The 57671-nt window shown below is 39.6% G+C and carries 52 protein-coding genes, 1 other RNA gene and 1 riboswitch (1 of these 54 running past the window's edge); of the genes, 18 read left to right on the top strand and 35 right to left on the bottom strand.

Annotated elements, in window-relative coordinates:
• A protein-coding gene (locus tag AC3II9_RS06120; RefSeq protein WP_489154039.1) for an ABC transporter ATP-binding protein crosses the window boundary here: on the bottom strand, positions 1-1168 show its 5' portion. Its footprint begins 548 nt before the window's first position; only the first 1168 of its 1716 coding nucleotides appear in the window; it begins with the start codon at positions 1166-1168; the stop codon falls past the left edge of the window.
• A gap of 297 nt (positions 1169-1465) precedes the next feature.
• Between AC3II9_RS06120 and AC3II9_RS06115 the strand changes: the two genes are divergently transcribed.
• Positions 1466-3478 (top strand): EAL domain-containing protein, encoded by a 2013-nt coding sequence (locus AC3II9_RS06115; protein ID WP_489154037.1) that lies wholly within the window; start codon positions 1466-1468, stop codon positions 3476-3478.
• A gap of 57 nt (positions 3479-3535) precedes the next feature.
• Here AC3II9_RS06115 and AC3II9_RS06110 read toward each other — a convergent pair whose 3' ends face one another.
• Together AC3II9_RS06110 and AC3II9_RS06105 are read right to left on the bottom strand one after the other, a co-directional pair.
• On the bottom strand, positions 3536-4039 hold the full coding sequence (locus AC3II9_RS06110) for a threonine/serine exporter family protein (RefSeq protein WP_489154035.1): 504 nt from the start codon (positions 4037-4039) through the stop codon (positions 3536-3538).
• Positions 4040-4051: 12 nt separating this feature from the next.
• Positions 4052-4798: a threonine/serine exporter family protein gene (locus AC3II9_RS06105; RefSeq protein WP_489154241.1), complete on the bottom strand. Its 747-nt coding sequence runs from the start codon at positions 4796-4798 to the stop codon at positions 4052-4054.
• 123 nt (positions 4799-4921) lie between these two features.
• Here AC3II9_RS06105 and AC3II9_RS06100 point away from each other — a divergent pair, with 123 nt between their 5' ends.
• Positions 4922-6334 (top strand): polysaccharide deacetylase family protein, encoded by a 1413-nt coding sequence (locus tag AC3II9_RS06100; protein ID WP_489154033.1) that lies wholly within the window; start codon positions 4922-4924, stop codon positions 6332-6334.
• A gap of 41 nt (positions 6335-6375) precedes the next feature.
• On the opposite strand, the gene AC3II9_RS06095 is transcribed toward AC3II9_RS06100, so the two are convergent.
• From AC3II9_RS06095 to AC3II9_RS06075, 5 genes are all read right to left on the bottom strand, one after another.
• Complete coding sequence (locus AC3II9_RS06095) at positions 6376-8466, bottom strand: beta-propeller domain-containing protein (protein ID WP_489154031.1); 2091 nt, start codon at positions 8464-8466, stop codon at positions 6376-6378.
• A 245-nt stretch (positions 8467-8711) separates the two neighbouring features.
• A complete protein-coding gene (locus AC3II9_RS06090) occupies positions 8712-9383 on the bottom strand; it encodes an alpha/beta fold hydrolase (RefSeq protein WP_489154239.1) in 672 nt (223 codons plus the stop codon).
• Positions 9384-10025: 642 nt separating this feature from the next.
• Entirely contained in the window at positions 10026-10490 is a 465-nt protein-coding gene (locus AC3II9_RS06085; protein WP_489154029.1) for a hypothetical protein, read from the bottom strand.
• 365 nt (positions 10491-10855) lie between these two features.
• On the bottom strand, positions 10856-12028 hold the full coding sequence (locus AC3II9_RS06080) for a saccharopine dehydrogenase family protein (RefSeq protein WP_489154028.1): 1173 nt from the start codon (positions 12026-12028) through the stop codon (positions 10856-10858).
• A gap of 27 nt (positions 12029-12055) precedes the next feature.
• Positions 12056-13528 carry an aldehyde dehydrogenase family protein gene (locus tag AC3II9_RS06075; RefSeq protein WP_489154026.1) on the bottom strand — a complete coding sequence of 491 codons (1473 nt, stop codon included), beginning with the start codon at positions 13526-13528 and terminating at the stop codon, positions 12056-12058.
• A 160-nt stretch (positions 13529-13688) separates the two neighbouring features.
• Between AC3II9_RS06075 and AC3II9_RS06070 the strand changes: the two genes are divergently transcribed.
• Positions 13689-14486, top strand: coding sequence for a TIGR00266 family protein (locus tag AC3II9_RS06070; RefSeq protein WP_489154024.1), 798 nt, complete (start codon positions 13689-13691; stop codon positions 14484-14486).
• A gap of 105 nt (positions 14487-14591) precedes the next feature.
• Here AC3II9_RS06070 and AC3II9_RS06065 read toward each other — a convergent pair whose 3' ends face one another.
• From AC3II9_RS06065 to AC3II9_RS06035, 7 genes are all read right to left on the bottom strand, one after another.
• A complete protein-coding gene (locus tag AC3II9_RS06065; protein WP_489154022.1) occupies positions 14592-15902 on the bottom strand; it encodes a protoglobin domain-containing protein in 1311 nt (436 codons plus the stop codon).
• A 311-nt stretch (positions 15903-16213) separates the two neighbouring features.
• A complete protein-coding gene (locus tag AC3II9_RS06060) occupies positions 16214-17038 on the bottom strand; it encodes an undecaprenyl-diphosphate phosphatase (protein WP_489154020.1) in 825 nt (274 codons plus the stop codon).
• Between the two features lie 11 nt (positions 17039-17049).
• Positions 17050-18123 (bottom strand): metallophosphoesterase, encoded by a 1074-nt coding sequence (locus AC3II9_RS06055; protein WP_489154018.1) that lies wholly within the window; start codon positions 18121-18123, stop codon positions 17050-17052.
• A 163-nt stretch (positions 18124-18286) separates the two neighbouring features.
• Positions 18287-20527, bottom strand: a complete 2241-nt coding sequence (locus AC3II9_RS06050; protein ID WP_489154016.1) for a sensor histidine kinase — start codon at positions 20525-20527, stop codon at positions 18287-18289.
• Between the two features lie 145 nt (positions 20528-20672).
• Entirely contained in the window at positions 20673-21356 is a 684-nt protein-coding gene (locus AC3II9_RS06045; RefSeq protein WP_489154014.1) for a response regulator transcription factor, read from the bottom strand.
• A 152-nt stretch (positions 21357-21508) separates the two neighbouring features.
• Positions 21509-22456, bottom strand: a complete 948-nt coding sequence (locus AC3II9_RS06040; protein WP_489154012.1) for a sensor histidine kinase — start codon at positions 22454-22456, stop codon at positions 21509-21511.
• Between the two features lie 44 nt (positions 22457-22500).
• Entirely contained in the window at positions 22501-23199 is a 699-nt protein-coding gene (locus AC3II9_RS06035) for a LytR/AlgR family response regulator transcription factor (protein ID WP_489154010.1), read from the bottom strand.
• 162 nt (positions 23200-23361) lie between these two features.
• On the opposite strand from AC3II9_RS06035, the gene AC3II9_RS06030 reads away from it, so the two are divergent.
• From AC3II9_RS06030 to AC3II9_RS06020, 3 genes are read left to right on the top strand one after another with little or no spacing between them, the layout of a single operon-like run.
• A complete protein-coding gene (locus AC3II9_RS06030) occupies positions 23362-24102 on the top strand; it encodes an ABC transporter ATP-binding protein (protein WP_489154008.1) in 741 nt (246 codons plus the stop codon).
• Between the two features lies 1 nt (position 24103).
• On the top strand, positions 24104-25258 hold the full coding sequence (locus tag AC3II9_RS06025; RefSeq protein WP_489154006.1) for an ABC transporter permease: 1155 nt from the start codon (positions 24104-24106) through the stop codon (positions 25256-25258).
• A 15-nt stretch (positions 25259-25273) separates the two neighbouring features.
• Complete coding sequence (locus AC3II9_RS06020) at positions 25274-26329, top strand: M50 family metallopeptidase (protein WP_489154003.1); 1056 nt, start codon at positions 25274-25276, stop codon at positions 26327-26329.
• A 28-nt stretch (positions 26330-26357) separates the two neighbouring features.
• Here AC3II9_RS06020 and AC3II9_RS06015 read toward each other — a convergent pair whose 3' ends face one another.
• From AC3II9_RS06015 to AC3II9_RS05995, 5 genes are all read right to left on the bottom strand, one after another.
• Complete coding sequence (locus AC3II9_RS06015) at positions 26358-26750, bottom strand: hypothetical protein (protein WP_489154001.1); 393 nt, start codon at positions 26748-26750, stop codon at positions 26358-26360.
• 27 nt (positions 26751-26777) lie between these two features.
• A complete protein-coding gene (locus AC3II9_RS06010) occupies positions 26778-27644 on the bottom strand; it encodes a DMT family transporter (RefSeq protein WP_489153999.1) in 867 nt (288 codons plus the stop codon).
• 209 nt (positions 27645-27853) lie between these two features.
• Positions 27854-29239 carry a sensor histidine kinase gene (locus tag AC3II9_RS06005; RefSeq protein ID WP_489153997.1) on the bottom strand — a complete coding sequence of 462 codons (1386 nt, stop codon included), beginning with the start codon at positions 29237-29239 and terminating at the stop codon, positions 27854-27856.
• Positions 29236-29907, bottom strand: coding sequence for a response regulator transcription factor (locus AC3II9_RS06000; RefSeq protein ID WP_489153995.1), 672 nt, complete (start codon positions 29905-29907; stop codon positions 29236-29238). Before AC3II9_RS06000 ends, AC3II9_RS06005 begins: the two co-directional genes overlap by 4 nt.
• Positions 29908-29939: 32 nt before the next feature.
• On the bottom strand, positions 29940-32036 hold the full coding sequence (locus AC3II9_RS05995) for an MMPL family transporter (protein WP_489153993.1): 2097 nt from the start codon (positions 32034-32036) through the stop codon (positions 29940-29942).
• A 109-nt stretch (positions 32037-32145) separates the two neighbouring features.
• Between AC3II9_RS05995 and AC3II9_RS05990 the strand changes: the two genes are divergently transcribed.
• A complete protein-coding gene (locus AC3II9_RS05990) occupies positions 32146-32376 on the top strand; it encodes a MerR family transcriptional regulator (protein WP_489153991.1) in 231 nt (76 codons plus the stop codon).
• 107 nt (positions 32377-32483) lie between these two features.
• Here AC3II9_RS05990 and AC3II9_RS05985 read toward each other — a convergent pair whose 3' ends face one another.
• From AC3II9_RS05985 to AC3II9_RS05970, 4 genes are all read right to left on the bottom strand, one after another.
• Positions 32484-32672 carry a hypothetical protein gene (locus AC3II9_RS05985; protein WP_391376333.1) on the bottom strand — a complete coding sequence of 63 codons (189 nt, stop codon included), beginning with the start codon at positions 32670-32672 and terminating at the stop codon, positions 32484-32486.
• A 137-nt stretch (positions 32673-32809) separates the two neighbouring features.
• Positions 32810-33796, bottom strand: a complete 987-nt coding sequence (locus AC3II9_RS05980) for a homoserine dehydrogenase (protein WP_489153989.1) — start codon at positions 33794-33796, stop codon at positions 32810-32812.
• Positions 33797-34087: 291 nt separating this feature from the next.
• Entirely contained in the window at positions 34088-34477 is a 390-nt protein-coding gene (locus AC3II9_RS05975; protein ID WP_489153987.1) for a hypothetical protein, read from the bottom strand.
• A gap of 202 nt (positions 34478-34679) precedes the next feature.
• Complete coding sequence (locus AC3II9_RS05970; RefSeq protein ID WP_489153985.1) at positions 34680-35975, bottom strand: O-acetylhomoserine aminocarboxypropyltransferase/cysteine synthase family protein; 1296 nt, start codon at positions 35973-35975, stop codon at positions 34680-34682.
• 158 nt (positions 35976-36133) lie between these two features.
• Positions 36134-36243: riboswitch (SAM riboswitch) on the bottom strand.
• An 800-nt stretch (positions 36244-37043) separates the two neighbouring features.
• On the opposite strand from AC3II9_RS05970, the gene AC3II9_RS05965 reads away from it, so the two are divergent.
• The 4 genes from AC3II9_RS05965 to AC3II9_RS05950 all read left to right on the top strand — a co-directional run bounded on the left by AC3II9_RS05965 (position 37044) and on the right by AC3II9_RS05950 (position 40478).
• A complete protein-coding gene (locus AC3II9_RS05965) occupies positions 37044-38573 on the top strand; it encodes an SLC13 family permease (RefSeq protein ID WP_489153983.1) in 1530 nt (509 codons plus the stop codon).
• 66 nt (positions 38574-38639) lie between these two features.
• A complete protein-coding gene (nfsA, locus tag AC3II9_RS05960) occupies positions 38640-39377 on the top strand; it encodes an oxygen-insensitive NADPH nitroreductase (RefSeq protein WP_489153981.1) in 738 nt (245 codons plus the stop codon).
• A gap of 127 nt (positions 39378-39504) precedes the next feature.
• Positions 39505-39942: a hypothetical protein gene (locus AC3II9_RS05955; protein WP_489153980.1), complete on the top strand. Its 438-nt coding sequence runs from the start codon at positions 39505-39507 to the stop codon at positions 39940-39942.
• Between the two features lie 125 nt (positions 39943-40067).
• Entirely contained in the window at positions 40068-40478 is a 411-nt protein-coding gene (locus AC3II9_RS05950) for a hypothetical protein (protein ID WP_489153978.1), read from the top strand.
• Positions 40479-40529: 51 nt separating this feature from the next.
• Here the strand turns inward: AC3II9_RS05950 and AC3II9_RS05945 are convergent, their stop codons facing one another.
• Positions 40530-42215 (bottom strand): TMEM175 family protein, encoded by a 1686-nt coding sequence (locus AC3II9_RS05945; protein WP_489153976.1) that lies wholly within the window; start codon positions 42213-42215, stop codon positions 40530-40532.
• 103 nt (positions 42216-42318) lie between these two features.
• On the opposite strand from AC3II9_RS05945, the gene AC3II9_RS05940 reads away from it, so the two are divergent.
• From AC3II9_RS05940 to AC3II9_RS05930, 3 genes are all read left to right on the top strand, one after another.
• A complete protein-coding gene (locus AC3II9_RS05940; protein WP_489153974.1) occupies positions 42319-42960 on the top strand; it encodes a lysoplasmalogenase in 642 nt (213 codons plus the stop codon).
• 30 nt (positions 42961-42990) lie between these two features.
• Positions 42991-44214 carry a peptidase T gene (pepT, locus tag AC3II9_RS05935; RefSeq protein ID WP_489153972.1) on the top strand — a complete coding sequence of 408 codons (1224 nt, stop codon included), beginning with the start codon at positions 42991-42993 and terminating at the stop codon, positions 44212-44214.
• Between the two features lie 113 nt (positions 44215-44327).
• The gene (locus AC3II9_RS05930; protein ID WP_489153970.1) at positions 44328-45296 is read left to right on the top strand and encodes a DMT family transporter; all 969 of its coding nucleotides are present in this window, start codon (positions 44328-44330) and stop codon (positions 45294-45296) included.
• 316 nt (positions 45297-45612) lie between these two features.
• On the opposite strand, the gene AC3II9_RS05925 is transcribed toward AC3II9_RS05930, so the two are convergent.
• A complete protein-coding gene (locus AC3II9_RS05925) occupies positions 45613-46032 on the bottom strand; it encodes a DUF4395 domain-containing protein (protein ID WP_489153968.1) in 420 nt (139 codons plus the stop codon).
• Positions 46033-46141: 109 nt separating this feature from the next.
• Between AC3II9_RS05925 and AC3II9_RS05920 the strand changes: the two genes are divergently transcribed.
• Positions 46142-46852: a Fe-S oxidoreductase gene (locus AC3II9_RS05920; RefSeq protein ID WP_489153967.1), complete on the top strand. Its 711-nt coding sequence runs from the start codon at positions 46142-46144 to the stop codon at positions 46850-46852.
• A 61-nt stretch (positions 46853-46913) separates the two neighbouring features.
• Here the strand turns inward: AC3II9_RS05920 and AC3II9_RS05915 are convergent, their stop codons facing one another.
• From AC3II9_RS05915 to AC3II9_RS05875, 9 genes are all read right to left on the bottom strand, one after another.
• Positions 46914-47558 (bottom strand): GNAT family N-acetyltransferase, encoded by a 645-nt coding sequence (locus tag AC3II9_RS05915; RefSeq protein WP_489153965.1) that lies wholly within the window; start codon positions 47556-47558, stop codon positions 46914-46916.
• Positions 47555-48670 (bottom strand): mandelate racemase/muconate lactonizing enzyme family protein, encoded by a 1116-nt coding sequence (locus tag AC3II9_RS05910; RefSeq protein WP_489153963.1) that lies wholly within the window; start codon positions 48668-48670, stop codon positions 47555-47557. Before AC3II9_RS05910 ends, AC3II9_RS05915 begins: the two co-directional genes overlap by 4 nt.
• Positions 48670-49785: an amidohydrolase gene (locus AC3II9_RS05905; protein WP_489153962.1), complete on the bottom strand. Its 1116-nt coding sequence runs from the start codon at positions 49783-49785 to the stop codon at positions 48670-48672. Before AC3II9_RS05905 ends, AC3II9_RS05910 begins: the two co-directional genes overlap by 1 nt.
• 244 nt (positions 49786-50029) lie before the next feature.
• Positions 50030-50182, bottom strand: a complete 153-nt coding sequence (locus AC3II9_RS05900; RefSeq protein WP_489153960.1) for a hypothetical protein — start codon at positions 50180-50182, stop codon at positions 50030-50032.
• 118 nt (positions 50183-50300) lie between these two features.
• Positions 50301-50597: a hypothetical protein gene (locus AC3II9_RS05895; RefSeq protein ID WP_489153958.1), complete on the bottom strand. Its 297-nt coding sequence runs from the start codon at positions 50595-50597 to the stop codon at positions 50301-50303.
• Between the two features lie 66 nt (positions 50598-50663).
• The gene (locus tag AC3II9_RS05890; RefSeq protein ID WP_489153956.1) at positions 50664-52673 is read right to left on the bottom strand and encodes a TRAP transporter permease; all 2010 of its coding nucleotides are present in this window, start codon (positions 52671-52673) and stop codon (positions 50664-50666) included.
• Positions 52663-53175: a DUF1850 domain-containing protein gene (locus AC3II9_RS05885; protein ID WP_489153954.1), complete on the bottom strand. Its 513-nt coding sequence runs from the start codon at positions 53173-53175 to the stop codon at positions 52663-52665. The genes AC3II9_RS05890 and AC3II9_RS05885 overlap by 11 nt, the downstream gene beginning before the upstream one ends.
• A gap of 143 nt (positions 53176-53318) precedes the next feature.
• Positions 53319-54323, bottom strand: a complete 1005-nt coding sequence (locus AC3II9_RS05880; protein WP_489153952.1) for a TAXI family TRAP transporter solute-binding subunit — start codon at positions 54321-54323, stop codon at positions 53319-53321.
• Between the two features lie 325 nt (positions 54324-54648).
• Positions 54649-55206 carry a superoxide dismutase family protein gene (locus AC3II9_RS05875; RefSeq protein WP_489153950.1) on the bottom strand — a complete coding sequence of 186 codons (558 nt, stop codon included), beginning with the start codon at positions 55204-55206 and terminating at the stop codon, positions 54649-54651.
• A 248-nt stretch (positions 55207-55454) separates the two neighbouring features.
• Here AC3II9_RS05875 and AC3II9_RS05870 point away from each other — a divergent pair, with 248 nt between their 5' ends.
• The 3 genes from AC3II9_RS05870 (at position 55455) to ssrS (ending at position 56865) form a co-directional block, all read left to right on the top strand.
• Positions 55455-55637 (top strand): polyribonucleotide nucleotidyltransferase, encoded by a 183-nt coding sequence (locus AC3II9_RS05870; protein ID WP_489153948.1) that lies wholly within the window; start codon positions 55455-55457, stop codon positions 55635-55637.
• Positions 55638-55831: 194 nt separating this feature from the next.
• Positions 55832-56461 carry a YfbR-like 5'-deoxynucleotidase gene (locus tag AC3II9_RS05865; RefSeq protein ID WP_489154237.1) on the top strand — a complete coding sequence of 210 codons (630 nt, stop codon included), beginning with the start codon at positions 55832-55834 and terminating at the stop codon, positions 56459-56461.
• A gap of 215 nt (positions 56462-56676) precedes the next feature.
• Positions 56677-56865: non-coding RNA, 6S RNA (gene ssrS / locus AC3II9_RS05860), on the top strand.
• Positions 56866-57671: the final 806 nt, after the last annotated feature.

Raw genomic sequence — 57671 nt, 5'->3', positions numbered from 1 at the left:
CTCCCGCAGAGACATCATAAAAACGAGGAATTAAGTTCAGTAACGTCGACTTCCCAGCACCAGTTGCCCCCATAATGGCCAGCTTTTCACCTTGTGAGACCGAAAACGATATATTGGATAACACGTCGACGTTCGTATTAGGATATTGGAACGTGACGTTACGAAATGACACTGTACCTAGTTTTGATGCATCGAACTCTCGAACCCCTACTTTCTCTTCCGTTCCTTCTTCGATCAACAAAATTTCTTCCATCCGTTCAGCAGACGCTTTCGCCCGTGCAAAGGCAATAATAATAAACGCAAACATTGAAAACGCACCTGTTACACGCATTGTATAGTTGACGATCGCGACTAAATCACCGACCTGTGCATCGCCACTGCGCACTTCCACAGAGCCAAACCACAATACCGCAAGTAAGCTAAAGTTCATGACAAGCGTCAACACAGGCATGATTAATTCCATCGTACGTAGCGCCTTCACCGTATCAATTTGCAAGTTAGACGCCACTTTGCTAAAGCGTGTCGCCTCATATTGTCCACGCATATACGCCTTCACTAATCGAATCCCTTGTAAGCTTTCTTGCAACACGCGATTCACACGGTCTAGACGGAATTGCACCACGGAAAAATATGTAACTCCTTTTTTCACCATAACTCCTAAAAAAATAAGTAAAAAAGGTGCCCCTATCAGTAAAAACATCGCCATTTTGGCATTAACGAAAAACGCCATCGTAATACTGCCAATCACAGATAGCGGCGCACGAAGCATAATACGTAAACTCATAAATAGCACACTCTGCACCTGTGTAATATCACTCGTCAAACGCGTAATTAAGCTGGACGTCGGAAACTTCAAATAAGTCGCCATCGTAAACGACTGGATTTTCCGAAATAATGCATTGCGTAAATCATAACTAAAACTTTGCGCAGTATGTGCACTAAAATAAGAATTGGCAATACCTGAAACTAGGGCAACACCTGCTAATCCAAACATGATTACTCCCCATTGTCCAATGACACCTGTATTCCCTTGCAAAATACCATCATTAATAATTTTGGCAATAATAAGCGGCTGTACAAGCTCCACAAATAGCTCAATCAGCATTAACGTTAATGCAATCATCGCTGGCCACTTGTAAGGTTTTATATAAGAAAAAACAGTCTTCACAACAGCATCTCCTCACCAATTAATTCGAGACTCTAATTTCTTTCCAAAATATTATGACATAATCGTCTCTACTTTTAAAAGCAGTTCGATTTCACCACTTTAGCACGTCAATTCCTTCTCACCAACGCTCTCTACTGATTTCTTATTTCTATAATCCCATTACTATTTATCATAAAAAGTAAGAAAAAAGACCTTATATCTACCTTTATTAAATATTAATATTACATTAATAGTGACTATGCGACTGATATTACCTATAATATTGTTATACATTTCTGAAATAGGGAGGCGTAATCTATGAGCCCACTACCGATTGAACAAATGAAGAATGAACTAGTCGACCATACCCCTTTCCCATCTTTTGTCATGAATCTTCAAGGTGATTTGTTAGAATGGAATAATTGGAGCGAGGTTTATTTCGGCTATAAAGCAGATGACTTTGCGCAAAATTCTTTACGAAACAGCTTATTTGCTTCTGTACACGAAGAAGCTTGGAACGTCATTTTAACGAGTGAACAAGCTATCCGTTTTAATAATTTACAGCTCGTAATGAGCAATGGCAACCTCATCGATGTTTCTTTGTTTACAAAACGTTGTTTATTTAATGATGAACAAGCATTATTCGTCATGGGTATACCACTGGATGCTGTGCACACAATAGGTGATAACTATCAAGAACTGGTCGACCTTCGTAACGGTATTCAATCTTCCTTTATGACGGTCACGCTGGATCACGAAGGCTTCATTGTAAATGGTAATCAGCACTTTTTAAAAACAAGTAATTGGACACCTAAGCGCGTAGTAGGTAAAACGTTCTGGCGGTTGTTCCCTGAAACACCAGATAGTGAAAAAATAGCCCAAACGATTTGGAAAACATTAAACAACGGACAGATTTGGCAAGGTGAAGTTGAAAAAGTAACGAAAAACGGAGAATCGTACTGGGTGTATTTAACCGCTATCCCGACAATCGGAACGAAATCAGAGGATACACGCTTTATCCTGATTGAAAAGGACATTACAAAAGAAAAAACGATTCAGCTACAACTCGAAAAAATTGCTTTCATTGATGCACAAACAGGATTGATGAATGTACACCGCTTAGAAAGCGTCATTACAGAAATGATTGCAGAAGGTCGCCACTTCTCCTTCGTGTATTTAAGCATTGATAAATTTTATACAATTAAAGACTTACATGATCAGGAAATCGAAAATGGGTTAATCGTAGAATTTACGAAGCGTATGAAAATGTACTTTCAGGATAGCACAATGGCACGTATCAATGAACATGAATTCGTTGTCATTACCCCACTACCGGAATGGTTTATACAAGGCTTCTTAAACTACTTGCAGCAACACCCAATTTACAATGATAACATCGCGATTCCACTTGCCATTAGCGGCGGTATTTCGCGTTACCCTGAAGATCAATCGACTTTTTTACAATTAATGAAAGCATCGCTTGCGACAATTGCTACTGTACGTGAAGCAGGTGGCAACAATATCGCTTCGCTATCAAGAGCAACACATAAAACATTAAATCGCCAAGCTGTGATTGAAAAACGTTTACTGCTTGCGCTGAATCAGCAAAATTTACAAGTTTTATACCAACCGCAAATGGATTTACAAACAGGGAAAATTACAACAGTTGAAGCGCTTGTACGTTGGACAGATGAGGAAATTGGCGTCGTGTCACCAGATGAGCTTATTCCAGTCGCCGAGGAAACAGGCTTGATCAATCGTATCGGTGCCTTTATGTTAGAAAAAGCATGTGAACAAGCGGTCGCATGGCATCATGCAGGGATACATGTGAAAGTGAGCATCAACTCCTCTGTACGTGAGTTCCGCGATAAAAACATGGCAAAGTCCATTTTAGAAACATTAGAGAAAACAAATTGTCCTGCTCAGCTCATTCAAATTGAAATTACGGAAAAGTTCGCATTAGAAGCAGAAGGCGAAACATCCATTATTAATCAAATGCGTCAACTTGAAGAAAAAGGAATTGTCTTTGTCCTGGATGACTTTGGGACTGGCTATGCATCATTCCGCTATATGCAACTATTACCAATTGAAATTTTAAAAATTGATCAGACATTTATTAGTTCTTTAACAAAATCTGAAAAAACACAGCGCCTCATTGATGGCATGATCCAACTCGGCAAATCCATGAACTTAACTGTACTAGCAGAAGGTGTGGAAACAGAAGAACAAAAGAGCTTACTTGAAAGCTATGGTTGCGACAGCATACAAGGTTACTACATTAGCAAACCTGTGGAGTGGGAAGATATCGAACGTTTATATAAAGCACACTAATAAAAAGGACTGCTCGAATCCGAGTAGTCCTTTTGTGTTCCATGCATAGTGGATGATTTACCTCGTCACTTTAGGTGGCATTTTTGTCGCTTTCTTTTCTTTTACAAAGGATTGAATCGATGTGCGACCTTTGCGCATAAAGCGGAACATTAATTGCATGATCACCTCTGCGAAAACAAGCCCCATCGCAATGGCGCCTGAGATTAAAAAGGCACGCATCCCGTACTCCATCCCCGTTAAATAATCGACTTCTACCACGCTGCGCATCGCATTATAAGCAATGCCACCTGGGACAAGCGGAATAATGCCCGATACACTAAACACAATCATCGGCATCCGGAGGCGACGCGCATAAATGTAGGCAACAATGGCGACGACAAACGCCCCAACAAACGAGGCATGCACCTCATATACACCCGCCTGCGATAATACATGGAAAATCGTCCAACCAAGTGTCCCGACGATACCACACCACGGAATCGCTTTGATCGGCACATTAAAAATGACACCGAAGCAAGCGGTTCCTAAAAAACTAAGTCCAATTTGTATCACAATGTCCATTGATGCGCCTCCTTAAAACGACAGCACAAGTGCGATGCCTGAACCGATCGCAAAGGCTGTTAAAAAGGCTTCTGCCCCTTTTGCCATTCCTGCTGTAAAATGCCCTGCCATCATATCCCGTACTGCATTTGTGATAAGTAACCCTGGCACGAGTGGCATGACACCACCAAGTAGAATTTTATCTAAATGTGTCCCTAAACCGTATTTCACGGCTAAAAAGCCAATGACCCCAACGACAAGTGCAGCAAAAAATTCAGAGAAAAATTTCACTCTTGTCATATCATGGACAACCGTCACAGCATATAATCCAATACCCCCTGCTACAAAAGCAGCTGGGACATCTGACCAGTGTCCATTAAACAAAATTAAGAAACAACTACTAGCGACAGAAGCTGCCAACATTTGTATAATAATTGGTAAGAAATAATTCGTTTTCTGTATCTTATTTAACTCGTCATACGCCTGTTCTAGTGTTATGATGTGAGATGTAAGTTTACGAGATACATTATTTACAAGTGTGATTTTATGCAAATCCGTAATTCTTGTCGAAATAGATGTAATTCTAGTAGGCTGTGTTCGGCCAAGCGAAAAAATAATCCCTGTCGGCGTCACATAACTTTGTGCACCTTCTAAATTTTGCGACCGCGCCATTCGAAGCATCGTATCTTCTACACGATAAGTTTCGGCCCCGCTTTCCATCATAATACGACCTGCTAGTAAAATGCAGTCAATGGCCATTTCATTGTTTTTTTCATGCATGCTCATATGGAACGGAACCTCCTTTTAAACTAGACACATCTTAACGAATAAATAGCGAAAGCTCAACTTCTTTTTTCAAAAAACTGATACATATGTTACATCATAGAGAGGAGCACAAACATCATGAGAATTACACGGAAGAAAAAACGCGGACCTTGGATTGATCTGGCGTTGATTACTTCCATCTTATTATTAGTTAGTATTATTATTTTCTTTACCATTATGGACGATACATTAACTGGTCATGACAATGAAGTGATTGCAACAGATTCGATTGTTGATTCAAGTATAACCGAAGCAGAATCTGCATTCCCAGGCATTCGCATCATTTCTGATATGTCAAATGACCCGGACTTGCCGTTTGCGATCCAATACCCACAAACAAACGATGAGAATTTTAATGTGCTAATTGAAGATTATATTAACTCTTCTAAAAAAGCCTACATAAATGCGATGCGACCAAAGAAAGATGCCCGCAAAGTAGAAAAACTTTCTGGTGAACTGAATATTCACTTTGATACATATCAATATAACGAACATTATTATTCTTTTGTTTTTACGGAACGTATGTCGACAAATGAGAAATCGACAAAGACAACATTAAAAACGGTTTTCTATCATATTGAAACAGCACAAGTGTTAGATATTCGTACACTCCTTGGAGAAGATACTAAAAACCTAGAAACGTTTGCAAGCCATGTCCGTGAATTACTAAAAGCCAACACAGATTTACAAGACGTATTAATCGCTAAAGAAGTGGACTTAGCAACGGAACCGCGATGGGTATTATTTGATAAATTCGCCATTCATCAAGATGAGCTATACATTTATTTTGATGAAGGAACGATTGCACCAGCTGAACAAGGTCCGATTTCCGTGCAAGTATCGATGTCATTTTTAAATCCACTGCTTGCCTCAGCATTCCAAATGCAAATGGTGGAAGTCGATGCACCTGCAGATGGTGTAGTCGATGACAACAAAAAACAGGTCGCCCTCACTTTTGATGATGGACCACATCCAGAAGTAACAACTCAAATTCTTGATAGCTTAGATCGCCACAACGCAAAAGCGACATTCTTTATGCTCGGTAATCGTGTACAATACTATCCTGAGATTGCACGTGAGGTACTAAAACGCGGTCACGAGGTTGGCAACCACACATGGAGTCACCCCGTATTACCAAAACTACCACAATCACAAATTATGAATGAATTTACACTAACAGAACAAGCACTTGTGCAAGCGATTGGGCAAGAATCGACTGTATTCCGTCCACCATACGGGGCAACAAACGAAGCGATTAATGAGATGATTCCGCATGATGTCGTGCTTTGGTCAATCGATACACTCGACTGGCAACACCGCGATGCTCAACAACTCGTACAAATCGTTAAACAACAGATGCATAACAACGCCATTATTTTAATGCACGATATTCATCAGTCAACAGCAGATGGCTTAAATGGCATCCTAGACTACTTAGCAAGTGAAGGCTATGAGTTTGTCACAGTCAGCGAAATTCTACCTTATCGGTAATACACAAAAGGCATCTAGAGATCCCCTAGATGCCTTTTGTTTTATTTAAGCGGTATACTTTTTAGCTTTTTAAATGTGTGTTTGTTATAAGCCGTAATTTCATTGTTCGCAACCGTATATAATGTATCCTCAATATACAGCAATCGTCGTACCATTTTACTCCAATCTTCATATTGCTCATTTTTTGCTTTTGTCACCAAATCCCCTGCTAACTCAATGTCCTCCGGTGTAATATGATAAACAAGTGCGCCCGAGCCGATATAGCCATCTTGATCGTAAATGGCAATCGGGAAACCGTAATGTCCGTTCGCTGCATCACGGTACAATGCTTTATGGTCATGCTGTACATCTGAATACGTGCCACGTCCACCGATAATCTCGTTGTCTACTTCGATCGGATGTGCGACATCTGTCACATCAAAGAGCGACACCTTCATGCCCATTGTATACACCATTGATTGTTTAGAATACGGGTCCACTTCTACCTTTGTATCATAGCCAATACCGATTAAATGATTCTCGTCGAGTGGATGCAAGTAATTACTAAAGCCAGGAATTTTCAGCTCCCCGAGTACATTGGGGTTCGTAGGGTCTGCTACATCAATGACAAAGAGCGGGTCTGTTTCTTTAAACGTCACAATATACGCTTTCTCTCCCATAAAGCGCACAGAGTAAATACGCTCACCACGTGCTAAATCCGTTAATTTACCTACCTCATTTAAACGCTCATCATAAATGATTAAGTGATTATTCGAGTTAGCCTCTCTCCCAGATGCACTGCCTGTCGTTGTCGCAACGCGGAAGTATCCGTTATGCTCATCCATCGAAAACTGATTTAAAATCGTCCCTTCCAGTGTTGTACGTGCTGTCAGTTCAATTTTCGTCCCATCAATCGCAAATTTATATAATTCTGTATTGCTTCGCATCGGGAAAGCAATCTCCGTTGTAGCACGAATCGTTGGAGCGAATGTCATATAGTTTGGCGCCGTCATGTAAATGGCTTTTGTTGACATATACATGCCTGACCCGGCACCTAAGAACGTCTGTGCTTTAAATTCAGCTGTTTCATAATGATTTAAGTCCATTGCAGAAACGATTGTATAGTTCGCTTCCTTACTGCCAGGGAACAGACGAATACTGTCTAGTGCTGCATGCGTAATAGACGAATCATTTGAGTCGTATAATTGCGGACGCAACTCCACCTCTTCTTCCTCTCGGAGCAACCAATAATTTGGTGCCGTATTCGTCACGATATATAACACATCCTTATATTCGCGCACCCCCACTGCATGGCCTTCTTGCCCCACTTCCCGAACTAATTTTGGCTTTTGATGATTCGTTACATCATAAATCGCCATTTTGGTCATCATTATCCCTGCATAATATCCCTCTTTTGTCCGGGACTCGATATATTGGTCGTATAATACAATCAGTTTGTTATCGTGTAACAATAGCTTTGATGGATACACGTCTTTTAATTCGATTTTACCCACTACTTTTAGCCGCTTCGCATCAGTAATAAACACTGTATGGTCTGTCATCGTGTACATATACTTGCCATCTGTAACTGCGATATCCCCTTCTTCAATCCCGTCCACTTGGTTGTTCGTTTCAGAGTGCGATACGGCTTTATCTGAGCTCGAATTGGCCATTTCCGTTGATTCCTCTTCTACATCCACTAGAGCATCTCCGTCTCGCATCGTTACTTGCTGTTCATTTAAAATCGACTGGAAATATGTTTTTAAGTCCTCTAGTGATGCAATCGTTTGCAGCTCATCTACGACCGAAAATGTCACCGTTGCCCCGGCACTTACCCTTTTTTTGAAAGCCTGTTCTGCGACATGAATCGTATAATCCCCTTTCGGTAAATCATGAATAATAAGCACCTTTTCCTCAATGGACATTTTCGGTTTTACTACATTTCCTTTTGCATCTGTAATCGAAATCGTCCCGTTTGTAAGGCTTTCCTCTTTTAATGCTTCATTAAAGCTTGCATAAAATTGCTGATTTTCAAAAATAGCGGACGTTGCATACACTTGCACTTGTTGACTAAAGAAAGACACCGCTACAATTGTTAAAGCCGCGATAAATGTCACAACGCCGCCCACATACCACTTGCCTTTATACTTCATTTTTCTTCACACCCCTTCTTTTCAGATTAGACTGACACACGCAGAAAAAGTTACAGTTTATTCATAATTTTTTGTTAATTTTTCAATTATAAAATGCCTCGAACCTCTATCATGATAATGAGTCTGTATCTTATTATCATTTTGGCTATTCATCATAAATGATGAAATGAAATTATATTCCCCAAATAATAGAAACATATTTTGCAGTAAAAAATAACAGTATTGAACTTACTGCACAAAAAGTTTTAATACATAGCGGATGGGTTTATAAGGTGCTGGTGGATATGTTCATTTACTTGAGTTGGATTATCTAAATTAGTTGCGTGATGGGCATTGTCTATAATTTTCAATTGTGATTGCTTAATATTGTTATGTAGATACTCCTGCTGTCTTTTGATCAGAGTATCGTGGTCACCGTATAATATTAATGTAGAACAATTCACTTTATCTAATTCATTTCCACTTTCCATTTTGGAGACGGCATCCCATATACGGACCCAATTCTTATAAGACATCGATGCAACTGTGGAATTAATATAGTGTTTATTTTCCTTTTTAAACTTAGATAATGTATACGCCTGCATTTTTGCAGAAAGTGACATCGGAATAAACAAGTTGGAAAAACGATTAATAGGAACTAGTAACTTTTCGTACCAATTGAATTGGTTTGTGAAGGGTGTACCTATTAATACAAGAGATTTTACGTATTCTGGATGATGAATAGCTGTTTGTAAAGAAATGTGCCCCCCCATTGATAAACCACATAAATGAGCATTTTTAATTTGTAGATGATGCATCAAGCCAATTAAATCTTTTCTGAAATCTTCTGCATACACCTTCCCTTTTGGAAGAGAGGATGCTCCATGACCACGAACATCCCAGGTGATGGTTTGATAATATTGAGAAAAATAATCTATCTGTTTATCCCATTGTTTATGATCCCATGATGCACCGTGGGTAAAAATTATTGGTTCACCCGTACCTTTAGTTTCATAGTATAAATCTACATTATTAATTGTACATTTTGGAATGACGAATCCCCCCTAACGATTTAAATAAAATCACTGTTAGTTATTATTTTAACATTTAAAAATAAAATTGGTAATTTTACCCTATACTTTTCGTTATGAAAACAAATTATTGAGCAACGGAAAAGGTTTAAATGCTAATCTTTAAAAAGCGTAACGATAAAGGTATTTTAATTAATTGAACGCGGGGTGAGAAACCGCCGACTTAAAAGTAATGTAGTAGAAGATAGTGACTGGATTGGTTTATGATTGGACAAGTTATTTACATTGGTAGCGTAGATTAGACTGTTTAAAATACTATGAAGCTACTAATTTAGGAAATGCACTTAACGTATTAAATAGTATTAGGTAGCTTATTGATAACCTTTTGCATGCAATGTTTTAATCAACATTATGTAAATAATTGCAAGAAATATATTGTTCAGCAAGAAAAGCAGAAAATATTCCTCCCTTTTATTCAATATGTAAGAATATTTGCGCCTTACACTCATAAAAGGGAGGAATTGAATAAAAACCTAGTTATTAATTATTTTATTTGTATAATTTATCTATTAATTCAGAAAATATTTTATTATTTTCAAAAGAATCATCGGAGAAGCATTCTTCTTTATCGTTAAAATGGATTTCAGTGAAATCATGTTCTATACCGGCAACTGTAGTAGTACCTGTGATGCTTTTAGAAGCCTCTTCATCTGCTATTTTTGAACCGTGGCTATTGTAATAATTATAAGTTTTAACTCCAGGTTTGTCCTTCGACTTCCAGCCAAATTCTAATGGAGAACTTGTTGTAATGATGTTTTGTTCGTCGAAATTGAAATTAATATTTTGGTCTTTAAGTTCTAATGCTGGCGCTCCTTTTACATCATAAAAAACGTATGCACAAGCTTTAGGTTCTTCCGAAAAATAGTAGTTGACCTGTTTTGCAACTTCATCAGAACTCTTGTCGCTGCAACCAAACAAACAAAGTGCTGAAAATAAAATAAGTGATTTTTTCATATGTATTTTCCCCATTCTTAGATGTACTAATAATTTACCACGTTTTACTTGCTACTAATTAATATATTTGGAAACAAAGTAAATTTCCTCTTAATTTAAACTTAAGATGTCGGGTGTTCTATTTACTTAACAATATGTAAATTATTTAGTAATCCATAACAATGAAAGAGGGGGATTCCACCACTTGTTACGAATACCTCTATTTTTATCCTCGTCATAAAAGCCTACGATTGTGATTTTAGCTTGTCCACGCATCCAATAAGGGGGACCAGTTGATTTTTGCGGAGAGCGAGTACGTTTAATAACAAAAACTAATGCCTCGAAACAAATTCGAGGCATTACTCCGTACATATAAAATTGTCAGCTTACCATTTCACAATCATGGATGAGCGATGGGATGTTTCTTTAATAACAATGCCGCGTTTTGTCATCTCTTGAATAAACTCGCTGCCTGGTACGACGGTCTCTGGCGGAAATACACCGCGTTGTGCAATCACCCCATTGCCAATCATTTGTGCCACAACCGATACAGTGCAGGCCGTTGCACGGGCCATCGCCGTAATATTCGCTGCTACATCTTTACGCACGACCATCTCATATTCACACGTATATTGCTCTTCATCTTTCTGGCCCGCAATAATCGCACGAAGCAGCACGGCATCTATCTTTTTCCCAAGATCCAGCTTTTTCTTTAATGCTTCACGTACAACCGTGCGTACAGAGATGTCTTGGTCCTCGACTTGTACTGTATTGTCTTTACTTAAAAAGCCCAAATCGGCAAGCAGTTTAAACTTTTCTGCATGCCCCTTATAGCGAATCGTTTTATACTCAAGTGTTTTGACATGCGGGAACGTTTTGTACAACGTTGAAATCCCACCTGATGTATAGAACGCTTCTAATACACCAAACTCCTCAAAATAAATCGGTTCAATGCCTGTCAGCGACTCCACTTCTGTCAATTTCCCTTTTTGAATCGCTTTACTTGGTTCTGTATAATGATCAAATACACCTTCCAGTGAGAATACACGTGTATAATGCAGTGGCGGTTTTGGTTCAGTCGGAATGCCACCTACGTATAATTTAATCGATTCCACTTTATCTAATTTTGTGGCACCGTATCCTGTTAAAATATTAATCATACCCGGTGCTACCCCTAAATCCGGTATAATTGTCACATTATTTCTCTTTGCTTCCTCTGTGCGTTGTAAAATCTTCTCTGTGACACCCCCAATATGCCCGCCTAAATCGACTGCATGTACCCCTGTTTCAATGGCCGCTTGTGCGACACGTTCATTAAATGTATAAAATAATGCATTGACTACAACATTCCCGCGTATGATCACATCTCGTAGTGCTTGATCGCATTCTGCATTTAATGCGACAACCTCAATTTTATTTGTATCAAGTGTTGCAGCAAATGCTTTCGCTGCCTCTGTATCGATATCTGCTAACAATACTTTTTCTACATGATCACTTGCAACTAAATCACGCGCAACCTCTTTCCCCATCAAGCCCGCCCCTAAAACGACTACTTTCATACAAAACATCCCCCTTTGCTTGTATTGTTAAGTGTCAATTTGTGCACGCTGTAACTTCCCACTATAGTCCACATAAATACTCTTCCACTCTGTATACACATCAAGTGCGGCCTGACCAGAATCACGATGACCGTTCCCTGTTCCCTTTGTGCCACCGAATGGTAAGTGAATTTCTGCGCCTGTTGTGCCTGCATTGACATACACAATGCCCGTATCAAGTAAATGTTGTGCTTTGAAAATCGTATTCACGTCTTGCGAGAAAATAGAACTAGAGAGACCAAATTTCACGCCGTTATTGACTTCAATCGCCTCTTCTAGACTCCCTACTTCAATAATACTAATGACAGGTCCGAAAATTTCCTCTTGTGCGATAATCATATCTGGTCGTACATCCGTAAAGAGCGTCGGTTCAAAATAAACGCCTTTGTCATAGGGTGGCTCTGTTAAAATATTGCCACCACGTACCAATGTAGCGCCTTGTTGTTTACCGATTTGCACGTAATGATTAATTTTCTCTAGTGCTGCTTTATTGATCACAGGGCCTACTTTTGTCGTTGGATCCAGTCCGTCTCCAATCGTTAATTCGTCCATTGCCTTTAATAAGCGATGAACCACTTCCTCTTTCACATCTCTATGCACGATCACACGACTACACGCTGTACAACGCTGCCCTGCTGTTCCAAAAGCACTCCATAAGATGCCTTCCACCGCTAATTCGATATTGGCATCATCCATCACAATGACTGCATTTTTGCCGCCCAGTTCAAGCGATACCTTTTTTAACAGTTTGCCCCCAAGTTCAGCTACTTTACTACCAGTTGCATTCGACCCCGTAAATGAAATAATGCGAATGTCCGGATGCTCTACTATCGCAGTGCCCACAGTAGGTCCCGTACCAAACACAATATTGACAACACCAGGTGGCAAACCGACCTCTTCAAAAATTTTACCGAGTTCATAGGCCATGAGTGGTGCTTCATTTGACGGCTTCCACACGACTGTATTCCCTGAAACAAGTGCCGGAAACGCTTTCCACGATGCAATGGCGATTGGAAAATTCCATGGTGTAATGAGACCCGCTACCCCAACTGGTGCACGCACACTCATCGCAAATTTATTGGCAAGCTCGGAAGGAACAGTCTCACCAAATAAGCGACGCCCTTCACCCGCCATATAAAACGCCATATCAATGGCTTCCTGTACTTCACCGCGTGCCTCTTCAATCACTTTGCCCATCTCTTTTGTGAGCAGCTCCGCTAAGTATTCTTTCTTCTCTTTTAATTTAAAACCAATTTCATATAAATAATCCGCTCGTTTTGGTGCGGGAACCTGTGCCCATTGTTTTTGTGCATGTTTTGCGGCAATTGCTGCCTCATTTACTTCATGTGCAGTCGACAATGGGATTGTTGCAAGTTGTTCACCCGTGGCGGGATTGATAACCGGCATCATTTTGACACTTGCCGCCACCCAATGTCCATTAATATAATTTTTCACTCCCATCTTTCAGACCCCCTTTTATGTAATTTTATTCTACATTTTCTACTTTAAACCCTTTTTCTCTCATATATATTCCCGTGAAATATTTTTCTCTAAATTATGAAACTTTTTGTACACTTACGCAGTATTATCTAACAAATAACTTTTTTCTGGAGGCGAGTGCATGAATAATCATGAGATTGATTACAAGCTTTACGGCGATGATATGCAATTTGTAGAGGTAGAATTAGATCCACAGGAAACCGTCGTTGCTGAAGCTGGTGCTTTAATGATGATGGAAGATGATATTAAGATGGAAACGATATTTGGTGATGGCTCTAATAATCGTGGTAGTGGCTTGATGGGTAAGCTGATGGGTGCTGGAAAACGAATTCTAACAGGCGAAAGCTTATTTATGACGACCTTTACAAATGAAGGCTCCGGCAAACGTCACGTGTACTTCGCTTCCCCTTATCCTGGGAAAATCGTTCCAATGGATTTAAGTACGTTAAACGGCAAAATTATTTGTCAAAAAGATGCCTTTTTAGCTGCAGCAAAAGGCGTTGAAGTCGGCATTGAATTTCAGCGTAAATTAGGGACAGGCTTCTTCGGCGGTGAAGGATTTATTATGCAAAAGCTTGAAGGCGATGGCATGGCCTTCATCCATGCAGGTGGTACAATTCACGAACGTAAATTACAACCAGGTGAGCGTCTACGTATTGATACAGGGTGTTTAGTCGCGATGACGGCTGACGTAGATTACAGCATTGAAGCAGTAGGCGGCGTTAAAACTGCTTTATTCGGTGGCGAAGGCATCTTCTTTGCAACACTACGTGGGCCTGGTACAGTATGGGTACAATCATTACCATTCAGCCGCTTAGCGAGCCGTGTATTCGCAGCAGCTCCGATGTCTCAAGGCGGTGGCGGTCAGTCTTCAGGTGAAGGTGGAATCGGTGGACTGTTTGATTTGTTCAATAAATAACTGTACGCTAAATCATCGATAAATATGCATGAGTAAGACATACGCTCTCACATAGTGGGAAAAAAAAGAGCATGCCTGCTTTATAAGGGATGCTCTTTACGCATGTTACAACGTTTGAATTGTTTCCTCTAATTTTGTTGCCGCCTCTTCTAAACGTTCAGAAGATTCACCAATACGCTCCGCTACAACGGACAGTTTTTCTACTTGTATGCCTACATTTTCAAAATCTGCAATCGTTGTCTCAATAGAATGTGAAATGTTCGTAAATGATGCAAGAGATTTTTTATTTTCTTCTATACCTTCCCCTACAAGGGTTTGAATGTTATGAATTGCTTCAATGACTTGATTCGTCACGGCGCTCGAATCCCCTATCAATAAGGCGATTTGCTCCACGGACTGCTTTGTTTGATCGGCTAATTTCCGCACCTCATCTGCTACAACGGCAAATCCCTTTCCGTGCACGCCCGCTCTTGCTGCTTCAATAGCTGAATTTAAGGCGAGTAGGTTCGTCTGATTGGCGATCCCTTTGACGATTTCAACTACCGCTTTAATTTCTGAAGAGGAATTGTCTAATTCCTTTACCATAGCTGTCATCTGTATCGTTTTCTCGTTAATTTGAGACGTTTGTTCACTTAAGTGATACATTTGCATCGAGCCTTCTTCCGATGCCTCTTTTGTTTCACGTGCATCATGAATACTACTTTGTAATTGTGCATTCACTTCTTTTATACTCGCTACTAGCTTCACGACCGCTTCGTATGTTTCTTGTGACTGCACCTCTAAAGTGTGTGAAATCCGTCCGATTGTGTCACGTACATCTTGTTTAATTTGATTTTGTTGCTCTTGAAACATGTGAGCTGCTACTTTTTCATATTCCTCTAACACAATCTGTTGTTCAAAATTACAAATTTTACTTAAAGAATTGATAATAAGTTCTGTCTCTACGACATCTAGATCTAAGGAGAATATAATGCTTCGTATCATGTTTTCAATCTTTTGAAACGCGCCTAAATACCATTGGGTTGTCAATCCAATACGTACATGCATTAACGACACACGTGCACGTTTTTCCAAAAAGGCATGATCGATACGCCCATCGAACATTTCAATAATGTGATGACGTAATGTTTGGTGAAGACGTTCAGACGTAGTGCGCTCGTTAATAATACGATAAAACTCTGGTACACTTTCAATCGTTTCATAAAATGCATCGACCACTTCTTGAATATGCACTTCTACATAAGGTTTGACAGCTCGGACTCTATGCAAATCCTCGACCGTTAAGTCAATCATTTTCAGCTGCAATAAGCGAGCAGCATCTTCAATAAAAATCCCTACTCCATTAAATCGCGTGTCGATAATAGATTGTTTTTGCCGTCTATTTCTATTAAATAGAAACATCTTCCACCTCTCCATTCCTTAGCATTGCCCCTCCTACTTGAAACAATTATCTCTTCCTACAATATAGTAAAAAAATTCAACTTATTACAATAATTTTCTCTCGTATAATAGAAAATGACAACGTTTTTTTTAATGTTGTCATACTTTCTATGCCTTATTAACAGGGAAATACCGACTAATAGAAGCTTCACTTTACTTCAGTACATCGTATGAAATACAGAGGGGAATATTTAAATAGGTAGCACGCCTACTGTGTTAAGCCGCGCATTCCGCTTTTGCTCTAAATAAAAATGGCAACATCCTAAAAAAGGATGTTGCCATTTTTATTATAGATATACAATCGCCATTAAAATTATCGCAACAATAATACGATACACGGCAAATGGTGTTAATTTCACACGTGAAATTAATTTTAAGAAGAATTTAATCGAAATCAGTGCGAAAATAAATGCACTTACAAAACCAACAATATAGAAGCTAAGGTGATCTAGATTAATTTGATCCCAGTTTTTCACAAGCGATAACCCGCTCGCCCCTGCCATAATCGGCACCGCCATAATAAACGTAAAGTCCGCTGCTGTTTTATGGTCAAGCCCAAGCAACACACCACCTGAAATCGTTGCACCAGAACGCGAGAAACCAGGCCATAATGATAAACATTGCACAAGACCAATTTTAAAGGCTTTTCCATAAGAAATATCATCAAGTGACGTAATCTTTGGTCTTTTCGGTCCAAATTTATCCGCAATAATCATTAAAAATGCACCGATGAATAAACCAATAATCACCGTTTCAATACCAAATAAATTTTCATCGATATAATCTTCGAATAATACACCAAACACACCAGCTGGAATAATACCGACAATAACATGTCCTAAGTTAAAGCGTGTCGTTGTGTGCCCTTCCATTTTATAAAGACCAACTAAGCTGAGCATGCGCTTCCACATGACAACGACTACCGCTAAAATAGATCCTAGCTGAATGACAATTTTAAATGTATTAGCGGAGCCCTGCCCTAAAAACTCCGTTGTTTTTAACCATAAATCATCAACAATAATCATATGCCCGGTTGAAGAGACGGGCGCAAATTCCGTCATCCCTTCGACAAAGCCGAGGATGAGCGCTTTTAATAATTCCAAAAACTCCATTGTTATACTCCTTATTTTGTAAATTCAATATCAACTACCCAAAGTTCCGACTGAGAACCAATGCGTGTCGGTGGCCCCCAAAAGCCAAAGCCACTGGATACAAGTGCATGCATTGTGTCTTTTAAGCGATGACCATAGTCGAGCTCAAATAATTTGGATGTAATGAAATGATTCGGCCACATCTGTCCCTTATGTGTATGCCCTGACACATGAAAATCGACACCTAAATGGGATGGTGTTGCTAAATCATTCGGCGTATGATTCATCACAAACCAAGGTTTTGACTCGTCTGCCGGCTTTAACTGTTCTAATAGTTGTCGTGATGTATTTGTGAGATCTTCTTGCCCTGTTAAATAGAAACGATTGTCAATCAAAATAGTTTCATCAAGTAGCATTTTCACATTCGATGCTTCCATTTCTGAAATGAGTAAGGGAATTTTTCGACCGTAATATTCATGGTTCCCTAACACCCCGTAAACACCATATGTCGTCTTTAATTGCTTCATGACTTCGTGCATCCCGTCTTCGATATACCATGCTGGATCATCATCAATTAAATCCCCAGCGAGCAACACGATATCTGGCTGTGCTTCATTTGCTAGGTTTACGAACTTTTGTAAATGACCTTTGTTGGACAGCACCCCTAAATGGAAATCAGATGCAACAACAACACGTAGCGGCTCCCCTTTTTTTTCAATTTCAATTGTCAACTCACGTGTAACTGGCGTATAGGCATTATATGTGCCAATCGCAAATAAAACAACAAGCACTATCATACCAAATGTCCCAGCCCATAGCACACTCTTAAATGGTGTCAGCCAAATGACGAGATTGACTATCAAACAAATCACAAGTCCATATTGGAACACAAACATCCAATAGTTACCGATAACCGCCAGTGGCTTCAACAGTTCATGCAGCCGCCCTAAAACAAAGCTAAATGAAACAATAAATAAAACAAGCCAATACACCGCCTCAAACCGAAAGATATTGAGTGCAATGAGCCATTGCTTCAAGTTCCAGCCTAAATAACCTGTAATGCCGCTATATATCGCAACAACAAGTATCCCTATCAATAGTCGCATGTGCGCCACGCTCCCTATTTTTATATCGTTTACTACTGAAGAATTATAGCATAATAGCATGTGCCACTGTAGTACCAGCTTGGTACCGGGGAAGTACCGGCTTTGTACCGGGGACCTCCCCGGTACCAACCAAAAAGCGCCTTCCTATAGAAGGCGCTCCCCATTACCCGATATTCACCTTCACAATTACTTTAAATAAATCACCATCTACATCAATAATAAGTGACCCACCATGTAAATCCACAATCGATTGTGCAATGGCTAGCCCCAATCCTGAACCTTCCGTATGACGTGACGTATCTGCACGTTTAAAGCGCTCTGTTAATTCTTCCACATTACCACCAAGCTCATACTTAGCGATATTTTTCACTGCAAACTCCGCTACACCTGCTACGACTCGTAATGATACGTATACACGCGTGCCTTCTAAGCTATATTTACGGGCATTAACAAGCAAGTTATCGACAACACGCCACCACTTTTGACCGTCCACATACGCATAAATCGGTTGTTCATGAATCGTCACACGTAAATCAAGACCCGCCGCCGTAAAATCTTCTTCGTGCTCCACTACCGTTTGCTGTAGCATTTGCGCTAAATCCACGCGTTGCTTCAAAATCTCAATATTACCGCTTGCCATTTTAGATACTTCGAATAAATCCTCAATCAACGTTTTTAATCGTGCTGATTTTTTATCTAAAATATCCACGTATTTCGTCCGTTCTTCTTCTGGCAAATCAGGGTTTTTCAACAAATCCGTATACGTAATAATCGACGTTAGCGGTGTACGTAAATCGTGACTCACATTTGTAATGAGCTCTGTTTTTAACCGTTCGCTTTTAGCACGCTCATGCATCGATAGCTCCACACCTTGACGTAAAGCATTTAAATTCTCCGCATGTTTGGCAATCGGTGACTTCCCTTTTACTTCAATCGCCGTCGTTAAACGGCCTGCCGCCATATCCTCTGTTTTCTGCATCACACGGTTTAGGTAGCCCATGCGTTTTATATACACATACAACACCGGTAACAAAACGAACATAAATAATGGTGCATAAATCAACAGTAACGCTGGTTGTAATAACACACCCGCAAAACCAAGCCCTGCAAGGAAAAAGACGATAAACATTACTACCGTTTGTTGACCAATCGATTTATTTAAAAAGGCCTCTCGCATCGCTTCTACTAAACGGATAAAGATTGAATTTTCCGCCGAAAGCCCTTCACGTTTCACAGCATCATATCCCCATATTGCCGTGACAATCGCGACTGCGGTGAAAGCAAAACCAAATAAAAACAGCACGACTTCTTCAAAGTTTAAAAAATAGTTTTGAGAAATAAAATAAACCTGTGATTCGATTCGGTACGGAAAACTTTCTATAAAATTAAACGCCAATAACCCTGTGATCATCGGAATGACTAAACGAACATCAAGCGGTAAACGGTGGAACTTCGCTTCTAGCTCTGGAACAGCTGAAAACAATTCACGGCTTGGCTTTAACATCGTAGCGAGTAAACTAATCGCCACTAAACTGATGACCCAAAGTGTATATAAAACCCATTTTTGAAGTGTAAAAATATCATACGATTCTGCAAATCCCGTCTCATCCATGGCTGATTTTAATAGCGACACTTCTCCTATAAACCATTGACCTTCATTCGATACATCGATATACGTATTACTGATTCCTGCACCATCTGCTATATAATCATTTAAATAGATAGTGCGATTCCCTTCCGTATATAATTCATCGCCTTTTTTAAACTGAATACGGTGGGCGACTTTTTCTGGGGATTTTTTTTCGTATACTTCGCCCGCTTCATTCGTTAATCGATACGTAAAATAACTATATTGCTCTTTAAACTGACGCGCCCTTTGTTCATATTCTACTTTATATTTGGCTAACGCCTGTTTCTTGATTGCGAGTATTTTTCCCCTTGCTACTTCGTTACTTTCAAAATTTCTTCGCACTTCCGCTAATTTTTGATCCCGCTCTTGCTGTAAGCGTTGCGCTTCACTTGTAGCTGGAGCAGTATCCGTTTTTTCTTCCGCAGTTGTTTCTTCCTGCGTCGTTTCTGTTTCTACGACGGTCTCCTCACCAGTTACTGCACTTTCATACTGCGCGCGAATATTCGCCAGTTGTTCTTCCAATGACCCGTAATACTCACGGTAATACATAATTTCATCATCATTCACTTGAATAGCGCGCTCTGCTTGTTCAAAATCAATCGGGTCTAATACATATTCTTTCAAACCTTCTAAAAAGTAATCTTGCTCATTTACTATGTCATGAGAATCAAAATAATTTTGCCCAATAAAACCTTGGCCTTTTATTAAAAACGACCAAACACCTAGCACCCCTAAAAATATAAGAAAAAGAGTAAGGAATAAACGTTTTTTCATTTGTCATTCCTCCTAAAATAGTCTTTGTAAAAATTGGATAGTCTCCAGTAAATCTGTGTTGATCCAGCGCCAAACATATGCCCCGATGCATACGAATCCAATAATGGCTGCAACCACACTACATGTCGTACAAATATCGAGTAGCTTATTTTTCAATTTTGTATCCAAGTCCCCACACCACTTTCAAGTAACGTGGATTTTTCGGATCAGCCTCGATTTTTTCACGAATTTTACGAATATGTACAGCAACGATATTTTCAGCGTTATACGCCTCCTCGTTCCATACAAGCTCATAAATTTCACTGATCGAAAACACACGTCCTGCATTTTTTAAAAGAAGCTCTGTAATTTTATATTCAATCGGTGTCAGCTTCACTGGTTCTCCGTCAAGTCGTACCTCTTTTGCCTCTGGATGTAATGTAAGCCCATCTGTTTGCTCTTGTCGTGCATACGTCCCTAGTTCCGTATAGCGTCGTAGCTGACTTTTCACCCGCGCCATTAGCTCCAGTGGATGAAATGGCTTCGTTAAATAATCATCGGCCCCTATGGATAGCCCATGAATTTTATCTGTCTCCTCTGCCTTCGCGCTGAGCATCAAAATCGGGATATTGCGCTCCTCTCGAATTTTAAATGTCGCCGTAATCCCGTCCATCTTCGGCATCATAATGTCTAAAATGATTAAATGTACTTCATGCTGCTTGAGCATGTCTATCGCCTCCAGCCCATTCGCTGCCTTCAGCACATTAAACCCTTCATTCTTTAAATAGATCTCAATTCCATCACGAATATCTTGATCATCATCCGTCACAAGTACAGTTAGCTTGTCCACCCTCAACACCTCACTGCTTTTTCTTATAATTATATCGTACTGAACAAACCTTAGGATTTTATAAGGACAAATCTGAAGAATTTCTTAAGAAACGCCTAGCAACCACTAAATAACCATATTATACCATTATATTGAAATAAAATAAGGTTACCTTATAAAGATAACCCTGAAAATGCCGGAAATTTCAATTTTAGTGTAAATCGTTCTTTTTCATAGATAAAATCTAAATGCCCATCACATTGCTTGACAATATCAGCGACAATAGTAGTCCCTAAACCGTCATGGCTCTCCTTAGTCGTCAACCCTTCCCTTTCAAACAAGCCATCTGTAATACGGCTTGGTAAAGGGAGTGTACTATTTGTACATTGTAAAATAAACAAGCCACTTCGCTTGATCAGCTCCACATCTACAAATGCTTGTGTACGATATTCACGCTGCCACTGACCAGCAGCATAGATGGCATTGTCTAATATATTTCCCATCAGACTTACTAGTTGTTTATCTGTCAGCGGTAATTGTGAGCATGGGACATCCAATCGATAATTCAATGCAATATTCTGTGCTCGTGCCTGCTTAAACGCTTCGTGTAATACAGCTGCTACTGCACCGCGCTCCCCTTTAATCGATAAATTCGTTTCTTCATAGCTGTTCACAATGCTTGCTACATAACGCTTTGCCCCCGCTATATCATCATCTTCTATCATAAACTGCAATGCAGCGATATGCTTTAAATAGTCATGTCGCTCTTTTTTTACTTCTTGGAACACATCATTAAATTGCTGTTGTTGCTCCTCTGCCTCTATGGATGTCATGCGCATTACTCGCAAATCACGCTCACATTTTGTTCCATATAAAAAGAACATCGCTCCTGCTAACGCAATCAATACGTAACCACTAGAAGGCTCCAACAACCAATAGCTGCCCCCCAATAGAAGCTGCCCTGCTAACATGCTTGAAGAGGCTTCCACGATACGAAACATGCTATAGCTAACTAGAAGCGCAACAACTAACGCGACCCAAATCGGCCAATGAAGCCATTCATGTAGCAAGCTATAACTATGTAATAAACAAATTCCGATATAAACGATTAGCTTCCCCATCCCTAAACTCCTTTACCTCAAAGCACTTCGACTAGATGTTCCTACTAAAAATAATGCTTCTGCAAATAATCAATGTTTTCCTTCGTAATCATCGCCTTATCCTCAATCCCCTCAAACGAGACTAAATACGAATTTTTCGCATATAGCGAAAAATTCGTCACGTAATGAATATTAATAATAAACGATCGATGCGAACGTAGGAAATCGCGCTCCCTGAGTTCACCCTCTAATTCATTTAACGTTTGATATGTCTTCACTTGTCCATTTTTCGTATGAATCGTCGTTGAGCGACCAGAGCGTTCGATAAAAATAATGTCCTTTTTTTGAATGATATGTATGTCTGCCTTTTGTTTAATATAAATGCGCCCAGCCATCCCTGCACTTTGTAGCTTTACCTTTAATCGCTCTACCGATTGAATAAGACGTTCCTTTGTATAAGGCTTCATAATGTAATCATGCACATTTAATTCAAATGCATGAACCGCATATCCGCTACTCGCCGTCACAAAAATCACGGCAATATTTAATGCGTGTGTATGAATAATATCTGCAAGCTCATAGCCAGATAAGTTTGGCATTTCTATATCGGCAATTAATAATTGAATTGACTGCTTTTTAATTTGCTCATATGCCTCTTCAGCCGAAACGGTCGAGAAAACAATTTCTATGTCGTCTATCGAACCTATAATCGCTTCTAACTTTTGCAAATCGATTGGACGATCATCCACTAAACCTACCTTCACACCCACTCACCTATCCCCAACTTATATTTTCCTATTTTATCAAATTTCAACGCCATTTGGACAATTCACGACAGGAAACGGTACTTTCGCGACATGTTCGTAGATACAAGCCCGTTTCCTTTGTAACATGAAGACAATAAAGAATAAGAGGTGAACAGCTGCATGATTGAAATTAAAGAAGTCACGAAGCAGTTTCAAGATAAGAAAAAATATATTACTGCTTTAAAAGAAGTATCCTTAACGATTCATAAAGGCGAAGTAGTTGGCTTACTTGGCGAAAATGGTGCTGGTAAAACAACCCTTCTTCGTGCCATTGCTACACTAAATGAACCAACATCCGGTTCCATTTCTGTGGCCGGATTCGGTACAATCACCCAACCAAATGAGGTCAAAAAACGTCTTGGTGTATTATTTGGCAGTGAAACGGGGTTATATGACCGCCTAACAGCAAAGGAAAACCTCGAATATTTCGCGTCCCTTTATGGTCTCGGCAAGCATGAAACAAAAGTACGTATTGACCACCTCGCTAAAATGTTTGGCATGCGCGATTATTTGAACCGTAAAGTCAGTGGATTTTCAAAAGGGATGCGTCAAAAAGTAGCGATTGCTCGTACATTACTACACGATCCAGACATTATTTTATTTGACGAACCAACAACAGGGCTTGATATTACGTCATCAAACGTCTTCCGTCAGCTCGTACACCAGCTAAAGCGAGAAGGAAAAACCATTATTTTCTCTAGCCATATTGTCGAAGAAATCACGATGCTTTGCGATAAGGTAGCGATGATTCATAAGGGTGAGCTTATTTATAACGGCACGCTAGAAGCACTGTATGAGCAGGAGCAAAATCAGGATTTAAACTATATTTTCATGAGTAAGCTAGTGAGAGGAGCAGAATAAGATGTTTACAATCTTAAAAAAAGAATTAAAGGATTGCTTTCGTGACCGACGCACCCTTTTGTTAAGTGTATTACTACCAATGCTTCTAATGAGTGGACTTGTATTTTTCTATGAATACTTAATGACAAATGGTGAAGGTGAAACCCATACAATTGCTATTCAAGAAGGGACGTTAGAAGTAGTAGAAACCATTTTTACAGAAGACACGCTCACATTTAAAGAAGTAACAAATGTAGAGCAAACGGTAACAGATGCTGAAGCAGAAGCCGGTCTTATTTTGACAGCAAATTTTATTGACATGGTGCAGGACAAGCAAAACCCACCCGTTCGAATCTTAGCAGATGCTTATAGTGCAAATGGTAGCTTTGCAGCAAGTCAACTAGAGATGGGACTCGCCACATTTAGTCAACAGCAGGTGATGAATACACTAGTGACGGAAAATATTAATCCAGCTATTTTACAACCATTCACGATTGAGCATGTACAAACAGTGGAAGGTAACGACTCCATCATGATGATTACCTATTTAATCTCCATCATGCTCTCCCTTACTGTATTTGCTGGAGCATATCCAGCCGCATCTGATTTACTCGCTGGGGAAAAAGAACGCAAAACGATGGAGGCACTACTCATCACACCTGTGAATCGCTTTACATTGTTATTTGCTAAATGGCTTACACTAGTGATTATTGCTAGCATTACGGGCATTATCACCCTAATTGTTTTATCATTCGAAATTTACTTCTTTACAGAAAACCTAAAAGCTGGCCTACAGTTTGAAAATGGATTGACGATGGTTGTTTTAGCATGTTGCATTATCACAATCTCTTATAGCACACTAGTGGCAGCGCTCCTTTTGTTAGCGAGCCTATTTGCTAAAACAATAAAAGAATCACAAAGCTATATTTCACCTCTTATGATGCTCGCTATGTTACCTGCCATTTTTATGATAAACATTGGCGTGAATGAATTAACAATGACTCACTTTATCGTACCAATCTTAAATATATTTGCTATCTTTAAAGAACTATTACTAGGCATTATTGATTATTCACACATCGTCACAGTTTTAGGTAGTAACTTAGTTGTCATGGTTATTTTATTAATGGTGGCACGCCTATTCTTCTTAAAAGATCGGTGGGTAGTGTCCAATTAAAGGAGGTTTTCTCTGTTGAATAAATGGCTCTCTCCCTTTTACGTGACGATTGCACTCACTATTGCTTTTATTGTGAGTGCTTTTACATCATTTGCTCATACAACAAACTTTTTCGCATTGTCTCTTGTGTTATTTTTCATGACGATTTTCATTCATGAGCTCGGGCACGTTGTATTTGGACTATTCGCAGGCTATCGCTTTATCTATATGACGATTGGGCCACTCACAATTGAAAAAAGCGAAAAGTTAAAAATCGTACCCAATCATAGCTGGGCCATGTTTGGTGGTGTCGCCTACTGTATGCCGATTAGTACAGATCACGAATTAACAAAAAAGCATATGTGGTATGCAGCAGGTGGACCACTATTTAGTATAGGGGCAGCGATTCTTTTACTTGGATTATGGTACTTAACGGATGCTTCACTTTTGGCATACGCTATGACATTACATGGGGCTATTTTTGTTGCTACTGCTATTCCAATGCGGATGGCAGGTGGCTTCTACTCCGATGGCTATATATGGATGATGTTAAAACGTGGCGGTGAAAAATCACAGCAATATGTGGCAATGTTGTTATTAACGAAAGAACTGATGTCACCTAAAAAACCTTCCGAATGGAATAAATCATTGATTGAGGACGCAAAAAAAATGACACCATCCGCTGACAATATCCTCGCAGCCTATACGGTGTTTTATTATGAATTAATGACGAACGGGTTTAAGGTTGCATCACAAGCTATGGATTCATTTAAAACGATTCCGATTACCAATAAAAATCAACTATTATTACAACATGTGACACATGTACGTCAAATTGATTCCTATATATCGGATCATCCAGATAAAGCGCTCATCACGTCATTGCATGCACAGTTATCAAAAGTCGAACCGATTAGCTATAAGCGCAGCGAAGCATTATTAGCCTCTTTACAAGGCGACAAGAAACTAGCGGAGAAACGACTACAGGAAGTGATAGAGCAATGCGAGCAACAGATGACGCAATACGGCTTTTTTGAAGGAGAAAAGCAGTTAACCGCTTTCCTTCAGCAAGTGATGCAAATACGAGATTAAGATGGTACGGGGAGAAGTACCATCTTTCTTAGTTTGTAGTAACTACTTCGTAATGCCTTTGAATAAATTGTTTAAGTATATTCATTTTCTCCTTTGAATCTATTACTTCAAATGGAATATATACCTCATGTTGTTTCCTTTTAAATTTACGTAATGCGGATACATTAAAACCCATTCTATTTTCCGCCTCTTGTTGAATCAGTTCTCCCTTGTTTGACTGAGGATTTTTAGGGTCAACATGTAAAATCAAACACATATAGGGCTTTCCTGGCGCCAGTGTCGCAAACTTTGGCATCATCCCCAAAAAAGATACCGGCTTGTATCCTAATACTAAGCTTTTTTCAGCAATCGTCACCTTCATTGGTCCAAGTTCATTTAATAAAAATTTATGCAATTCATTAAATACCATTAACTCATTCATCATTTTCCCTCTTCCTTCGATAGAGTCTCACTCCGAAGTAGTCTTCCCCCCCATCGTTAATACTAAAATTCCCCCTAAAATAAATCCAACACCAATCCAAGACGTCCACGATAAGTACTCACCTAAGAAAAATACACCGAGCAGTGCAGCTGTTAGTGGCTCTGCTAAACTAAGTGTCACGGCGGCAGAAGAACTGACGAAACGAAGCCCTCCTAAAAAGAGTAAATAGGCGACACTCGTTGTCATAATCCCCATGTATAACATCGGGACAAAGTTTTGCATGTTGCCAATCCACACCAATCCATCCATCAGCGCGACGGGAGATAAAAATAACGCGCATAAAGAAAACGTCATTGCCACAGCTGGTAATGTGTCCGCGCTTTTGGTTAGCTGTTTACTCACATTTGTATAAAGCGCAAACATCAATCCACCACCTAGCGCAAGTAGGACGCCCACTACATCGACGACGGCTTCCCCGCGATTTACAAAAAGCAATATACAGCCTGTAATCGCAAAGCTTGTCGCCATTGCCCAAATGCGGGACGGCTTCGTTTTCCAAATCAGCCATTCCAGTATGCCTGAAAATACAGGGGCACTGCCAATTGTGACAACCGTGCCAATCGCCACACCTGTAAAGCGAATCGATGAGAAAAATAAACATTGGAACAGCGCAATCGCGACTGCTGCGGCTATGTTCCATTTCCATGGCCATGTGTGCCAATTCGTTTTTCGCATCAGCAATACAACGATCAGTAGTGCCCCACCACCAATCCCCGACCGTACACAGGCTACAGCAAATGACGAAATCCCATCCTGTAAAAATGTTTGTGTTGTCCCCGTTGTCCCCCACAGCATCGCTGCCAGTAACACGGCTATGTATGGTAAAGCTTGCATGATGAAATCCCCTCTTTTCTCTCACTACAACCATTATATTGGAAATAGCTAACTTTTAAGAGTACGTTATATCATTTATCCGCGACTTTGAGCAGAATATACGCGGGTTCGACTGAAATATACGCGACTTTCAGGAACAAAACAGCAAAAAAGAAGCCTGTCTCCCAGACAGACTTCTTCAGTTAAACATGTCCTCATCACAAGTATCCTTATTTCACATTAGTTGGCATGACGATTGTAAAGGTACTTCCCTCACCAAGTACACTCTCTACCTGAATTGTCCCATCATGCAAGGAGACAATTTGCTTCACAATGGCTAGCCCAAGACCTGTTCCATCTTTTTTCCGCGCTTCATCCACGCGATAAAAACGTTCAAATACTTGTTCACAAGCCTCTGCCGTCATTCCAATTCCCGTGTCTTTAAAGACGACCTCTAGCATCGCCCCGACAGGACGACATGAGATAAATATAGTGCCCCCTGCATCCGTATATTTAATCGCATTGGACAGTAAATTATCCCAGACATTCACCAGTAGTTCCTCATCAACGATCGCTGTTGTTTCTTCGAGCTTATATGATAGCTCCATTTCTTGTTCATGGAGACGCCACTGATACTTACGAAGCACGTCTCTTAACTGCTCATCTATTCGTACTTCTTTCATTTTTAATGGATAAGCCACTTGGTCAAGGGATGTTAAGAGCAGTAGCTGCTTCGTTAAATTAGAAAGATGCTTCGATTCACGGTCAATGATCGCCGAATATTCGATTCGTTCCACATCGGATACGTTCTCATCTTGCAATAAATCGGCATAGCCTTGAATGTTCATAAGGGGGGATTGGAAGTCGTGTGACACATTACTAATGAACGCCTTCCTTGCCTCGTCATTATACGCTAGCTGTCGTTGCATCGAATGAAAGCTTTCGGCAAGTTGCCCAAGCTCATCCTTCCGTGTAATTTCCAGTGCATAATCGAAATCCTCATTAGATACCGCCTTCGTTGCCTCTGTTAGTTGTGTAATCGGGCGAATGAATTGGCGTGTCATCCAGACAACGCCCATTATACTTACAATCGCAATGGTCAATACAAAACCAACGAGGACCATATGGAAATCCGAAAATAACGTTTTATTATCTTGCCGTAAAAAGAGGCCGTATTTTTCACCATTCATTTCAAACGGAATCCCTACCGTATTATGCAATTTATTCGAAAAATGAGCCATCATTGAAAATCGACTTTTAAAATCTTGCATCCCCTGATAAATTTCCCCATCGAAAACCGTTGTTAATGCTTCTTTGGGCATTTCTTTGTCGCTAAAGGAGGCGCCATAATATTGATACTGACCACCTTCACTAATGATCACAAGCTGATACCCTAGTAGCCCAACAGATGTTAAGTACTCATCTATCGAATGGCGGGATTCATGCATATACAATAAAATACGCGTCACTTCTTCTGCTGTTTCAACTTGCTGTGCATCGATTTTTTCTTTTGTAAACGTATAATACACCATATTGGCTAGGATAAAACCAATCCCGATACTGCATAGTAAAATCAACACTGTCGCGAAGATGAATTGATTGTATAAGGACTTCATACTATTACCTCTAGCTTGTAGCCCACACCACGCACCGTTTGAATTTCGACGGACGCCCCATGTCGTTTAAGGCGCTCACGGATACGATTAATATGCGTATTTAACGTCAGCTCATGCCCTTCATAATCAGCTCCCCATGTTTGCTCAATAAGTGCAGCACGCTGCGTCACCTTTCCAACACGTGACGCTAGCATACTAAGCAATTCAAATTCCTTCATCGGTAGCATAATTGTTTCCTGGTTAATGATCACCTCAAAATTTTTTCGGTCGATTTTTATATTGCCTACCTCGATCATTGCTTCCAGTGAACGCTCAAAACGACGCATTACAACAGCTACGCGAAATAGCAGCTCTTTCGGTTCAAATGGTTTCACAATATAATCCTCAGATCCTGCACTAAACCCTTGCTCTTTGTCTTCTAGCTGCCCTTTCGCTGTCAATAGAATGACTGGAATCTCTAGTTCCTTTGTTAATATTTTCGTTAACTCAAAGCCATTCATGCCCGGCATCATCACATCAACAATCGCTAAATCAACCTCGATCTCTTCAAGTAATTTCAGTGCCTGTTGCGCATCACTTGCCCGCTTCACCTGATAGCCCTCTCGTGTTAAATGAATCGACACCAGCTGTAAAATATCCGCATCATCATCAACCACTAAAATTCGCATACAATCCCTCCATCCCTTAAAGTATGAGAGGTTTACTTATCTTTTTCAAAAAATAAGATTAAAGATGGTAATAACATCCCCCGCACTAAAAATGTATCAATTAAAATACCGACTGCCACCATAAAACCAAAGATAAATAAATCAGCAATTGGCATCGTTGTTAGTGCTGCAAATGTCGCTGCTAAAATCACACCGGCGGATGAAATCACGCCACCTGTATTACGAATCGCAACTTCAAGTGCATCCTTCACCTTCATCAGCTTCCGTTCCTCTAAGAAACGTGAGACTAAAATAATATTGTAATCAATACCAAGCGCAACTAAGAAAATAAATGCATACACAGGTACACGGGTACTAATCGCATCATAACCAAATAATACATCGACTAAGAAAATCCCTAACCCTAATGCAGATACGTACGAAATTAAAATCGTTGCCATCATATAAATTGGCATCTTCCATGAGCGAGTTAAAGCAAATAATAAGGCTAAAATTAGTACTGTTTCAAGCAATACAATTTTAATAATATCGCTGTTATTTACCTCTCGTTCATCTACTAATTTCATCGTGATCCCGCTATAATAAACGTCAGCTTCCACACCGATGTCATCCATCATAGCCACCGTATGTGCACGAAGCTCCTGCATAAAGTCGATTGCTTCTATTGAATACGGATTTAATGCTAGCGCAACACTAAATTTTGCGGCTGTTTCATCTGCTGTTGTAGCAGAGAGACGTACGGAGCTAATTTCTTCATAGCTTGTCAGCTGCTCTGTAAATGCCACGATATCTGCTTCTGTTAATACTTTCTCACTTTCCAGGATAATTGTAGTTGGCGCTAGCTCCCCTTTATCAAACTTTGATTCTACAATCTCATATCCTATACGAGAAGGTAACTCTTCTGGGAATTTTTTCACTGTATCGAACTCGTACTCTAAATTAAATACATTGAACGCTGTAATGAACATAAAGATTGCTACAATCCCACCTGAAAGCCCTGGTTTATTGACAACAAATTTAGCAATCGGTCCCCATAAACCATGCTTCACTTCTTTATGTTCACCATATTTCGGGACTTTTGGCCAAAACGCTTTTCGACCAAATAACGTAAATAGCGCCGGTACTAACGTGACAGAAGCGAACATAATAATAAACATCGCCGTCCCAAAAATCGGAGCGAAGTTTTGGTAATCACGGAAATCCGCGAAAAATAATACAAGCATCGCAGCTAAAACCGTACCACCTGCAAATACAACAGGTTCCCCTGTTGCACGCATCGCATGCTTCATCGCTTCATATTTATCTTCATAATGATTTAGCTCTTCTCGGTAACGCGAGAATACAAATAATGAATAATCGATTACCGCCGCAAAAAGTAAAATGCTCATAATCGATGTCGTCGAGTTATTAATTTCTAACCCACGCGCACCCATTAGTGCAATGATTTGATTTACTACTTGATATACAACTACTGTCGCAAATAGTGGAATAAATGCTAGTAGTGGTGATCGATAAATTACGATTAGTAGTACTAAAATAATAATGATTGTCGCAAATAGTAATTTGAAGTCTGCTGCTTCAAATAGTTTGATCGTATCACCAGCAATCCCAGCTGGACCTGTTATATAGAAATCTGTCTGCAAATCTTTTGCAACGTCATTTCCAGTAGCAGAAGCTCGATCATTAATTTCAGCATAATCCGCATTGCCAAGACCTGCCTCTAAATTCATTGGGACAATCATAGTTGATTTGTCTTCTGACGTAAAACCTGCTAATGCTTGCGGGGGTAATGTAGAAATATCAATGATAGTATCGACACCTTCAATATTTTCCGCAAGTATCGCATTCAAAATTTGCTTCACTTCATCTACATTCACTTCCCCGTTTTCATTATGAAAGACGAGTATCCCTGGTGTCCCTTGATCATTTGGGAACAATGCCTCTGATTTTTGCTCAGCGATAATCGCTTCTGCCTCGTCCGGAAGCGATTGAAAGTTTGATACTTTATAGTCGCCTAGCTTCGGGCCTGCACTTAGCCCTACCATCAATACTAACCAGACGATAATGGTCGTCCACATGCCACGTTTTGTGGAAACCCAATCTGTAATAGGATGTAACAGTTTATTCACTTCATTTCCTCCTCTATCGAAAATACTACGTTTTACATCATAGCGGACGAATATAAATTCAATATAAACTAACCGTGTTATAATCAAATTAAAAACGGAGGTCATCCAAATGTACAAAACAGTCGAGGAAACCGCCAAAGATATTGGTATGCCCGAGCATCAAATCTTACAATACATTTACAATGGCCGCATTAAAGCCGTACATGACGGTGAGCAATTTTTAGTGAACAGCCGTCAATTTGACACGTACCACGAGCAGCTGGAACGCATTAAACAAGAAATTGAAATTTGGCGTAATACACCGATTCCAGAAGATATTGATGTGAAAGACGAAGATTAACTAAAACTATACGTAAAAAAGATCCTGCGTAGGCGGGATCTTTCTCGTTTCGAATACCACATAAAAAAGTACTACAGCTATGTTCAAACTGTAGTACTTGTACATTGTTATTCATTTAAGATAGAAGGGTTATTTTTATTTTCTGGCTTGTCTTTGTTTTCATTATCGTTCTGTTTTTTCGCTTGATTATTTTGGCCAATGACACCTAAATCATCAGCACTAATATCCAAACCATACCCGTACTCTTCACGATCTAATCCATTTTTCTTCTTTTTTTCTTTTGCCAAAAGGCTCACCTCCATTTATTAAAGTATCCCTTTTGGCTTTTTTTATGCTCATTCCTCACTTTTTACAAAATCATGCAAGTTAGTGTTTTTGAACACTTATAATTTTCATACAAAAAACGCCCTCCTATAAAGGAAGGCGCTGTAAATTAAATCGATACAACAAATCCTGCACGTTTGCCAATGATTTCAGCATAATCTTCCACCATAACGGAAGCTGTTGGATACATCCCTGCACCTGGACCTGTTACCGTTAACGTCCCGATATAATTTGTCTCCATTGAAACAGCATTGAATACATCATCAATTGGGAATAATGGATGTTCAGCATTTACTAGCATCGGTGCTACTTTCCCAATAATTTGACCTTCTGCATTTTTCTCAACCTCTGCCACATGGCGATAACGTAAGCCTTTTTCATTTGCAGCTTTAATATCATCTAGTGTTAATGTATCGATCCCGATGACTTCTACTTCTGACCACGCTGGCTGTTCCCCAAATGCAAGATCGGATAGGATCATTAATTTTTTAAATGCGTCCTGACCTGATACGTCATTAAATGGATCTGCTTCTGCATAGCCTAGGCGCTGTGCTTCTGCTAATGCTTGATCATAGCTCCAACCTTCTTGACGCATTTTCGTTAACATATAGTTCGTCGTCCCGTTTAAAATGCCTTGAATACGGCTGACATCGTTCACTAGTAAAATATTTTTCATTGTTTTAATAATAGGTACGCCACCCGCAACCGTTGCCTCATAGCCTACGAATACACCATTCTTTTTCGCTAGCTCTTGTAGCTCTATCCCACGCTTGGCAAACATCACTTTATTTGCCGTAACGACATGGCATTTATGTTCAATCGCACGTTGTAAATAAGAAAATGCAGGTTCTTCGTTCACAATTGCCTCAAATACAACTTGCATCCCTTTTTCTGCGAATACATCATCAATATTATCTGTTAATAAATGCTTCGTTCCTGGTACACGCTCTCTTGACGTATCACGCACTAAAATTTTCGCTACTTCTAGTTCTACGCCTAGTTTTTCACGTAGTTCTTCACGCTTTTCATTTAAAATATGGTAAATCCCTTGACCTACTGTGCCAAAACCTAAGATGGCCGCCTTGATTACTGCCATAAATGTCTCCTCCAAAATCCGTAAAAAATCTATATAAACAAATTATTCTAAAAATTTAACATAGGAAAATTTTATCGTATATCCTATATGAAAACAAGAAAAATCTTCTCTAGATGAACAATTGTTTTTTTAAAATGCACACAAACACCGTTACATTGTCGTAAACCTTTCAAAATTCCGACACATTTAGAGTTTCTTCTATTAATAAATAGAAAAAGCATCCTAGATTTGGATGCTTTCTTTAAAGCTTTGAAAAGTAAGGGGACTTTTCAGAAGCATATATTTTATAAACTACACGGCAACATCTGCATAAGAATGGCGATAACGATCCAGTACTTTCTTTACGATGATTTCTTCCTTTTTCGTAAAGGGTGGTACCCCATATGTACGATGGACAAGCTGGAATTCACCAAACTTTAAAAACCATTCCTTCGCTGGTAAGCTAATATGATTTGTTCCGTACTCCTGGTATGCATCATACACTTCCTTTATGATGTAACCCGTTGTTTCAAGGTCGTGTGTGGCTTCTGAAAATGCGCTATGTCCGAATGCTTTTTTCCACATCGCATCGACACGCCCTAATAAATATTGGATTGAAATTTGATTTACGAAAGCATGTACTTCATTTAATTCGTATACAAAATATGCTGCGACGTTTTGCGCACTGTAAACATTGCCCATTTTCAACACTCCTTTTCCTACAATTTCAGTTGGTTTTATCTTTAACCTTATATTAATACACCGACAACCTATTGTCAATAATGTTTATAAAATTACTAGGTTTTATTTTTGAAAATAAAAGTGGCTTCCTCGTGAAATGATACGAGTATTACCACCTCCCTTTGCCGCATGAGGCAATTTATTTACCACTAATGGCTATATTTTAAACTTGTGCGCCTGCTTGAGCTTGTGATTTAGCTAAAGCTTGGTCTAAGTCAGCAATGATATCTTCTACATTTTCTAAGCCGATTGAAAGACGAATGAGTCCCTCTGATACACCCGCTACTTGTAATTGCTCTGCTGATAATTGTTGGTGTGTAGTAGACGCTGGGTGAATCACTAATGAACGTGCATCTCCAACGTTTGCTACGTGCGATAGTAGTTCTACACTATTGATGAACTCGCGCCCTGCATCACGACCGCCTTTTAATTCAAATGTGAGCATCGAGCCGTAACCATGCTTTAAATATTTCTTCGCCGCATCATGTGATGGGAAGTCTTCAAAGCCTGGGTAATTTACTTTTTCCACGAATGGGTGGTTTTTTAAGTACTCCCCTACTTTTGTTGCATTTTCATTGTGACGAGCCACACGCAAATGAAGCGTTTCTAGCCCTTGAATGAAGTTAAAGGCAGCGTCTGCTGATAATGTTGGCCCAAAATCACGTAATAATTGCACACGTAATTTTGTTGCGAATGCTGCATTGGGTACATCAATACCATAGCGTAAGCCGTGGTAGCTTGTGTCTGGTTCTGTAAATCCTGGGAAGCGACCTTGCGTCCAGTCAAATTTCCCTGCATCTACGACTACGCCACCAATTGTCGTACCGTGACCACCAATCCATTTTGTAGCGGAATGGACCACAACATCGGCACCGAAGTCAATCGGATTTGAGCCATATGGCGATGGGAATGTATTGTCGATAATTAATGGTAAGCCATGCTCATGTGCAATATTTGCTACTGCTTCGATATCTAAAATATTTAAAGACGGATTCCCTACTGTTTCTGCATATAATGCTTTTGTGTTTTCATTAATAGCTTTACGGAAGTTTTCTGGATCACTTTCGTCTACGAATGTCGTTGTAATGCCGTAACGAGGTAGTGTGTTCGCGAATAAATTGTATGTGCCGCCATAAAGCGAACCTGCTGCTACAATGTTATCTCCTGTACCTGCAATATTTAAAATTGAGAATGCGATTGCAGCGGAACCAGATGAAAGCCCTACTGCAGCCGTCCCTTTTTCAATTAAAGCAATACGTTCTTCAAATACGCCAACTGTTGGGTTCATAATACGTGAATAAATGTTTCCTGCCTCTTCTAAAGCGAAAAGACGTTGCGCATGAGCAGTGTCTTTAAAGGCATACGCCGTTGTGCGGTAAATAGGTACAGCGATTGCGCCTGTGACAGGATCTGGCTTTTGACCACCGTGTAATAATAACGTTTCTGGTTTTTGTGACATGAGTAAATTCCTCCTAAAGTATAATCGATGGATAATCGGTTGAGGAGGATTTCGAAAACGTAACCCCTCTTAATTTGGAAGTTGCTTTTTATACAAATGAGTACAAAAAGCCCTCTTCTCAAAATAAGAAGAGGGCTGCGAATGAGCAAGTTTTCCTCCCCTTATCTTTCAGATCCCGATTCGAATCTGTAGGAATTAGCACCTTAGTAAGTTGTTACTGGTTGCTGGGCATCACAGGGCCTAGTCCCTCCGCCTCTCTCGATAAGAGTATATGATTCATGTTCCATCTGTTGTTTCACAGTATAAAACAATTAAATCCGATTCGTCAACTATTAATTTAAAATTTTCTGAAATTAACGCTTTATACTCTCCTACTAAACTATTAATTAACTAAATTTTAACAGTATATTCATATAGAAACGTTATAATCAACATAACAATTAGGAATGTACAGGCATTGTAAAATCAGCATTAAAATGATGCCTAAAGAAGTTAAATACATTTCTAATATAATACTTAACAACCTGATGTCAGTTGTTAACTCATAACGGGCAAATTAAGAAACATATATTACCATTTAAGTAACCGTTACTTTCCGCTGCGGCACTCGCTTTCCACGGGCGAGATCAAGCCTCCTCGTCGCTCATCCTTCGCTTCTGCGGGGTCTTGATTGTCTCGCTTTTCCCGTAGGAGTCTCGTGCCTCCGCTACAAGCAACTATTGTTCAATAAAAATAGTGTGCTCAAAACAATAAATATCCTCAGAGATTACAGGGGCTACTAGGCAACGATATGTGTAAATAGAAAGAAAATGATTTCTTTTAAAGAAGAGAAATGTTTTTCTAGTATATTGAGAAGTATTTACTTTTGCCGTAGCGCGCCATCGCCACAGGAGCCGGAACAGGAGATCCAAACAGGCCGCGCCTGTTTTAGCTCCTGTGTAGGCTGTGGCAAAGCGCGGAGGCTATGATACATACCTTTCACTATTTAACTGATATTTTTAGGATGCAATTTTGCTCATTACGAGGTTGTTAAGTATTATAAACATCTATTAAAAGGAGTGTGGCATGATGGGAAAATTACAAGCTTCAAAATCAACACCTTCTGTACAAACCGTAGTCATAGAACCAAAAGAAACGAACAAACGCAATTTAAAACCACTCTGGATTGGACTTGCATTTGCAGCACTAATTATCATTACGTTGTTACCGAACAACGGGGAATTACCTATAGCAGGGCAACGTGGACTTGCTATTTTAGCATTCGCTGTTATTTTATGGGTAACAGAAGCCGTTTCTTATCCAGTCAGCTCTGCCATGATTATCGGATTAATTGCCCTTTTACTTGGCTTTGCGCCATCCATCGCAGACCCAACTGTAGCATTAGGAACAAAGGACGCTTTAAAGCTAGCACTTGGTGGCTTTAGTAACTCTGCTGTAGCACTTGTAGCAGCCGCACTATTTTTAGCAGCTGCTATGCAGGCAACAAACTTACATAAACGGTTGGCGTTATGGGTTTTATCTCTTCTTGGAACAAAAACAAAAGCCATTGTTTTTGGGGCGATTTTAGTATCCATTATTTTAGCCTTCTTCGTACCAAGTGCCACTGCTCGTGCAGGGGCTGTTGTCCCCATTTTACTCGGCATGGTGGCAGCATTCGGTCTAGAGAAAAATTCACGCCTTGGTGCATTACTCGTGATTACGGCTGTACAAGCTGTTTCGATTTGGAATATCGGCATTAAAACTGGGGCTGCTCAAAATATGGTGGCCATTGGATTTATCCAAGAACAATTCGGCATCGATATTTCATGGGGCGCTTGGTTCTTGTATGCTGCACCCTTCTCCATCCTTATGTCCATTGCACTGTTTTTCATTATGAATATGTTAATTAAACCAGAGACAGATCAGATTGATGGCGGGAAAGAAGTCATTAAAAAACAGTTAGCAGACCTTGGACCGTTAAAAGGACAAGAAATTCGTTTAATCATGATCTCCATAGTACTATTATTTTTATGGGCAACGGAAGGGATCGCCCATCCGTTTGATACAACGACTGTCACAATTGTCGCCATCGCTCTATTATTAGCACCGAAAATCGGTGTATACACTTGGGAACAAGTTGAAAAACTCATTCCATGGGGAACAATTATCGTATTCGCTGTAGGGATTGCACTTGGTACTGTATTATTAGCTACACAAGGGGCCCAATGGTTATCGGATACAGTCTTTGGTTCACTTGGCCTTGATTCGATGCCGATTTTAGCCACTATTGCACTTGTCACAGCATTTAACATTCTCATTCATCTTGGTTTTGCGAGTGCCACAAGCTTAGCATCCGCACTCATTCCCGTATTTATTGCGTTAGCAACGACCATTACATTAGATATAGACCAAGTTGGGTTCGTATTAATACAACAATTTGTGATTAGCTTTGGCTTCTTACTACCAATTAGCGCACCACAAAATATGTTAGCTTATGGGACTGGTGCATTTACAACGAAAGATTTCTTAAAATCCGGTATTCCTTTAACAATCTTCGGCTATTTACTTGTCCTACTATTTAGTGCGACTTATTGGAAATGGATTGGCTTACTGTCATAAAATATTATAAGATGGGCTTAATGGGTTTCCTTTAAGCCCGATTTTTTACATAAGGGGGAGTTTCCGATGAATTCAACACAAGCACTTTTACGTAGCCATTCCTCTGTACGCAAATATACAGGCGAAGAGATTTCACGTGAAAAAGTCATTGAATTAATTGAAACAGCACAAATGGCAGCAAGTTCACACTTTGTACAAGCATATAGTGTCATTTGGATAACAGATGAAGAGAAAAAACAAAAGCTTGGGGAGTTATCGAAAAATGACTTCCAATTCAAAACAGCAGGCGCTTCATTTTTATTCTGTGTCGATTTTAAACGCCTTCAAGTAGCGGGCCAAAAACATGGGGTGGAGATCGTAGCAGACTCGGCAGAAAATCTATTAGTTGGTGTCGCAGACGTTTCGTTATTTGCTCAAAACTTTGTTGTAGCTGCTGAATCTGAAGGTTACGGTATTTGCTATATTGGCGGTGCACGTACAAACCCAGCTGAAATTAGCGAACTATTTGACCTACCAGATTATGTTTTTCCATTATTTGCGATGACGATTGGTCAACCGACAAAACGCAATGAAACAAAACCACGTTTACCAGTCGCTGCTGTGCTTCACGAAAATCGCTATAACACAGCACAATACGATACATTACTAGATGAGTACGATGCGACAATGGAAGCTTACTACGCTTCTCGCTCATCTAATCAAAAAATGGCGAACTGGACGAAACAAATGGCGGACTTCTTAATCGATCAAAAACGTCCGCACATGAAAGATTTTTTAGCAGCTAAAGGTTTTACATGGCAATAATATAAACATCCGCAGAGTGAACAGAGACAGAAGTCCCGTGAACTCTGTTTTTTTTCGCAGTTCATTTCTATTAGTTTTTTTGATAAAATGGTAATACGTTACTTTTTAAGTAGAAAGGACTTTTCTTATGTATACAAATAAACATGCTGCCCAATCTTTGGAGAAGCAGCATTTACGTGGTGTACGTAAATACTATTTATGTATTGCAGATATTAATATCGCACTGTCAAAAGTGCATCAAGCGATTATGCCACAGATTGATTTAGAACAATACAAATTCGCAACCGAATATATTCATCAATACATTTCTCATACATCTGTATGGAATCTAAAGTTTGTTGTTAATTTGGAGAGCCCTGAAGTCGCTTTACTGCAAATCTTCCACCTACACTACATTTTTGAACAAGAGCCTGTAGAAAAGTTTGCACATGAACGTACGGTCTTAAAAGAGCAAGAAGAAGCTTTTTTAGCGTTAAAACCATTTAAAGAAGATCATATTGAACGTCGTCGACAAGCAATGTTACATTATATTATTGAACAATTGTCTGCCAATACGAAAGAATGATATGACTTTAGCAAGGGCAAGAAATTTAGTTTTCGATTATTGATAGCGAAAACCTCATTCTTTTGTCCATTGTTCCCTATCTCCACTTTGCTACAATAGTAACTATAGAAAGTGAGGGAATACTCATGGTTTGGATGTCATCTAAAACCCGCTCACCACAAGGCGCAAGATCCTTACTGAAAGTGATGGTAGAAATTAATACAGAGCTTGCACGATTACATAAAATCATCGCTAAACAGATTAGCCTAAACCAATATATACACGCAACGAGTTATGCTGAACAGTATATTTCGTATACATCACTATGGAATATTAAGTTTTCCTATAATTTCCAAAGCCCTGAAGTCGCACTCATTCAGCTCATTCATTTAGAATACATTTTCCAACAAGAGTCCTCGTCTTCATTTATAAATGAGCGTCAAATTTTTTCAAACATGCAGCAACTGTTCCACGAATACAAACCGTATTCGGATGAGATGGTCAGCAAGCGCCAAGCACAAATGTATGCCTATATCGAAATGCAAAATGAGCAATAATTATATAAATGAAATAGAAAGGCGCGGGAAATTTCCCCACGCCTTTTTGTTTTATTGTCCCGGTAAATCATCAATCATCATTGTTTTTACAGGTAAGAATTGCTCACCTGTTGCATAGTAGACCATTTTCACTGTATCACCTGGCTCGATATAAATCGCAAATGGCACTGCTTCTGTGCTGACAACGAAGTTTTCACCTGTTGTCAATAAGAATGTCACCAGTGTAAAATCCCCTACTCGCTCTTTATACACACGGCTCACTTGCCCTGTTTTCGTCGCCTCTTCTGCATTAGACGAGCCATCGACCGTACTACCACCGCGTGATAATGCTGCTTTATACAGCTTTAATGCTTCATTTGGTGTAGCCGCATATGCTGAAATTTCAGGATTTGCGGCTGACACGATGAAGTAGTTTTGGAGGAAACCATTCGAATCAAGGACAGCGGATAACCAACTCGCCTCACCGTAAAAATTATATAAAATCGGCATTTCACCTTGCCACTCTTTTTCAATAAATTTTTTCTCAATAATCTCTAAAGCGCCTTGTGAATCCATATACGATTCCTTCAGATTTCCTGTATAGTACGTCGCTTCCCCTGTTCGTGCATTCGTCAATGAATACCCAAGCATCGAATCGACACCCTCTTTCGGACTTGTAAAATCGGTAAAGTAATACATCACACCCTCCTCGCTAAAGATGGGTGATACATTGGCTTCCGTTCCTTCATCTGACGGTAACTTCACGTCTTTTTTACCAAAAACACTATTCCAGTAACCGTGCACATAATTTCCATAGTAGCTATTTTGTAAGCTTACTGTTTCAGGTGAAATCGCCCCATCGATAAAGGCTGGTACATCTGCTAATGCGATTTTTTCCATATCACCTGTTGCCGCATCGACCATGACAACCCCTTTTACATCAAAGCCATTCCGCGCAGAAATAAATTCGCCGTATGAACGGATATAATAAGGCTTGCCTTCATCATCCACTTCAAGCTGTGGCTCCCCGTAGAAAATCAATGTGGGGTAGGATAGGCGCATATGACGCTCTAAATTTTTATTTAAATAAGCAGACGGTACATACGTCATTTCATGCTCAATGAATTTCGGATTTTCACTCGAATCTGTTGCACTCATCGTAAAATAACCCGGTGTCGTTTTGCCATTGAACCATTTAAAGAACCCCGAAAACTCGACTGGCGCAATATAGACATACTCCCCGTTTACCTGTTGAATTTGTAAATTCCCTAACTCGTAAAAGCTGGTATTTGGCACTTGCCCAAATGCTTTTTTCATTTTATTTTCCACAAATGGCGGTGGTACACTGGCAGGCTTCTTTGTCTCATCAAACGGTTTAATTTCCACATCCTCCATCATTTCAGCAGAATTGTATTTATCCTCTGCATTAAACAGCGGTGCACTTAAGAAATACACCACCGCCACGATGCTAAAAAACACGATGACAGACTTCAATTTTTGTTCTAGCCCTACCGAGAAAATCGCCCCACCTAATGCAACAGCTGGTAATACATATAAGAAAATCGTCCACTGTAAGTCAATTTTAGATACATAAACCATGAAAAATGTCGAAATAAAACTAAGTGTAAATACGGCAATGGCCAACATCCCTTGCTGTTTGGATGTAAGCTCCGATTTTGGTATTTTTCGCGTCAACGGTACGAGTAAAATCGTAATCAAAATCGAGAAAATCACGGAAATAATGACTAGTTGTCCCATCTGAATCACCCTTTCTTCCTGTCTCTATTACGGTCTAATCAATAAAAAAGTTTCATATTTTTTACTATCATAATAACAATCTATGTTTAAAGGAGGTTTTCACATGAGAACGTTTCTACTGATAGCCGCAGTTGTTTTTGGCTTTTATTATGTATTTTTATTTGATACAATCCCGAGCGATTTCAAAATGGTGTTTAAATTAATTCCAATGGTATTAATTATTATCTTTGCATTGCTCACACGCCATGCCGAGGGAACATATTATACGCTCATTGGTATCGGGTTAATTTTTTGTGCCATTGGTGACTATACATTACAGTGGTTTATCGTTGGACTAATTAGCTTTTTAATTGGACATATTTTTTATATCGCTGCCTTTTCTAGTGGCAAAAAACGGGTACCAACAGCTGTAAAAACAGGACTGTTCCTATGCGGTACGGCAATGGCGATTTGGATGTGTAGCACACTCTTCCAAAAGGGCGAAATCGTGCTCACGATGGCGGTATTCGCTTATATTATCGTCATTTTAACGATGGGCTGGACATCATTTCGTACAGGTTCTACTTTTGCCATCATTGGTGCCCTGCTGTTTATTGCTTCTGACTCGATCTTGGCGATTAATAAATTCATTGTCGCTGTACCGTTCTCGCATGAACTCATTATGTTCACATACTACGGTGCACAAATTTTCATCGCATTAAGCATTGCACAATATTCCGAAAATCGAAATAAAGTGATACACTAACTATACCATTTATTTTAGGAGGTACAATCCATGAAAGAAAAACTTATTGAACGCTTCATTCGCTACGCAAAAATTGATACACAATCGGACTTTACAAGTAACTCTACACCTTCTACGCAAAAGCAATTTGATTTATTGCATGTATTAAAAGATGAACTGGCTGACATCGGGCTAACAGACATCACATTAGATGAAAATGGCTACCTGTTTGCGACATTGCCAGCAAATACAGACAAAGACGTACCGACTATTGGATTTTTAGCCCACGTGGATACAACAACAGACTTCACAGGTACTAATGTGAATCCACAGCGTATCGACAATTATGACGGTCAAGATATTCCGTTAAATGATGAGGTCACGATGTCGGTAGCGTACTTCCCCAACCTTAAAAACTATGTGGGGCAAACATTAATTACAACAGATGGTACAACACTGCTTGGTGCAGATGATAAAGCCGGCATCGCGGAAATTATAACAGCCATGGAATATTTAGTAGCGCACCCTGAAGTAAAACACGGCAAAATTCGTGTCGCCTTTACACCAGATGAAGAAATTGGTCGTGGCCCACATAAATTTGACGTCGACGCATTTAATGCCGACTTTGCTTACACAATGGATGGTGGCCCACTGGGTGAATTACAATACGAAAGCTTCAATGCAGCCGGCGTTAAAGTCACAACTTACGGCACAAGTGTTCACCCTGGTTCAGCTAAAAATAAAATGGTGAATGCGACAACAATGGCCATCAAGTTCCAAAACCATATGCCCGTCGATGAAGTACCTGAAAAAACAGAAGGCTACGAAGGCTTTATTCATTTAATGAGCTTTACGGGACGTATCGAAAAAGCGGAGATGAGCTATATTATTCGCGACCATGATCGTGAAAAATTCGAAGCCAAAAAAGCACATATGTTAGAAGTGGAAAAGTTAATAAAGGCTGAATATGGTGAACATGTTATTCAGGTAGAAATCGAAGACCAATACTACAATATGGGTGAAAAAATTGAAGCAGTAATGGAAATCGTTGATATCGCGAAAGAAGCGATGCATAAGCTCGGTATTACACCGATTATCGAACCCATTCGTGGCGGTACAGATGGCTCTCAATTATCATTTATGGGCTTACCAACACCCAATATTTTTGCGGGCGGCGAAAATATGCACGGTAAATTTGAATATGTATCTGCTGAAACAATGGAAAAAGCGACACAGGTGATTTTAGAAATTATTCAACTTTTCGAACAAAAATAGATTGAATTTCCATCTAAAAGGTATATAATACTTTCTTAAGCGAAGTGTTCATCACTTCGCTTTTCTTTCTACCTTAAGTTAACTGAATTTTCAGGGAGAAGGTGATCATCTTTATGAAGGAAATTATGATTGGCATACTTGCTGCTTTCTTTTTTGGCTTTACATTTATCTTCAATCACGCCATGGAATTAGAAGGCGGTAGTTGGCTATGGAGTGCCTCTCTTCGTTACTTTTTCATGTTACCCTTTTTAATTGTGATTGTTGCCATACGGGGTGGGTTTCAACCATTACGTACAGAAGTCAAAAGTGCTCCTAGCGCTTGGCTGATTTGGAGCTTTGTTGGGTTTGTTTTATTTTACGCGCCACTTACATTCGCAGCCGCTTTCGGTCCAGGTTGGCTTGTATCGGGCACATGGCAATTAACGATTGTTGTAGGTGTATTACTTGCACCGCTATTTTTAACAGATCACGGCATTCGCCACAAAATACCGCGCATCTCGCTTCTCATTTCAGGTGTTATTTTAATCGGAATTTTACTCATTCAAATTCCACAAGCTAACAGTACTTCCTTCCAAACGGTGCTATTTGGCGTACTCCCTGTTGTTGTAGCGGCATTTGCTTATCCACTCGGCAATCGCAAAATGATGGACGTATGTGGCGGTCGTCTTGATACATTTCAGCGTGTACTCGGTATGACGATTGCATCGATGCCGGCTTGGATTGTCATGGCGATTTGGGCACTTATCACAGTTGGCCCCCCTTCTAGCTCACAAGCATTTCAAAGTTTACTAGTCGCATTGAGTTCAGGCGTCATCGCTACTACTCTATTCTTTATTGCGACAGACCGCGCACGCCATGATCAAGGAAAACTCGCTGCCGTCGAAGCAACCCAATCAACCGAAGTATTATTTGTCATGGCTGGAGAAATGGTGTTATTACATGTAGCACTCCCTTCTTCCGTTGCACTCACTGGGGTCGGTATTATTATCGTCGGTATGCTACTACACAGCTACCATACAATGCTCGTTGCAAAGAAAGTGCAGCTAGCCAATATAACAGTAAATGAAGAAAGTAGCTCATAAAAAAAAGAGCCCATACCTTGTCGAAGGGTATGGGTAAAACATTGCTCTCTTATGTATAAGAGAAAGTTTGAAGAAAAATAAAGGGTGAAAAACAATATCTTTGCGGCAACTGCCACACGGTTTGGCACGTTCTAAAAATGAGGGGGGTTTAGAACGCTATAATGAACTAGCACACTCCTGGAGAAAAGTAGCTAAAGTTCAAGCTCACTTACACTGTTTTGTAAGTGATATTGCTTATATGGTAATGATAATCGTTTTCAATTAGGAAGTCAACCTATTCATGTTAACTTTTTTCATTTTCTTTTTAGAAGCTATTTTAACGGCGACGATACTTATATTGATTCCATTGGAAATGAATAAAGCAACCAATGCAGAACCCTAAAATAGCAATGAACGAGGCAACTGCCACCATTATCGTAAATGCATAGCCCACTACTTCCCAGCCTACTCCAAAGCCTATCAATCCACCTGCTAAACAAATGCTGGCGATGCTCGAATTAAAACGTTGCTGTCCTGCATCTTCTGGAATATACTCTTTCAGATTTTTCCGTAAGAACAGCTTTGCTACTCTCATAATAGGATTAAACCCTATAGTAAAACCTAGTACATTTGAAATGAGTGGAATGAGCAAAATAATGTACTGCCCCGTCACCCACGTCAGCACAACGGATAAAAAAATAGTCCATTGATTTGTCCGCACTAAAGGTCGAGGAATCGATAATGGTTTCTCCTTCACGCCAAAAACCAACCTCTCTTATAAGTTTTATTCATTTTAAAATATTTTTTACATTTTGTATAGTGTGAAATGGTACACTATAGATAAAACTTTGTGGAAAGGTGATTTTATGCCTGCACTTTCTTACGACCAAGTTCGTCAATTAAACTCTTATAGTATTTATACAGAGGAGCCAACACGTCCACTCTTTACACTGGCGAATATTCAAAAGGATTTTTATTTAACAGACTTCCGTAATTTAATGATGGGCATTACAAATGCGCCCACAGAAGCGGCAGCCATCTCCCATTTTAGTCGTCGTTACGGGATGTTTGTCGCGATGCAATTTTATATGCTGGCAGCGTATGACGAAGTATGGGATGGTAATCTAAAGGATATTCGCTTTGCTGTTGTAGAGGAATACGGCATACGCACACTCGGTACGTTTATTACAGCGAATGATTTTCGTTATGTAGACGATGATGAGCGTGAGCGTGTCATTTCCAATATTTTATACAAGCAATGCTTTGAAATTATTCAGCAATTACGAAAAACAACAACGATTTCTCCGCTGACATTATGGGAAAATATTTTTGGCTATATGTTATGGCATTACCATACCTTACTAGAAAACCCTGCTTTAGCAGAAAGAGCATTAGAAGATTTAGAAATACTAGAAGACGATCAAGTTTGGCGTACGTTTGCTACGAAATCGATCTTTAAAGAATACACAGGTGGCGGCAACCCTTCACAGCTTATTAATGTACCTGTTCGTAAAAGCTGCTGTTTCTCGAAAGACATTCCTGGCTTAATGGCTTGTGGATTCTGCCCGATTAAATAAAATCTAAGCTCTTTAACACCCAAAATAAAAACGGCTCTCCATGCATGGGAGCCGTTTTCATTTATTTTCGATACGTTACAAACCAATCGCCTTCAAGCGCCTCCATTGAAACGCCAACAAAGCCATTCACCAGTAACTGTTGTTGTGTTTCTGTATCGCGCATAGAGACTTGTACCATTTCTTCGCCAAAAACACGTTCATCACATAAATTTTTGCCGAACACATAACGCAGCTTGCCGCCATACTTTAATTTTAAAGCATACACGTACATGCCTTGCGCAAATTTATCCTTTAAACTAGCAATATTGTATGGCATCACGGTCGCACAAATCCAATCAAAATTGGCTGTATCCACCTTGTCCATAATCCAACCAGCCATTAGCTTTTGTAAGCCTTGTCCTCGAACATGGGGATGCACATTTGAAATTTCCTGATACAATACACGGGTAAAGTCCGTCGCCCCGACATCCGCGCCGAGATGCTCGTCCTCATCTACTGCTGGTTTTAGTAATGCACGAAATGCGACTAGTCGATTGGAAGAAAATACGCCTAACATCACACCATTGCCACGTAAAATATTAAGCAATTCCGCTACACTGAGCGGTTGTAAAATAGCTTGATCATCTAGCGCCGCACAAACCTCGGCTTGTACCGCTTGAATAGCAACTAAATCGCTCTCATTTAGCAATCTATACGTCAAGTTCATCGAATCACATCCGAATATTGTGTTAACTCTGCTAACATGCTTTCATCGATGTCTACACCGAGTCCGACACCCGTACCAAGCTCGATATACGGAATGTTGTAACTTGCTCTTAAATTTCCTATGTCTTTCGAAAATTTCAGCGGACCTGTTAATTCTACACTTGTCATCACCTTTTTAGAAAATGCGACATGGAAGCCTGCTGAGGAGCCAATGGAGGATTCTAGCATAGAACCAATTTGGCATTCCATTCCTGCCATTTCAGCCATGGCCGCTAATTGATTGGCACGGTAAATACCGCCACATTTCATCAGCTTAATATTCACTTTATCTGCCGCACGTTTTGCAATAATTTCGCGCATATCACGGAAATTGCAAATTCCTTCATCAATCATCACAGGAACCGCTGTTTTCGATTTGATTTCAACCATTGCATCAATATCATCCGCTATAACTGGCTGCTCTAACCAATCCAGTCCTACTTCCTCTAACTGAGTAAGTGCCTGTAATGTATTCCCACTATTTCGCCATCCTTGGTTTACATCGACACGAATTGCAATCGTTTCGCCAACACGTTCACGAACTGCTTTAATACGTGCCACATCACTTGCCACATCACGCCCTACCTTCATCTTAAAGGAACGATAGCCTTCCGCTACCTTCTGGGCTGCTTGCATCGCCATCTTCTCTGGTTCTCCGATACTTAATACATGTGTAATCGGGAATTTTTCATGATAGCGTCCACCAATTAACTGATACACAGGTACACCGAGCTTTTTCCCTGTTACATCAAAGCATGCAATATCAATAGCCGCCTTGGCAGCTGGGGCATTTTTCACTAAACTATCCATCAGCTCATGAATACGTTCAAAATTCATCGGATTTTTACCGATTAATTGAGGGGCTAAACGATGTTTTAACACAGCATATGTCCCTTCGAACGTCTCACCTGTTACATGATCGTCAGGTACTGCCTCGCCCCAACCAACAAGCCCGCATTCAGTCGTTAATTTTACGATAATGGATGGCATCGATGGATACGTATCATAGCTCACGATGAATGGCTCAATTAAAGGTAAATCAATTGCAAAAATCTCTAGTTGTTTAATGTTCATTATTCTCTTCCTCTAGCTGCATTTTTTAATGTTGTTGTTAATACATCCGCACCAATTTGTAAGGCATCACGTTTGAAGGTCATTTGTGGATGATGTAACCCTGGGGCTAAATCGGCACCAATCCCAATCATCGCTGCCTTTAGCTCCGGTTTATTGATCGTATAAAAATGGAAATCATCGCTACCCGGTGTCACAACAGCCGGCGCTAAACAGTCCTTCCCAAGAGCCTCAATTATCGATAACTCTGCAATCCGCGCTGCGTCCTCACATACTTCCGCGCCTGGTGTTAAATCAAGCCATTCCCACTTAATCTCGACATCAAACATTTGTGAAATATGGTGAAATCCTTTTTCAATACGACTTTGCAAGTCAAAAATTACACTATTTTTCTGTGCGCGAACGTCCATCGAGAAGGTTGCCTTGCCAGGAATGATATTAATACTACCACCATCCGCCACCATCTTTGTGAGCTTCGCTGAGCACGCTTCGAATGGGTCCATATGCAATGTTGATAGCATTTGTTGTATCGCCATTAATACATCAATCGCATTTTTCCCTTGATGTGGACGAGCCCCATGTGCATCGATTCCCTGAATGCTCCCTTCTAAAAACACCGCTGCTCCGTGATGAATAGCAGGTGCTACCTTGCCAAATGGTAACTCTTCAATGGGACGCAAATGAATGCCATATAAATAGGTAACGTCTTTTAATACATCCCGTTTAATCATCGCAAGCGCGCCGCCACCTGTCTCCTCTGCCGGCTGAAAAATAAAGCGGATGCGTTTCTTTAACGGCATTTCTTTTAGGTGCACTAACGCCCCTAACACCATTGTCATATTGGCATCATGTCCACAAGAGTGATTCGCCTGCATGACGCCGTCTACTTCTTGCCATAGTGCGTCTATGTCGGCACGTACAGCAATTACTTCCTCTCCCTCACCAATCTCTGCAATAAGCCCTGTCACATCTGGAAATGTACAATACGGTACATTCAGTTCATCTAAAATCGAAGCAATTTTCTTTGTTGTATTAAACTCTTTCCAACTCACCTCAGGATGGGTATGGAAATGCTCAAACCATATGGGTAACTGTTCTATTTTTGCTGCTTGCTTCATCTATATTGCACCTCGAATTCGAAATTCTATCTTCATTATAGTATACTTTACAAATTTTCCGTATTAACCGCAACTTGCCTAGACAAAATAAATAAAAAACTCACGCTATTAGAGCGCGAGTTCATATTTTGTATTATGTGGATTTTCTTGAGCATGTATACTTTCTATACATTGAAGGTAATTTCCATAAAAACATCTGTTCAACTTATTTAGTCCACTAAAAAAAGCCGGTATGTACCGACTCTTATAGACTCGAGAAGAAGCCTTCTGGATATTGTGGTGGCGATTCAAGATGTAAGATTTTTGGCTCTAATTCTTCTGGAGTTATTGCTCGCATGTCTACTTCTTCCTTCTCCAACACATATGTCTCCAAATGTGACATTAAAAGGTCTTTCATTCGCTTCACTCCTTAATCAGAATTATTTAATAACTTAAATATACACAAGATTTTTACTACTGACAACCAACTGATATCACTTATGCATAATAAGTATAAAACCTATCTCTTTATGATATTATTTTACAATATATAGTCGATTCTCCGTAATCTTCGCATGAGGAAAAGCCGTACAAAGTTGTTCATAATACAATCCGTTTCGTGTAATGATTTCAAGCTCTACTTTTTTATATTGTTGTTCAATTTCTACAATATATTCTTGTACGCGGTGAATATTTTGTTGCACTTCTACTTCTACAAAAAACGGGAGCGTCCGATCGTAAAAGTGACTTCCTCTGCGTATCCAGACACCATCGCTCGGATAGTAACGAATTGGCAATTGTTTACTACAGGCAATAATCAAATGCACGTCCATCCCTCCTCCACCCTAATGTAACGAAAAAAGCCAGCCTACGCAAATGCATAGACTGACTTTCTATTATTAGGAAGCTATCGGTTTTGGGCCGTTTCCTTTTTTATTGCCAATGAACTGAATAACAAACATAATCGCAAATACAATTAATCCAACCATATCTGAAATCGATTCTGGGTAAATCATTGCTAAACCAGCACCAATTAAAATAATGCGCTCAAACCACATTAATTTACGGTACCAATGACCAATAATTCCAGCACCAATCGCAATCATACCGATAATCGCGGAGAATGTTACCCATAAAATTTGTAAAATTGTTACATCTACCATTAATAATGCCGGTTGCAACACAATCATATACGGAATAATGAATGCGGCAATGGCCAGTTTCGCTGAGTTAACCCCTGTTTTAATTGGGTCACCACCAGAAATACCCGATGCTGCAAAGGCTGCAAGTGCAACTGGTGGCGTAATATCTGCAATAATCCCAAAGTAGAATACGAAGAAGTGCGCAGACATCACTGTTACTAATGGAATTAAATCACTCGGTGTATTCGGTGCTAATAATTGCAGAATAGCTGGTGCTGCAATTGTGGACGTAATAACGTAGTTGGCTGTTGTTGGTGCACCCATCCCTAATACAAGTGAAGCAATCATGACTAAGAATAATGTGAATAAAATACTACCGCCTGCTAAGTTTACAAGACTTGTTGCTAAACTTAAGCCAAGACCCGTTTTAACAACAACGCCGACAATAATACCTGCTGCAGATGTTGCTGCCACAACCCCTAACGCTGTACGAGCCCCGTCTACTAAAGCATCTAAAATATCGCGGAAACCAAGGCGCGTTTCTTTATTGAACATCCCTACTAAAATACAAGCTAGCACTCCATAAAGCGCTGCATGCATAACAGGAACACCCGTTAACATCAATACGATAATTAAAATAATCGGTGTTAATAAATAAATCTTTTTAAACACTGTCGTACGATCTGGCATCTCTTCATCACTTAGTCCACGTAGCCCTAAACGCTTCGCTTCAAAGTGTGTCATAATCCAAATACCCGTAAAGTATAACAAGGCCGGAATCGCTGCTGCTTTCGCGATTTCCCAATACGTAATCCCACGACCGATAAACTCAACCATTAGGAAGGCCGCTGCCCCCATGATTGGTGGCATTAACTGACCACCTGTTGACGCAGCCGCCTCTACTGCACCCGCAAATTCCTTTTTATAGCCCAGTTTTTTCATCATCGGAATTGTATACGAACCCGATGTAACAACGTTCGCTACTGAAGAACCAGAAATAGTCCCTTGTAGTGCAGACGAGAAAATTGCTACCTTTGCCGGACCACCTGTCAATTTACCTGCTAAGGCAACCGCTAAATCGTTAAAGTATTGTCCTACACCGGTTTTCACAAGGAAAGCACCAAACAGTAAGAATACAAAAATAAATGTAGCGGATACACTAATTGGTGTACCTAAAATCCCATCTGTTGAGAAGAACATTAAGTTCGATAAACTTTCTAAAGTTTGACCGCGATGTGCCAAGAAAGCCGGCATATGCTGCCCAAAATAGGCGTAAGCTAAAAATAGCGTGGCAATAATCGTAATCGGTAACCCGACTGCCCGACGAGCCGCCTCCAAAACAAGCACTATCGCCAATAGCCCAATATAAAAATCCATTGTTTCTAATTGACCGATAGATTTAACAAGACGCTCATAATTCAACGTCCAGTAAGAACCGACCACAATTGATAAGATAGCTAAAATGAAATCGTAAAACGGTATTTTATCCTTACGTCCCTTCCGACGAGCTGGAAATAGTAAGAAAATAAATGTTAAACCAAACCCTAAGTGAACCGTTCGCTGAATTTGTGCAGGGAATACACCAAAAATAGCAGTATATAATTGGAATAGCGAGAATGCTAGTAAACCAAAGTAAATCACCCAACGGAACATACCGCCTATTTTACGTGTATTTGATTCTGCATCATACTTTTCAAGAAGCGCCTGCTGATCGGCTTCTGATAACTGCTCAAATTGCTCATCTTTTACACCTTTGTTATCCGTCATATAACTCGACCCCTTTCATTTTGTCATAGATGGATACGTTCTTTATTTCAAATAAATACGATTTCCCTCTTGTTAAGTTTTCTTTTAAATTATATGTTTTTCCCCTATAGTTGAAACGCAAAGTATAGTCAACATCACCAATGTATAAGGTGAAATTGGGTAAAACAGCATCATCATAATACAGCGTGTATATTCCATCCTCATAAATTAGTGTTTGACCTTCTTCCGCATACCCTGGCATACCAATTGCTACATCTGAATAGCGCATCGAATGCAGTCGAATCTCATATGTAGGCAACGCTTCATAGGTTTCCACTACATCTGTTAAATGGATTGAATGAGTGAAAATAATTTGAAAATGAGGGTCTTCCTCATACTTTAAATAATACATCTTCGGTTTTTCAGTTCGCGTTTCAGTAAAACTAAATACTGGAAATATCGGTATAAATAAAAAAACGATAGCCGTAGCTATTGTTAGACATCCCCACCATGCTTTTTTCACGAATTCTCAACCTTCCCATAGGAAAAGGGTTGCCTCATGAACCGAGACAAGCCCTTATTCGACGAGTCATTACTTTCTCGCCCCTACATCATATGTATAAAGGTACTCTAGAAGCAGTTGCCTCTAGAACAACCTTTACGAAATTATTTATTTACTTCATCAAAGTACTTTTGAGCACCTGGATGTATTTCAATGCCAATACCTGTTAAACCAGTTTCAGCCTTGATTAAAGCACCTTTAGCATGAGAAATTTTATCTGTATTATCATAGATTGCTTTTGTCATTGCATATACTAAATCCTCTGAAAGATCTTTCTTAACAGCTAACATCGCAAGTACAGATACAGCCGATGTATCTTCTGCAAGACCATAAGTGCCAGCTGGGATTGTATCTACAGCATAGTATGGATATTTAGCAATTAACTCGTCTGTTTTTTCAGCAGTTACTGGAACGATATATACGTTCTTTGTAGCATTTAATGCTTCAACAGCACCAGTTGGGTAACCAGCTGTAATAAACGCTGCATCGATTTGACCTGATGAAATACCATCTGTTGATTCACCGAAGTCTAAGTTTTGCGCTTGGATATCATCCATTGTTAAACCATGGATTTCAAGTAATTGCTCAGCGTTTGCGTAAGTACCAGAACCTGGTGCACCTACAGAAACTTTTTTCCCTTTTAAGTCTTCGTATGATTTAATACCAGAGTCAGCTAATGTTACAAGTTGTACTGTTTCTGGATATAACGCACCTAAAGCAGAAACTGTGTCGATCGGTTTCCCGTCGAACATTTCAGTACCTTCTGTTGCATAGTAAGCGATATCCGTTTGTACGAACGCGATTTCACCTTCACCATTTTGTAATGCTGTCATATTAGCAGCTGATGCTTGAGAAACCTCAGCTGTTGTTTTGATACCTGTTTCGTTAGAAATTAACTCCGCGAAATTACCACCTAGTGGATAATATGTACCTTGCGTACCACCAGTTAAAATACTTAAATAATCTACACCATAATCTGTTGATTCATTGTTAGCGCTTTCATCGCTACCACCCGTTGACTCTTTTTCCTCATCACCTGAACCGCATGCAGCTAAAATTAGTGCAAATACGCTTAAGATCATGAACAATAGAAACTTATTGTTTTTCATTTGTATTCTCCCCCCACTTAAAATCAAATACGAGTTCATTTTACATAGAAAGACACACAAATGTCAAATAATACTGAAAAGAGACAATAAATAGAATAGAATATTTAGAGGGAAAATTAACAAAAAAAACGAGAATGAACACAGATAATTATTGAATATTATGCATAAAATTATTAAAATAAGAATTTCCATCAAAATTATAAAAATTCTGCTTTATGACTAAAAAGTGAAGAGACTGTCACAAAGAACAGCCTCTTCTTACAGGAAAGCGAAATTTGAATCAGTGAGCGTTTTTTCCTCTCCAACTGATTATTCTCGTGCTTTTTTATTGAATAACCCCACAAGCAATTCTGGCACCAGAATTACCAGCTGGGTCTGTTTTATAATCATCTGGTCCTTCATGAATTACAATAGAGCTTCCATCTTCATCGAATAAGGAATGCGTTTTTCCTTCCTCTAATGTTAATTCACTCGTCACAAATCGCACTTCCGCTGTACCATCCTGTCCAATATCGATGTTCGGTAAATCCCCTGCATGTGGTCCTTTTGGATTTTGAGTACCGTGTTCTTTATGCTCTGGATTAAAATGTCCGCCTGCTGATTCAAACTTTGGCGCCTCACACTTTCCTACTTCATGAATATGAATGGCATGCTTGCCAGGTGGTAAGTTGACTAGGTTCGTATAAATTTCAACACCTGATTGTGTTTGCGTAAATTTAATTTCCCCTACATCCTCCCCATTACTGTTCATCATTTTCGCAGTTGCTGTTGCGGTTACAGTTTCTGAAGAGTTCACTGTCACTACCTCTTCTTCCTCTTGTTGAAATAAAGAACAACCTGCCATCAGAAATACCATTGTTCCTACTACCATAAACTTATGCATAAAAAGCCTCCTTCATCATTTTAGTAAGTGGGGATAAATCTCCACATACAAAATATTGTTTCGACTAATTCAAGTCGATAGGTACCTTTCTAAGCATGGGATAAAAATCCGAGAAATATGCTTGTAAAATACGGATAAATATAACTTCTTCCAAGTTAAGAAAAAAACACACTACAATGCGATATTTAGAAACACTTTGGTGGAACATACAAATAGTTGGTCGATATATAAACAAAGGAGGCGATAAAATGGAAATTAATTCATTTATGTCTGCGCAAGTCGCACAAATTCAACAAACACTTCAAATGGGGATTTTAGACAAAGCGATGAATCAAGGAGCCGCTGGTGCCATTGAAATGTTAAATGACATGTCTACTCAACAAACTGCTCAGCACCCTTACAAAGGGCAAATAATGGACGTACAAGTGTAAAAATGAAGAAGGTGTCACTTTCCAGACACCTCCTTCTTAGTTGTGATTGGAGCGTTACCGCTGTTACTTTTGACAACATATGCTTTACATTGCGCTCTATTGTAAATATACGATAAAAAATTTCTTAAACTGTGTAAATTTCTTTCCGTAGGGGAATTTAATATAGTACGATACATTTAAAAGGAGGGATTTTTATCGGTATTCATACTTTTTTTACAAGCTTAAATGATTTAGAACGTATTATCCGCGCGCCAGGACGTTTCAAGTTTGAGGAGCATAACGTAGCAGCCCATTCTTGGAAAGTATCACAATACGCCATGTTTTTTGCAACACTTGAAGAACAACTCGGTGCCCAAATCAATTGGAAGTCACTTTATGAAAAAACGATTAATCATGATTTTGCCGAAGTATTTATTGGCGACATTAAAACGCCTGTCAAACACGCAAGTCCGGAGTTAAAAGAAATGCTTGCAGTCGTAGAAGAGAAGATGATGGAAAATTTTATATTAGAAGAAATACCACCTAATTTTCAAACTATTTTCTTTGAACGAATGAAAGAAGGCAAAGATGCTACAATCGAAGGTCGCCTGCTTGAATTTGCGGATAAGCTCGACCAATTTTACGAAGCATTTGCTGAGTTAAAACGCGGCAATACAGATAAAGAGTTCGTTTATATGTATCAAAGCGCCCTATCCAAATTACTCGACTTGCCTTTACCAAATAGCGTGCATTATTTCCGCCATGAAATTTTACGCGATGCTATGGCAGAAAAAACACAAATCGATATTACAACATTAACTCAGGAAATTTTAAAAAGTAAATAACGATAAGCAAAGTTTTCCAAAAGCAATGGAAGGCTTTTTTTATGGTCAAAAACCCGATTTTATAATGCTTTCTACCACTTTTTCAAGTATACTTATCCTTCCATACAAACACACTCTCCCCACTAATTACTACATAGAAAGTACACCCTTTCATTTGACAAAATTCTGTATTTGCTCTTACTTGCACAATTTAAAAACTTAACATACAATAATAATCGAAGCTACGTTGTACGTGTAATATTAAGTTTTAACCTTTATACTGTAACAGGGAGTTTTATATCCAAGTTGGAATGGCGTGCCCGGGCTCCTTTGACCTCGGGATAAACAGGAAAACTTATGCGGACACCCACTTTGAGGAGTGTGGTTTAAAACTTTCTATATATCTACGGCAATGTGGCTTTTGCCATTAAGAAGCTTGATATACCAATGTTTTCATTCCCTCCACCGGGACGTACGGTGGAGGGTTTTTTATGTGGTTTTAGAAGTTGTCGTAGTTTTGTCTATTGTAGAGCTTTATCTACCCTAAAAATAAATGCCATAAAAAACACTATAGTAAGAGCCGTTAAACAACGATGATTCGCCTCAAACAATACAATTAGATGCATTGATTACACAAATATCAGTAGATGATAAGCGTAATTTTTTAGTGGTATCGTACCTCCGCGCTTTGGCACAGCCTACACAGGGACTAAAGAGCAGCCTGTTTGGATCTCCTGTTCTTAACACGCTACAGCGAAAAGTAAATACTTTTCTTTAAATTTATGCGTATGTCGACGAAGGTATCTGGAGGCCATACCTTTTTATGCAGAAACAATCTATTCCCTTTACTGCGCAACTGAAGGATTAGCGCATACTAGAGGAGACCCTGGACTAAGTTTATAAAGGAATGAAGATCAAGACCGCCACGTCCTGCGACAATTTATCTGCGCGAAAGCAAAGCGACAGCGGCAATACCTTCATGACCAACATGGTGTTAATCTGAAGTGGCTCCGCTGTTTTTCTTCCATTAAAATAAATTTGAAATGGAAACCAACTCTAAGTTGCAGTTATAAGTCTCATTGTTATAAAACCAATAAAAAAGGACTAGCATAATCGCTAACCCTCACTTCGGGATTTCAACAAAAAAAGTATGTAGCAATCGCTACATACTTTAGATGACCCGTACGGGATTCGAACCCGTGTTACCGCCGTGAAAGGGCGGTGTCTTAAC

The sequence above is a fragment of the Lysinibacillus sp. RU7 genome (assembly GCF_057837305.1).
This window is presented reverse-complemented; position numbering and strand designations above follow the sequence as displayed.

Excerpts from the sequence above, each read along its gene's own strand:
- AC3II9_RS06115 (WP_489154037.1), top strand. The coding sequence starts at position 1,466 with ATGAGCCCACTACCGATTGAACAAATGAAGAATGAACTAGTCGACCAT.
- AC3II9_RS06110 (WP_489154035.1), bottom strand. The coding sequence starts at position 4,039 with ATGGACATTGTGATACAAATTGGACTTAGTTTTTTAGGAACCGCTTGC.
- AC3II9_RS06105 (WP_489154241.1), bottom strand. The coding sequence starts at position 4,798 with ATGCATGAAAAAAACAATGAAATGGCCATTGACTGCATTTTACTAGCA.
- AC3II9_RS06100 (WP_489154033.1), top strand. The coding sequence starts at position 4,922 with ATGAGAATTACACGGAAGAAAAAACGCGGACCTTGGATTGATCTGGCG.
- AC3II9_RS06095 (WP_489154031.1), bottom strand. The coding sequence starts at position 8,466 with ATGAAGTATAAAGGCAAGTGGTATGTGGGCGGCGTTGTGACATTTATC.
- AC3II9_RS06085 (WP_489154029.1), bottom strand. The coding sequence starts at position 10,490 with ATGAAAAAATCACTTATTTTATTTTCAGCACTTTGTTTGTTTGGTTGC.
- AC3II9_RS06080 (WP_489154028.1), bottom strand. The coding sequence starts at position 12,028 with ATGAAAGTAGTCGTTTTAGGGGCGGGCTTGATGGGGAAAGAGGTTGCG.
- AC3II9_RS06075 (WP_489154026.1), bottom strand. The coding sequence starts at position 13,528 with ATGGGAGTGAAAAATTATATTAATGGACATTGGGTGGCGGCAAGTGTC.
- AC3II9_RS06070 (WP_489154024.1), top strand. The coding sequence starts at position 13,689 with ATGAATAATCATGAGATTGATTACAAGCTTTACGGCGATGATATGCAA.
- AC3II9_RS06065 (WP_489154022.1), bottom strand. The coding sequence starts at position 15,902 with ATGGAGAGGTGGAAGATGTTTCTATTTAATAGAAATAGACGGCAAAAA.
- AC3II9_RS06060 (WP_489154020.1), bottom strand. The coding sequence starts at position 17,038 with ATGGAGTTTTTGGAATTATTAAAAGCGCTCATCCTCGGCTTTGTCGAA.
- AC3II9_RS06055 (WP_489154018.1), bottom strand. The coding sequence starts at position 18,123 with ATGCGACTATTGATAGGGATACTTGTTGTTGCGATATATAGCGGCATT.
- AC3II9_RS06050 (WP_489154016.1), bottom strand. The coding sequence starts at position 20,527 with ATGAAAAAACGTTTATTCCTTACTCTTTTTCTTATATTTTTAGGGGTG.
- AC3II9_RS06040 (WP_489154012.1), bottom strand. The coding sequence starts at position 22,456 with ATGGGGAAGCTAATCGTTTATATCGGAATTTGTTTATTACATAGTTAT.
- AC3II9_RS06030 (WP_489154008.1), top strand. The coding sequence starts at position 23,362 with ATGATTGAAATTAAAGAAGTCACGAAGCAGTTTCAAGATAAGAAAAAA.
- AC3II9_RS06025 (WP_489154006.1), top strand. The coding sequence starts at position 24,104 with ATGTTTACAATCTTAAAAAAAGAATTAAAGGATTGCTTTCGTGACCGA.
- AC3II9_RS06015 (WP_489154001.1), bottom strand. The coding sequence starts at position 26,750 with ATGAATGAGTTAATGGTATTTAATGAATTGCATAAATTTTTATTAAAT.
- AC3II9_RS06010 (WP_489153999.1), bottom strand. The coding sequence starts at position 27,644 with ATGCAAGCTTTACCATACATAGCCGTGTTACTGGCAGCGATGCTGTGG.
- AC3II9_RS06005 (WP_489153997.1), bottom strand. The coding sequence starts at position 29,239 with ATGAAGTCCTTATACAATCAATTCATCTTCGCGACAGTGTTGATTTTA.
- AC3II9_RS06000 (WP_489153995.1), bottom strand. The coding sequence starts at position 29,907 with ATGCGAATTTTAGTGGTTGATGATGATGCGGATATTTTACAGCTGGTG.
- AC3II9_RS05990 (WP_489153991.1), top strand. The coding sequence starts at position 32,146 with ATGTACAAAACAGTCGAGGAAACCGCCAAAGATATTGGTATGCCCGAG.
- AC3II9_RS05980 (WP_489153989.1), bottom strand. The coding sequence starts at position 33,796 with ATGGCAGTAATCAAGGCGGCCATCTTAGGTTTTGGCACAGTAGGTCAA.
- AC3II9_RS05975 (WP_489153987.1), bottom strand. The coding sequence starts at position 34,477 with ATGGGCAATGTTTACAGTGCGCAAAACGTCGCAGCATATTTTGTATAC.
- AC3II9_RS05970 (WP_489153985.1), bottom strand. The coding sequence starts at position 35,975 with ATGTCACAAAAACCAGAAACGTTATTATTACACGGTGGTCAAAAGCCA.
- AC3II9_RS05965 (WP_489153983.1), top strand. The coding sequence starts at position 37,044 with ATGGGAAAATTACAAGCTTCAAAATCAACACCTTCTGTACAAACCGTA.
- nfsA (WP_489153981.1), top strand. The coding sequence starts at position 38,640 with ATGAATTCAACACAAGCACTTTTACGTAGCCATTCCTCTGTACGCAAA.
- AC3II9_RS05955 (WP_489153980.1), top strand. The coding sequence starts at position 39,505 with ATGTATACAAATAAACATGCTGCCCAATCTTTGGAGAAGCAGCATTTA.
- AC3II9_RS05950 (WP_489153978.1), top strand. The coding sequence starts at position 40,068 with ATGGTTTGGATGTCATCTAAAACCCGCTCACCACAAGGCGCAAGATCC.
- AC3II9_RS05945 (WP_489153976.1), bottom strand. The coding sequence starts at position 42,215 with ATGGGACAACTAGTCATTATTTCCGTGATTTTCTCGATTTTGATTACG.
- AC3II9_RS05940 (WP_489153974.1), top strand. The coding sequence starts at position 42,319 with ATGAGAACGTTTCTACTGATAGCCGCAGTTGTTTTTGGCTTTTATTAT.
- pepT (WP_489153972.1), top strand. The coding sequence starts at position 42,991 with ATGAAAGAAAAACTTATTGAACGCTTCATTCGCTACGCAAAAATTGAT.
- AC3II9_RS05930 (WP_489153970.1), top strand. The coding sequence starts at position 44,328 with ATGAAGGAAATTATGATTGGCATACTTGCTGCTTTCTTTTTTGGCTTT.
- AC3II9_RS05920 (WP_489153967.1), top strand. The coding sequence starts at position 46,142 with ATGCCTGCACTTTCTTACGACCAAGTTCGTCAATTAAACTCTTATAGT.
- AC3II9_RS05915 (WP_489153965.1), bottom strand. The coding sequence starts at position 47,558 with ATGAACTTGACGTATAGATTGCTAAATGAGAGCGATTTAGTTGCTATT.
- AC3II9_RS05910 (WP_489153963.1), bottom strand. The coding sequence starts at position 48,670 with ATGAACATTAAACAACTAGAGATTTTTGCAATTGATTTACCTTTAATT.
- AC3II9_RS05905 (WP_489153962.1), bottom strand. The coding sequence starts at position 49,785 with ATGAAGCAAGCAGCAAAAATAGAACAGTTACCCATATGGTTTGAGCAT.
- AC3II9_RS05900 (WP_489153960.1), bottom strand. The coding sequence starts at position 50,182 with ATGAAAGACCTTTTAATGTCACATTTGGAGACATATGTGTTGGAGAAG.
- AC3II9_RS05895 (WP_489153958.1), bottom strand. The coding sequence starts at position 50,597 with ATGGACGTGCATTTGATTATTGCCTGTAGTAAACAATTGCCAATTCGT.
- AC3II9_RS05890 (WP_489153956.1), bottom strand. The coding sequence starts at position 52,673 with ATGACGGATAACAAAGGTGTAAAAGATGAGCAATTTGAGCAGTTATCA.
- AC3II9_RS05880 (WP_489153952.1), bottom strand. The coding sequence starts at position 54,323 with ATGAAAAACAATAAGTTTCTATTGTTCATGATCTTAAGCGTATTTGCA.
- AC3II9_RS05875 (WP_489153950.1), bottom strand. The coding sequence starts at position 55,206 with ATGCATAAGTTTATGGTAGTAGGAACAATGGTATTTCTGATGGCAGGT.
- AC3II9_RS05870 (WP_489153948.1), top strand. The coding sequence starts at position 55,455 with ATGGAAATTAATTCATTTATGTCTGCGCAAGTCGCACAAATTCAACAA.